Origin of the sequence: Curtobacterium sp. NPDC086286, assembly GCF_044746255.1 — a bacterium.
GTDB lineage: Bacteria > Actinomycetota > Actinomycetes > Actinomycetales > Microbacteriaceae > Curtobacterium.
In genome coordinates, this window is sequence record NZ_JBIVBW010000004.1 from 68,911 (window position 1) to 125,637 (window position 56,727).

A 56,727-nucleotide genomic window follows, 5' to 3' on the forward strand; every position below is an offset into this window, starting at 1 on the left:
GGGCGGGTGGGGGCCCACCCCGCGGTTTAACCCGGGGGCGGGGGGGGGGGGGGGCGGGGGGCCGGGCGGCCCCGGGGGGGGGGCGGGGCGGGGGGGGGCCCGGGGCCCCCCCGCCTCCCGTCCGTCCGTGCGGTCGCGTCTACTGCGACGGTGGCGGCGGGCGGAACCCCTCGCCCCCGGCGGTCCCGCCGTCCTTGCCGTCCTTGCGCTCGCGGCGGCGGAGGTACTGCTCGAACTCCTGCGCGATGGCGTCGCCCGAGGCCTCGGGGGAGTCGACCGTGTCCCGCGCCTGCTCGAGCTGGCCGATGTAGGACGCCATGTCCTCGTCGTCGGCGGCGAGGGCGTCGATGCCCTCCTCCCACTCGGTGGCGTCGTCGAGCAGCGATCCCCGCGGGACCGTGACGTCGGTGAGCTCCTCGATCTTGTCGAGCAGCGAGAGCGTCGCCTTGGGGGACGGCGAGTTGTGCACGTAGTGCGGCACCGAGGCCCAGAGCGACAGCGTGGTGAGGCCGGCGCTGTCCATCGCGTCGGCGAGCACCCCGAGGATCCCGGTCGGGCCCTCGTACGAGGAGCGGTCGACGTCGAACGCGGCACGCACGCCCGCGTTCTCGCTCGACACGAACACCGAGATGGGTCGCGTGTGCGGGACGTCGGCGAGCATCGCGCCGACGAAGACGACGGCGTCGATCGAGTAGACGTCCGCGAGGTCGATGATCTCCGCGCAGAAGCCGCGCCAGGTCCGCGAGGGCTCCGGGCCGACGAGCACGTAGACGTCGCGTTCGGACGGGGAGCCGGTGGCTCCGATCACGGGTCGACCCTCGGCACCGGGACCGTGCAGGACGATCCGCGGCCACTGGATGCCCCGGCCGCCGTTCTCGTCCGTGCCGACGTTCGGGCGGTTGAACTGGTAGTCGACGTACCGCTCACCGTCGAGTTCGCGCAGCTCGTCGAGCTCGAGCGACTCGACGATGCGCCTGGCGAGACCGCTCGCCGCTTCTCCGGCGTCGTTCCAGCCCTCGAAGGCGACGACGAGCAGTCGACCGTCGCTGAAGGGGGAGTGCTGTGGCACGGACGGGACCTCCTGGTGGTGGAGCGGGGCGCGGGCGGCTCGCAGGTCGCGCGCGACCGGACATTCGCAGCAACAAGGATAGGGCCGCTCGACCGGAGTGCGTCCACGCGTCCGCGGTGAGCGGAACGCGGGCGGACCGCCCCGGTAGACTCGTCGCCCGTGACCGCGCAACCCTCCGCCCTCGTCCCGCCCGCAGCCGTGCTGTGGGACATGGACGGCACGATCATCGACACCGAGCCGATCTGGCAGCAGTCCCAGGTCGAACTCACCGACCGCTACGGCGTCGTCTGGACCCACGAGGACGGTCTCGCCCTGGTGGGCAGCGGCCTCGAGCGCTCGGGGGAGATCCTCCGCGACAAGGGCGTCGACATGGAGGTCGAGGAGATCATCCAGTGGATGACCGAGTACGTGATGGTGCGCCTGCGCGACGGTGAACTGCCGTGGCGTCCCGGTGCCCGCGAGCTCATCGAGGGCCTGCACGACCGCGGCATCCCGACCGCCCTCGTCACGATGTCCCGTCGGAAGATGGCGCTCGTCGCCGCCGATGCGCTCGGTGCCCGCGGGTTCCGGGTCGTCGTCGCGGGTGACGACGTCGAGCGGCCGAAGCCCTTCCCCGACGCCTACTTGTCCGCCGCCGCACAGCTCGGCGTCGACCCGACCGCGTGCGTCGCGATCGAGGACTCGGCGACCGGCGTGGCCTCGGCCGTGGCCTCCGGCGCGGTCACGGTGGCCGTCGAGCACATCGTCCCGCTGTCGGACATCACGGGCGGCGACGTCCACCTCACCACCCTCGCGGACGTCGACGTCGACCGGCTCGTCGAGCTGACCGGCCCGGCCCTCGCCGCCCGCACCCAGGAGGTCGCACGATGACCGACGCGCTCCCGAACCCCACCGAGTCGCTGCCGCACACCGCGGGCGGCGCACCGCACACCCCGCCGCGCGGACCCTTCCGCGCCGGTGACCGCGTGCAGCTGACCGGTCCGAAGGGCAAGCTGACGACCCTGTCGCTCGAGGTCGCGGGGGAGTACCACACGCACCGCGGCGTCCTGCGGCACGACGACGTCATCGGGCAGCCGGACGGGTCGGTGATCCGGGCGAGCACCGGTGACGAGTACCTCGCGCTGCGTCCGCTCCTCAACGACTACGTGATGTCGATGCCGCGCGGTGCCGCCATCGTGTACCCGAAGGACGCCGCTCAGATCGTGGCCTTCGCCGACGTCTTCCCGGGCGCCCGCGTGGTCGAGGCCGGTGTCGGTTCCGGCGCGCTCTCGCTGTTCCTCCTGCGGGCGATCGGACCGACCGGACAGCTGCAGTCGTTCGAGCGCCGCGAGGAGTTCGCCGCGATCGCCCGTGGCAACGTCGGCACCTTCCTCGGCGCCGTCCCGGACAACTGGTCGGTCACGGTCGGTGACCTCGTCGAGGAGCTGCCCGGCGCCGCCGAACCGCAGAGCGTCGACCGGGTCGTCCTCGACATGCTCGCGCCGTGGGAGTGCGTCGACGCCGCAGCGGACGCCCTCGTCCCCGGTGGTCTCATCGTCTGCTACGTCGCGACCGTCACGCAGCTGTCCCGCACGGCCGAGGCGCTCCGCGACACCGGGCGCTTCACGGACCCGCAGTCCAGCGAGACCCTGGTCCGCACCTGGCACGTCGAGGGCCTCGCCGTCCGCCCGGACCACCGAATGGTCGGGCACACCGGGTTCCTCGTCACGGCACGCCGGCTGGCCGACGGTGTCGTGCTGCCGAACCTGAAGCGTCGCGCAGGCAAGGCGGAGTTCTCCGACGAGGACGTCGAGGCCTGGACGCCCGGCGCCGTCGGCGAGCGGTCGGCCAGCGACAAGAAGCTCCGCAAGGTCGCGCGACAGGCGGCAGCGCAGGCCCGCAAGGTCGCCGCAGCCGAGGCCGGACCCGCCGCGTCCGACGCGGACGGCGCTGCTGAGGACGACCGGTAGGCTACGCGACGTGCCCGTCCTGCATCGAACGGAAAGAGGGTCCGTGCGCACCATCCCCGCACTCCTGGTCACCATCGGCCTCGCCGCAGCACTCACCGGGTGCGCGGCGAGCGGGGCCGGTTCCACGCCGTCGAGCTGCGCCGCTCCCGGTGCCGCGTCCGAGGCGGTCACCGCCACGGGTGCGTTCGGCAAGGAGCCGAAGGTCAACATCCCGAGCGGCCTCACCACGAAGGGCACCCAGGTCTCGGTCCTCCGCCAGGGCGAGGGCCGCGAGATCGAGGACGGCACGCCCGTCGTGATCGAGTACACCCTCGTCGACGGTGCGACCGGCGAGGTCGCACAGACGAGCGGGTACTCCGGCCAGACCGCCCCGATCACCGCGGGCGCCGACAACTACGGGGCGCTCGGTGCCTCCCTCGAGTGCGCGCACGTCGGTGACCGCCTCGCCGTCGCACTGCCGAAGAGCGCCCTGAGCTCCTCGACCACCGGCGACACAGGGACCTCGTCGACCAAGACCGAGGACGCCGTCATCGCCGTCATCGACGTCAAGAAGGCCTTCGACGCCCGCGCGACCGGCACGCCGCAGCTCGCCGGGGACGGGATGCCCGCCGTCGTACTCGCGCCGTCGGGCGCGCCCGGCATCACGATCCCCTCGTGGTCCGCGCCGAAGTCGGACGAGACGCACCTGCTCCGCAAGGGGCACGGCGCCGAGCTCACCGACAAGGACACCGCCGTCATCAAGTACACCGCCGTGTCGTGGCCCGCTGACGGCACCGACGCCTCGGTGGCCGGCTCCAGCTGGACCGACGGCTCGGGCGCGCAGACCGTGCCGCTCACCAAGGGCCAGGTGCAGGAAGGCGTCCGGAACGCCATCGTCGGGCACCGTGTCGGCGACCAGGTGCTCACGATCGTGCACCAGCAGGGCGCGGCGTACGCGTACGTGATCGACGTCCTCGGGAAGATCTCCGCCTGACCCTCCCGGACCGTCCACGGACCGCGGCGCGGGTGCACTCCGGTGCACCCGCGCTGCCGTAGGATCGGCTCGTGCCAGCGACCCGTGTGCCCCGTGTGCCTGCCGAGGAACGGCTGTTCAGCCTGGTGCTCGCGCTGCTCTCGACGGAGTCCGGGCTGACGAAGTCCGAGATCCTGGCCAACGTGCAGGGCTACCGGCAGCGGTTCACGAGGGGCGGCGACAACGCCTCGCTGGAGCGCCAGTTCGAGCGCGACAAGGACGACGTCCGCGAGCTGGGCATCCCGCTCGAGACCATCGAGACCCCGGGTGCCGCCGGCAACAACCAGACGCTCCGCTACCGGATCCCGAAGGGCGAGTACGACCTGCCCGTCGACGTCCGCTTCACGCCGGACGAGTCCGCGCTCCTGTCCCTCGCCGCGATGGCCTGGCGCGAGGGGGCGCTCTCCGCCGACTCCCGTCGCGGCCTGCTCAAGGTGCGGTCCGCCGGATCCGAGGACGACGGCGCCGGGGCCCTCGGCGTCGATGCGTACGCCCCGCGGCTCCGCGCCCGTGACGTCGCCTTCGAGCCGCTGCGCTCGGCGCTCGACCGGTCCGCCGCGGTCCGCTTCGACTACATCACGCCGGGGCAGCACGAGCCGCGTCGGCGTGCGGTGGCCCCGGTCGCCCTCGTCCAGCACGGCGGCCGCTGGATGCTCGCCGCGCACGAGTTCGCGACGGACAGCGAGAAGAACTACCTGCTCTCCCGGATCGTCGGGCCCGTCGCCCAGTACGAGGTCGGGCAGCACCCGGCCCCGGCCGGTGCGGGCGAACGCGCGCTGGCGGAGCTCGAGCGCATCTGGGCGGCGCGCACCGCCCGGATCCGGGTCGCACCGGGGTCGGACGCCGAACGTCGGCTCGCCCGCCGGCGGGACACCGAGACCGACGACGACGGCGTCCTCGTCCTGCACCACGTCGACCCCCAGATCCTCGCCGAGGAGCTCGCCGCCTTCGGGCCCGAGGTGCGCGTGCTCGAGCCGGACGACCTGCGCGACCGGGTGACCGAGCGCCTGCGGGCCCTCGTCGCCGACCACGCCGAGCCCGCCGCCGACCACGCCGAACCCGCCGCCGACCAGGACGGGAGCCCCCGTGGCTGAGCAGCAACCACTCCAGGCGCAGGACAAGCTCGCGTTCCTGCTCGCCCTCGTGCCGTACCTGATCGACCGCGAACGCGTCTCGGTCGCCGAGGCCGCTCGGCACTTCGGCGTCCCCGAGACCCGGATCCGCCGTGCCGTCGAGCTCATCGCGGTGTCCGGCGTCCCCGGCGAGACGATGCAGTACCAGCACGGCGACCTGTTCGACATCGCCTGGGACGACTTCGACCAGAACGACATGATCGTGCTGACGAACCTCGTCGCGATCGACGACTCCCCGCGGCTCTCGGCGCGCGAGGCGTCGGCGCTCATCGCCGGACTGCAGTACCTGTCCGCCCTGCCCGAGGCCGCCGACCGCGACGCCATCCGCGCGCTCATGGCGAAGCTGTCCCGCGGTGCCGGTGGCGCGGCCGCGAACGTCGCCGTCGGGCAGGACCTGCACGACGTCGCCCTCGCGGTCATCCGCAAGGCGATGGCCGACGGCCGCGGGCTCGCGTTCGAGTACGCGGGTCCGCGCACGCAGGGGAGCACCCGCCGCGTCGACGCGCTGCGTGTGGAGTCGATCGACACCGACTGGTACCTGCGGGCGTGGGACCTCGACCGACAGGCCCTCCGGACGTTCCGGCTCGACCGGATGTCCGGCGTGCGGGTCGACGACCGCCCGGCGGAGAAGTCGATCGACGACGTGGTGATCCCGGACACGCTGTTCCAGCAGGCAGCCGAGGACGTGATCGTCACCGTCGAGCTCGACTCCTCGTCGCTGCCGCTCGTGGCCGACTTCCTCGCCGACACGGCCGACGCGCCCGACACCGACGGCCGGGTGCGCATCCGGCTGGCGGCGTCGAACGGCTTCGACGGTGTGGTGCGGCTCGTCGCTGGGCTGCCCGGTCGCGCGGTCGTGCTCGACCCGCCGGCTGCACGGGCCGCGGTGCGCGACTTCGCCGCGGCGGCCCTCGCCGCCGACTGAGCTGCGCGCGACCGCCGGACCGGCGCTGCGTGTCGCGCACGTCGAACCACGAAACCGACGTCGAACCGGCACCGCGACGTGGTTCGACGTCGGTTCCGTGGTTCGAACCGAGCGCGGCCGCCGGACCGCGCGCGACCGCCGGACCGGACACGCGTCGGCCCCGCCGCCAACGTGCTGACCGACGGACGGGAGGCGCGGTGCGGGCCCGCCCCGCGCCTCCAGGCCCGTGACCCTCCTGTGCGAACGCACGTCGCGGCCGACTGTCGGTCCCGACCCCGTAGGATCGACCCATGGCTTCGACGACCGCGCGCGGGCGAGCGAGGCGGACCGGGCGTCCGACGAAGGACGCCGAAGGCCGCATGTCGCTCGGGCAGCACCTCATCGAGCTGCGCAACCGCCTGTTCCGCGCAGTGATCGCGATCGTCGTCGCCGCGGTCGGTGGGTGGTTCCTCACCCCGTTCGTGCTCGACGCGCTCCGGTCCCCGGTCTCCCAGCTCGCCAAGGTCGGCGGGCACACGGCCGAACTCAACTTCCCGATGATCACGGGCGCGTTCGACCTGAAGCTGCAGATCGCCATCACGATCGGCATCGTCATCGCGAGTCCTGTGTGGCTCTACCAGATCTGGGCGTTCATCGTCCCGGCGCTGGTGCGACGTGAGAAGCAGTACGTGTGGGGCTTCCTCGGGACCGCGATCCCGCTGTTCTTCGCCGGCTGCTGGTTCGGTTGGTACATCCTGCCGCACGTGGTCGGCATCCTCGGCAGCTTCGTGTCGAGCCAGGACACCTCCATCGTCGACGCCAAGGCCTACTACGACTTCGTCATCAAGCTCATCGTCGCCGTCGGCATCGCGTTCGTCCTGCCGGTGTTCCTCGTGCTGCTGAACTTCGTCGGCGTGCTGTCCGCGTCCTCGATCATCAAGTCCTGGCGCGTGGCGATCCTCTGCATCCTGGTCTTCTGCGCCATCGTGACGCCCAGCGCCGACGTCATCTCGATGTTCCTGCTCGCCGTGCCGATGATCGTGCTGTACGTCGCCGCGTGCGCGGTGGCCTGGCTCCACGACCGCCGGGTGGCGAAGCGCCAGGCGAAGCTCGACGAAGAGTACGGCCTGTGAGCACGACGGAGCCGAGCGCTGCCGAACGGTTCCGGGCGGCGAAGGTCCGGAACCGGTCCCGCAACCTCGAACTCTTCCGCGCCGACCTGCGGTTCGACCTCGACCCGTTCCAGTTCGCCGCGTGCGACGCGCTCGACCAGGGGCGCAGCGTCCTCGTGGCCGCGCCGACCGGGGCCGGCAAGACGATCGTGGCCGAGTTCGCGATCTGGTTGGCGATGCGGCAGCCGACGGCGAAGGTGTTCTACACGACGCCGATGAAGGCCCTGAGCAACCAGAAGTACGCCGAGCTCGTCGACGTCTACGGCGAGTCCGAGGTCGGGCTGCTCACCGGCGACACGAACGTGAACCCGCGGGCACGCGTCGTCGTGATGACGACCGAGGTCCTGCGGAACATGATCTACGCGGACTCCGACCTGCTCGACGACCTCGCGTGGGTCGTCCTCGACGAGGTCCACTACCTCGCCGACCGGTTCCGCGGTGCCGTCTGGGAAGAGGTGATCCTGCACCTCCCGACCGAGGTCCGGCTCGTCTCCCTCAGCGCCACGGTCTCCAACGCGGAAGAGTTCGGCGACTGGCTGCAGACCGTCCGCGGCGACACCGACGTCATCGTCTCCGAGGACCGCCCCGTGCCGCTCGAGCAGCACGTGCTCGTCGGCTCGAAGATGGTCGACCTGTTCGACTCCAGCGGTGCCGCGGCGACGAACCGCGTCAACCCGGAGCTGCTCCGGCTCGTCGGCGGTGCCTCGCGCAGCGAACGGCACGGCGGCGGACACCGCGGCGGCCGGGGGCGCGGGGGCTACCACGACCGTCGTGGTCCGCGCACCGAGAAGCTGCACCGCGAGCGCATCGCCCACATGCTCGACGAGCGGATGCTCCTGCCCGCGATCTTCTTCGTGTTCAGCCGGAACGGGTGCGACCAGGGGGTCCGCAACGTCCTCCGGTCGGGGCTGTCGCTGACGACGGCGCAGGAACGCAACGAGATCCGCGAGACGGCGGAGTACCACTGTCGCACCCTCCTCGACGAGGACCTCGCCGTGCTCGGCTACTGGGAGTGGCTCGAGGGCCTCGAGCGCGGCGTCGCGGCGCACCACGCGGGGCTCCTGCCGGCCTTCAAGGAGGTGGTGGAGGACCTCTTCCAGCGCAAGCTCCTCAAGGTCGTGTTCGCGACGGAGACCCTGGCGCTCGGCGTGAACATGCCGGCCCGCACGGTCGTCCTCGAGAAGCTCGAGAAGTTCAACGGCGAGGCCCGCGTCCCGATCACGCCGGGGGAGTACACGCAGCTCACCGGTCGCGCGGGGCGTCGTGGCATCGACGTCGAGGGGCACTCGGTCATCCAGTGGTCGGACGGCCTCGACCCCCAGGGCGTCGCATCGCTCGCGAGCCGCCGCACCTACCCGCTGAACTCGTCGTTCAAGCCGACCTACAACATGGCCGTGAACCTCATCGACCAGTTCGGTCGGCAGCGCACGCGCGAGGTCCTCGAGACGTCGTTCGCGCAGTTCCAGGCGGACCGCTCGGTCGTCGACCTCGCGCGGAAGGTCCGGTCGCAGCAGGAGTCCCTCGACGGCTACCAGCAGGCGATGCAGTGCCACCTCGGCGACTTCACCGAGTACGCGGCCCTGCGCCGTGAACTCTCCGACCTCGAGCGGACGAACGTCCCCGGTGGGCGCGAGGCCTCGCACGGCGCCCGGGCCGAACGGCAGGCCGCCATCACGGACGTCCGACGGCGCATGCAGCGGCACCCCTGCCACGCCTGCCCCGACCGAGAGGCCCATGCGCGCTGGTCGGAGCGCTGGTACAAGCTCAAGCGCGCCAACGACAAGCTCCTGCAGCAGATCCGTTCCCGCACGGGTGCGGTCGCGACCACGTTCGACCGGGTCACGAACGTGCTCCTGCAGCTCGGCTACCTGGTCGACACCGGCAACGGCGAGGCCACGGTCGCCGCCGGCGGGCGTCGGCTGCAGCGGATCTACGGTGAGCGCGACCTGCTCGTCGCCGAGTGCCTCGAGGCGGGCGTCTGGAAGGACCTCACCCCGGCGCAGCTCGCCGCGATGGCCGCCACGATCGTCTACCAGCCCCGCCGAGAAGACGCGCCCGGCACCGAGCACGCCCTGCCCCGCGGGGCGTTCCGTCCGGCACTCGACGAGACCCTCACGATCTGGTCCCGACTCGACGACATCGAGCGCGACGCCCGCCTCGCCGGGTCGCAGCCGCCGACCCCGGCCGCCGCGGTCGGCATGTTCCGCTGGGCGTCCGGCTCCGCGCTCGACGACGTGCTGCGCACGCTCGACCTGCCGGCCGGTGACTTCGTGCGCTGGTCGAAGCAGGTCATCGACCTGCTCGACCAGATCCGGAACGCCGGCGACGACGACCTCGCCCAGACCGCACGGCGGGCGACGGACGCGGTGCGCCGCGGCATCGTCGCCTACGCGGCGGTCTGACAGGAGGCACGGTGCCGGTTCCCGAGTCCGACGTGCGCCCGCAGGGCGCCGCCTCCACTGCCTCCGTCGCCTCTGGTCAGGACGCGACCGCTGGGCGTGGGTCCGCGGCGGGCGGTCGTGGTTCTGCCGTGCGCCCGCCGGTGGGCCGCCGGTCCGACTTCGCCGCCCTGCCGCTCGCGCAGGCGTTCCCGCTCGCCGTCATCGGGGGCGTGCTGTTCGCACTCGCCTTCCCGTCGCCGGGCTGGTGGTTCCTCGCCTACCCGGCACTCGCGTGCATGCTGCTCGCCGCGATGGGCCAGCGTGCCCGGCGCGCCGCCTGGCTCGGGTACGTCTCCGGCGCGGCCTTCTGGATCCCCGCGATCTCGTGGGCCGGCCGCTACCTCGGCCCGGTCCCGTGGTTCGCGCTCGCGCTGTTCGAAGCCGCGTTCTTCGCCCTCGGCAGCGTCGCGATCGCCCTCGCGTACCGCTGGGTGGCGCGTGTCGTGCCGTCCACCGCCGGACGCGTGTGGGGCCTCCCGGCCGTCGTCGCCGCGCTCTGGACCGGACGCGAGTGGTTCTCGGGGAGCTGGCCCTACGGCGGCTTCGCCTGGGGGCGGGTCGGTCTCTCGCAGTCGCAGGGCCCGTTCACGCACCTGGCTGCCTACGTGGGCGTGCTCGGGGTGACGTTCGTCGTCGTGTACTGCGTCGCGGTCGTCGTGTCGCTCGCCCTGGTCGTGCCCCGCGGTCCCGGCCGGGCCGTCCGGGTGCCCGTCCGCGTGGCGACGGCAGGACTGCTCGTCGCCGCCGTGCTCGCCGTGCCCGCGTGGCCGACCGCCACCGACGGCACGATCCGGATCGAGTCGGTGCAGGGTGACGGCCCCGCCGGGTACTTCGACCGGGCGGCGCCGGGGGCGGTGCTGAGCGCGCAGGTCGCGGCGACCGACGTCGAGGCGAAGGGGGTCGACCTCGTGGTCTGGCCCGAGGGTTCCGCCGAGTTCGATCCGCGCCAGCAGCCGGTGATCGCGTCGGCTCTCGACCAGGTCGTCGACTCTGTCGGGGCGCCGATCGTCGCCGGCGCCATCACGCAGACGTCCTCGGGGGTCCTGCACAACACCTCGTTCGTGTGGACGAAGGACGGCTGGCAGTCGTCCTACGACAAGAAGCGCCCGGTGCCCTTCGGCGAGTACGTCCCGGACCGCTGGTTCTTCTCCAAGCTCGCGCCGTCGCTCATCGGGCTGCTGCAGCGCGACTACACCCCGGGGACGAAGCCGAACGTGCTGTCGGTCGCCGGCGTCCGGGCGGGTATCGCGATCTGCTTCGACATCGTCGACGACGGCCTCGCCACCGACATGGCGCGCGGGGGAGCGCAGGTCATCCTGGCGCAGACGAACAACGCGGACTTCGACGGCACCGACGAGAACCTGCAGCAGCTGGAGATCGCTCGGATGCGGGCGATCGAGACCGGTCGGTCGCTCGTGAACATCTCCACCGTCGGGGCGTCGCAGGTCATCGACCCGACCGGACGGACGATCGACCGGGTGCCGGCGTACACCGCGACCTCGATGATCACGGACGTGCCGCTCGGGACGACCACCACCCCGGCGACCCTGGCGTCCGGATCGATCGCGCTCCTGCTCTCGCTCGGCGGGCTCCTCACGCTGCTCGCCTGCGCGCCCTGGAGCCGCCGCGGCACTGCTCGCCGCGCCTGAGCGCCCCGGCCGCGGCCCCGCACTGGGAGAGGACTGTGAATGCGCCGGTCCGGGAGTGCGGGCGCGTGGGACAGTGTTGTGGAGGGCAGACGAGCGAGAGGAGCACACACATGGCTGATCGGAGTCTCCGCGGCATGCGGCTCGGGAGTCAGAGTCTCCAGAGCGAAGAGGGCGTCGAGCTCTCGGACCGCAAGCGTGCGGTCTACCAGACGGAATCGGGGGAGACGTTCGACATCGTCTTCTCGGCGGATGCAGACGTCCCCCAGACGTGGTCGGAGCCCCGCTCCGGTCGCGAAGGACGACTCCTCGGTGACGACGGCATCCCCGTCGAGGTCGCCGAAGAGGACGTCAAGGCCCCCAGGACCCACTGGGACATGCTGCTCGAGCGACGCTCGCGTGAAGAGCTCGAGGAGCTCCTGCAGGAGCGACTGCAGTTCCTGCGCGCACGACGCGGCGCCTGACCCGCACACGACGACGACGCCCGCCCCGGTCTCCCGGGGCGGGCGTCGTCGTGGTGGCGGTCAGCGGCGGCCGGAACCGTCGCTCGTGCGGTGCCCGGAGGCGTCGGGGCCGGCGTCGGTCGCGCTCCCGTGGTGCTCGTCCTTCGCTGCGTCGCGGAGCTCGTCGGCCGCGGCCTCGTCCGACGCCGCGAGGTGCGCGTCGACGCTCTTGTTCGACTCGGCGAGACGCTGGTCGAGCTCGGACTCGGGGACGATGTCCGCCGCCGTGGCGTCCGGGCGGGGGACCGAACCGGCCGCGGCATCGGCGGCCGCGCTGTTCGCCAGGCTCTCGTTCGCGAGCTTGGAGATCCGCGACAGGAAGTCGCCGCCGGCGCCGCCGCCGGCGATCGGTCCGCTGCCGGTGCGCCCGGCGGTGAAGCCCTTCGCGATGCCGGACAGTGCCTCGGTGAACTCGCTCGGGATCATCCAGAGCTTGTTCGCGGTGCCTTCGGCGATCTTCGGCAGGGTCTGCAGGTACTGGTACGACAGGAGCTTGTCGTCCGGGTCGCCGGTGTGGATGGCGTCGAACACCGTGGCGATCGCCTGCGCTTCACCCTCGGCACGGAGGACCTGGGCCTTCGCGTCACCCTCGGCCGCGAGGATGGCGGCCTGCCGCTGCCCCTCGGCCTCGAGGATCTGGGACTGCTTCGTCCCCTCGGCCTGCAGGATGGCGGCACGACGGCTGCGCTCGGCACGCAGCTGCTGCTCCATGGCGTCCTGGATCGACACGGGCGGCTCGATCGCCTTGAGCTCGACGCGGCCGACGCGGATGCCCCACTTGCCGGTCGCCTCGTCGAGCACGACGCGGAGCTGGCCGTTGATGTTGTCGCGGCTGGTCAGGGCCTCTTCGAGGTTGAGGCCACCGACGACGTTGCGGAGCGTGGTGGTCGTGAGCTGCTCGACCGCGCCGAGGTAGTTGGCGATCTCGTAGGTGGCGGCGCGGGCATCCGTGACCTGGAAGTAGACGACCGTGTCGATCGAGACCACCAGGTTGTCCTCGGTGATGACGGGCTGCGGCGGGAAGGACACGACCTGCTCGCGCATGTCGAGCAGCGGCCGGAGTCGGTCGATGAACGGCACCAGAAGGTTCAACCCGGGGTTGAGGGTCTTGTGGTACTTCCCGAGGCGTTCGACGATCCCCGCGGTCGCCTGCGGCACGATGCGGATCGCGCGGGACAGGACGACGATCACGAAGATGACGACGACGAGGATGAGGACGAGCAGTGCGATCGTCCCGGCTGAGATGGTCACGAGGTGGCCCTTTCTCCGAGGCGGACGACGGCCGTCGACCCCTCGATGGACTCGACGACCACGGGGGTCCCGAGCGGCGGTGTTCGGTCTGTGGCGTCGGCGGAGATGCGGGCGCTCCAGGTCTCGCCGTTGGCCAGGCGGACCTGGCCGGGGGCGGACGCGGTGAAGGCGACGGCGACCGTGCCCGGCAGCCCGATGAGTCCCTCGACGTTGGTGCGGTGCGGGTCGGCGTTCCGGCCGAGTGCCGTCAGGAGCCGCGGCCGGACGACCGACAGCAACAGCAGGGCGACGCCCGCGGCGATGATGGCCGACAGCCACCACGGTGCGCCGAGGAGTGCGGCGACCAGCCCGCCGGCAGCACCGGCCGCGAGCATGATGAAGATGAAGTCGAGCGTGAATATCTCGACCACACCCAGCAGGAGCACCAGTCCGATCCAGATGACGGTCTGGATCCAATCGATCCCGTTCACGCGATCTCCCTCCCTCGGTCGCGCGCGGCTGCTCGCTGCGTCGCGACGGCCGGTCCAACTCCGTTCAACATATCAAGTCCGCGCTGTGCCCGCGCGGTGGTTGGTAGGCTCGTCGGCGGCCGACCCGCCGAACCAGACCTGGAGAACACGACTGTGAGCAACCCCCTCGCCCCCGGATCCCTCGCCGACAAGCGCGCCCTCGTCACGGGTTCGTCCCGCGGCATCGGCGCCGACACCGTCGGGTACCTGGCCGAGGCCGGCGCCAACGTCGTCGTGAATTACCGCAACAAGGCCAAGCGTGCCGAGCAGATCGCCGAGAAGATCGTCGCCGCGGGCGGGTCGGCACTCGCCGTCGGTGCGGACCTGACCGACCACGACTCCGTCCAGGCGATGGTCGACACCGTCGTGCAGGAGTGGGGCGGCATCGACCTGCTCGTGCTCAACGCCTCCGGTGGCATGGAGTCCGGCCTGGGCGAGGACTACGCGCTGCGCCTGAACCGCGACGCGCAGGTGGACATGCTGCAGACCGCCGTGCCGCACATGCCCGCCGGATCGCGCGTCGTGTTCGTCACGAGCCACCAGGCCCACTTCGTCGAGACCGCCGAGACGATGGACGAGTACGTCCCCGTCGCCAAGAGCAAGCGGGCCGGCGAGCTCGCCCTCCGCGAACTCGTGCCGCAGCTCGACGCCGCGGGCATCGAGTTCGTGGTCGTCTCCGGCGACATGATCGAGGGCACGATCACCGCCACGCTCCTCAACCGCCTCAACCCGGGCGCGATCGAGGGCCGCCGTGCCGAGGTCGGCAAGCTCTACAGCGTCTCCGAGTTCGCCGCCGAGATCGCCGCGGCCGCGATCGAGCCGATCCCCGCCGACCACACCAAGCTCGTCGGCGACGTCAGCGGCTTCGTCGGCTAACGTCGGACGGGTGACTGCGAAGCCCGGCCTGCGCCGCACCTCCCGGATCATCCTGCTCGACCCCGACGGTCGGGTGTTCCTGATGGACACCAACTCCCCGTCGTCGGACGGAGCGCACCGCTGGATCACGCCCGGCGGCGGTGTCGACCCCGGCGAGGACCACCGCGACGCCGCGATCCGCGAGCTGCGCGAGGAGACCGGCATCGTCATCGAAGACCCGGGGGAGCCGGTGTGGTCGTGGGACTTCACCGTCGAGTGGGACCTGGCCGACCACGACCGCGGCCACGCGGAGTTCTACGTCGTCCGGACGCCCGGCTTCACGCTGTCGGACGCCGAGTGGACCGACGACGAGCGCGTGGACATCCTGCAGTCGCGCTGGTGGACGGCCGACGAGCTCGACGCCACCGACGAGCCCTTCGAGCCCGCCGAGCTCCTGGGCCTCGTCCGCACCCACGCGCCGTCCTGACGCGCCGGCTCGTTCCGGTGCGGAACCGTCCTGTGGAACGTCACACGTCACCGCTACCCTGTGGGCATGGAACCGAGTGCCGAGCACGCCGCTGACACCCACGACCGCATCCGGGTGCGTGGTGCACGTGAGAACAACCTGCGCGACGTCGACGTCGAGCTCCCGAAGCGTCGCCTGACCGTCTTCACCGGCGTGTCCGGGTCGGGCAAGAGCTCACTGGTCTTCGCGACCATCGCGGCGGAGTCGCAGCGCATGATCAACGAGACGTACAGCGCGTTCCTGCAGGGCTTCATGCCGTCGCTCGCACGCCCCGACGTCGACGTGCTCGACGGCCTCACCACCGCGATCGTCGTCGACCAGGAACGCATCGGCGCCGATCCCCGCTCGACGGTGGGCACCGTGACGGACGCCAACGCCATGCTCCGCGTGCTGTTCAGCCGCCTCGGGACGCCCCACATCGGTGGCCCGAACGCGTTCTCCTTCAACCTCGCGACGGTCACGGCCGGTGGTGCCATCACCGTGCAGAAGGGCAAGGACGCCAAGGCGGAGAAGGTCTCGTTCTCACGGCTCGGCGGCATGTGCGCCGACTGCGAAGGCCGCGGCACGGTCACCGACATCGACCTCACGCAGCTGTTCGACGACACGAAGTCCCTGTCGGACGGGGCGATCACGATCCCCGGGTACGGCACGGACGGCTGGAACGTCCGGATGTTCGCCGAGTCCGGGTACTTCGACAAGGACACGCCGATCCGTGACTTCACGGACGCCGAACGCCAGGACTTCCTGTACCGCGAACCGACGAAGCAGAAGATCGCCGGCATCAACATGACGTACGAGGGGCTCGTCCCGCGCGTGCGGCGCTCGTTCCTGCAGAAGGACCGCGAAGCGATGCAGCCCCACATCCGGGCCTTCGTCGACCGCGCGGTCACCTTCACCACCTGTCCGGCCTGCGGTGGCACCCGGCTGAACGACGTCGCACGGTCGTCGACGATCGCCGGCAAGAGCATCGCGGACGTCTGCGCGATGCAGATCACCGACCTCGCCGCCTGGCTGCGGGGGATCGACGAACCGACCGTCGGGCCGTTGCTCGATGGTCTTCGGGACGCGGTCGACTCCTTCGTCGAGATCGGCCTCGGGTACCTCTCGCTCGACCGTCCCACGGGGACCCTGTCCGGGGGAGAGGGGCAGCGCGTCAAGATGGTGAAGCACCTCGGGTCGTCCTTGAGCGACGTCACCTACGTCTTCGACGAACCGAGCACCGGGTTGCACCCCCACGACATCGAGCGGATGAACGGGCTCCTGCTCCGCCTCCGCGACAAGGGCAACACGGTGCTCGTCGTCGAGCACAAGCCCGAGGTCATCGCGATCGCGGACCACGTCGTCGACCTCGGGCCGGGTGCGGGGACGAACGGCGGGGCGCTCTGCTACGAGGGGCCGGTCGACGGGCTCCGCACGAGCGACACGGTCACCGGTCGGCACCTCGACGACCGGGTGTCGGTGAAGGACGTCGTGCGCGAACGCACCGGCGTCCTCGAGATCCGGGGTGCTGACGCGCACAACCTGCAGGGTGTGGACGTCGACGTGCCGACCGGGGTGCTCACGGTCGTGACGGGTGTCGCGGGCTCCGGCAAGAGCACGCTCATCCACGGGTCGCTGTCACCGCGCGACGGTGTCGTCGCGATCGACCAGGGCGCGATCCGCGGCTCCCGGCGGAGCAACCCGGCGACGTACACGGGGCTGCTGGAGCCGATCCGCAAGGCCTTCGCGAAGGCCAACGGTGTGAAGCCCGCCCTGTTCAGCGCCAACTCCGAGGGTGCGTGTCCGGCGTGCAACGGCGCGGGGGTCATCTACACGGACCTCGGCATGATGGCCGGCATCGCGACCCCGTGCGCCGAGTGCGGCGGGAAGCGATTCGACCAGTCGGTGCTCGAGTACCGGCTCGGGGGGAAGGACATCAGCGAGGTCCTCGCGATGCCCGTGGCCGACGCTGCGGCGTTCTTCGCGACGGGGGAGTCGAGGATCCCTGCGGCGCACGCGATCCTCGCCCGGCTCGTCGACGTCGGACTCGGGTACCTGACGATCGGGCAGCCGCTGACGACCCTGTCCGGCGGCGAGCGGCAGCGGCTCAAGCTCGCGACGCACCTCGGCGACCCCGGCGGGGTGATCGTGCTCGACGAGCCGACGACCGGGCTGCACCTGGCTGACGTCCAACAGCTGCTCGGGCTGCTGGACGGCATGGTCGAGGCCGGGCGCACGGTCGTCGTGATCGAGCACCACCAGGCCGTGATGGCACATGCCGACTGGCTCATCGACCTCGGGCCCGGCGCCGGCCACGACGGCGGCCGCATCGTGTTCGAGGGCACGCCGGCCGAGCTCGTCGCGGCTCGGTCGACGATCACGGGGGAGCACCTGGCGGCCTACGTCGGAGCCTGAGGCGGGGGACAGGTGCGGGCGGAGTACCTGAACACCAGCTGGTCGAACGGTCTACCGTCCTGACTGACGCTCATGCTTGGGCCACCCCGCCCGCGGCTACCCGGTCGCATGACGAGCGTCCACGACGAAGGAGACCTCATGGCCGACCAGACCGGTGGACCGAACTACCCCGCAGCGAACACGCCCGGTGCAGCACCGGCCGGCACGGGTGGCGGACTCGCCATCGCGAGCCTCGTCCTCGGCATCATCGGTGTCGTCGGTGGCATCTTCCTCGCGATCATCGGTGTGATCGCCGGCATCATCGGGCTCGTCCTCGGCATCCTGGCTCGCCGACGCGCGTCCGGTCGGGGGATCGTCCTCGGTGGCATCATCCTGTCGGCCATCGCGATCGTCATCGGCATCGTCGGCTACATCCTCACCGCGGTCGTGCTGTCCCAGGCCTGAGTCCACATCGCCGCTGGCGTCTGACCGGGGATCACCGTCCCGAGTCGGCGCGCGGCGGTCCGCCAGCGAGGCGGGTCGGCAGCGATGCCGATCCGCTTCGCTGGCGTTCGGCGTCCGCGCGTCGCACCCCACGTCCCCACGTCCCGACGCCACGGCGGACGGGAGGCGCGGGTCGGGCCCGCACCGTTCCTCCTGGACCGCACAGCGCGTGTTCCGGACCGCCGGACGCGCGCCCAGGTCGGCCCGCGTAGCTTCCGCCACATGAGCTACAGCCAGCCTGACCCTGCCGAGGAGACCACCCACAGCGAGGAGCCGGAGCAGCCGGACACGGACAAGGAGAACCTCGAGGAGCAGGGCGGCGAACACGCCTCGCTCGAGATCGACACCGACGACGTCCCGACGAGCGTCGACCCGCAGTCCTGATCGCACGGCGGCACGGTCCGCCGGTCAGACGGCCCGTTCAGCCGCCTGCACCAGAGCACGCACGAGCTCGACGTAGTCCAAGCCGACCGCCGCGAACATCCGGGGAACCTGCGACTGCTCGGTGAACCCCGGTGCGGTGTTCACCTCGTTCAGCACGACCCCGTCATCGGTGAGGAAGAAGTCGAACCGCGCGACACCCGCGCACCCGAGCGTGTCGTAGAGGGTCCGCGTTGCGTGGTCGATCGCTGCCTCGTCGGTGGCAGACAGCGCCGCCGGCACCGTGAACCGTGCGGTCCCGTCGTACTTCTCGGTGCGCCCGAACACGTCTCCGTCGGCGACGCCGATCTCCAGCGTCGCGCCGGTGCGGAGCGCCCCGGTGTCGTCGCGGAACACGGCGATGTCGATCTCGCGCCCGGTGACGAACGCCTCGGCGAGCACGTCGGTGCCTGCAGCCCGAGCATGTGCCACGGCAGCCGCGTACGCGTCGGGCGTCCGGACCACCGTCACGCCGTTGCTCGACCCACCGGTCGTCGGCTTCACGACGATGGGCGGCCGCAGGGGCACCGGGCCGATCTCGTCTCCAGCGCGGATCAGCACACCCGGCGCCGTGCGGACGCCGACGGCCTCGGCCACGGTCTTCGTGACCCACTTGTCCATACCGAGTGCGCCGGCGCGGACGGGGGAGCCGACCACCGGCACGCCGATCATCGTGAGGAAGCCGGCGACCGCGCCGTCCTCACCGTGGACCCCGTGGAGCACCGGGAACGCCGCGCGGCACGACGTCAGCACGCCGACGGCGTCCGCGGGGGACAGCGCGGTACCGTTCGTGTGCCGCCAGCTGCCCGTCCGGTCGACCGTCAGGGGGACCGCGTCGAAGCCGAGGGCCCGGACGGCTCGCGTGACCGCGGCCGCGGATGCGAGCGAGACCTCGTGCTCGTCGTTCGCGCCGCCACCGATGACCGCGATCCGGGTCCGGGCCGCAGGGGTGTGGGAGTCGTGGCGATCAGGCAACGGTGGCCTCCGGGGTGGTGACGGTGCGGTGGACCCGGGCGGCGCGCGTGCCGATCCGGGTGACGATCTCGTGCTCGATGGTGTCCGCCCAGCCTGCCCAGTCGTGGACGGTCGGCTCGCCGTGGAGGCCGCGCCCGAAGAACGTGACGGTCTCGCCGAGCTCCAGCCGGTCGTCGCCGGTGTCCACGACGACCATGTCCATCGAGAACCGGCCGACGAGCGGTCGACGGCGTCCGCGCACCTGGACCTCGGCCCGCTCGGACGCCGCACGGGGGAGTCCGTCGCCGTAGCCCAGGGGGAGCAGCGCGAGGGTGGTCCGACGGTCGACGACGTGGTCGAGGCCGTAGCCGACGCCGGCCCCGGGGCCGATCACCCGGGAACCGACGACCGGAGCCGTCAGGGAGAGCGTCGGCAGCAGGTCCGTCGAGGTCCGGGAGGGGTCGATCCCGAAGAGCCCCGCGCCGATGCGGTGCAGACCGTGGCGGCCGCCGACCCCGGTGACGGTCGCTGCCGTGGCGGCGAGGTGCGTGACGAAGCCGGACAGTCCGCGGCGCCGCGCGGTGCGGACCGCGTTGTCGAAGAGTAGCCGTTCGCGTGTGTTCTGCGGGTCGTCGGGCTGGTCGGCGCAGGACATGTGGCCCATCACCCCGACGACCCGGACCGTGCCGAGGCGCTCGAGCTCGCGTGCGGCGGTGCACAGCGACGACCACGAGCCGGGATCGGCACCGTCGCGGGCCATCCCGACGTCGACGTGCAGGTGGACCCGGGCACGGCGTCCGGTCCGGACTGCTGCGCGGCTGACGGCACTGAGCAGCTCCGCGCTCGGGACGGCGATGTCGACGTCGGCGAGCAGTGCACCGTCGAAGTCCGCGTCGACCGGGTTGAGCCAGCTGAGCACCGGCGCGTCCGTCACGGTTGCTCGGACGGCGATCGCTTCGTCGATGGTGGTCACGCCGATCGACGTCGCTCCGGCGGCGAGGACCGACCGGGCGATCGCCCCGTGGCCGAACCCGTCGGCCTTGAGGACGGCCATGACGCCGCCGTCCGTCCGGTCGGCGAACACGGCGGTGTTCGCGCGGACGGCGTCGTCGTGGACGACGAGCTGTGGGCGCGACGGTGTCATGCCTGCCTCCTGGAGATCGCTACCGAACTGATATGCATGATATCGATGGTCACCGACACCACGGCGGAAGTCATCGGTCCTGGGGATGACGTCGCGCGCCGCGCGACCCAAGCGGTCGATGCCGCGCGGATGACGGTCATCGCTGCTGCAGGAGGGACGGGAGGCGCGGCTGGCGTGAGCCGACGAGCTGCGGTGATCCGCGCCTCCTGGCCCCACTCGCATCGCGCCGATAATGCATATTATGTCAACTCAGATCCGTCGGGCCGCGCTGCGGCCGCGCTCTGGTGGTCGACGCCACTCCCCTCTAACATCGCCGTCATGAGCGCCGAGCGGTGCTCGGAAGCGGCGGTGTCCGATGCGGAAGCTCGTCCTCAAGATGTCGATGTCCCTCGACGGTTTCGTCGCAGGTGCACGTGCCGAGTCCGACTGGATGTTCCGCGCCGCGAGTCCGGACTCGGCCGCGTGGGTGCTCGACACCGTGTCCGGCGCCGGTGTGCACGCGTTCGGTCGTCGGACGTTCGAGTCCATCGCTGGCTTCTGGGCGAACGCGACGACACCCGTCGCCGGTGCGATGAACACCGTCCCGAAGGTCATCTTCACCCGCCAGCGTGCGTTCGATCCTGCCACGGTCGACACGGGTGGGGCCGACTCCCCCGCGGCGGCGACCTGGACCGGTGCCCGGGTGGCGCACGGCGACCTCGTGGCGGAGGTCGACCGGCTGCGGGCCGAGGACGGCGCCGACGTCCTCGCACAGGGCGGGACGGACTTCTGCCGGAGCCTCGTGGCCGCGGGCCTCGTCGACGAGTACCGCCTGGTGGTCCTGCCGGTGGTCCTCGGGGCGGGTGACGGGATCTTCTCGGGGCTGCAGGACGAACTCGACCTGACGCTGATCAGCTCGACGGTGTTCGACGGCGGCGCGAAGGCGGACGTGTACCGACCGAAGCGCTGAGGGCGGTCTCCGGCGCTCAGAACACCGCGACCGTCATGCCCGCCGACGTCGCCGGCCGGTCCATCGCGAGGATCGCCTCGGGAAGCTCGTCGAACCCGATCGTCCGACCGATCGACTCCGACGGGCGGAGGCGACCGGCGACGACGTCGTCGAGCATCGCCGCGTACTCCCCCACCGAGATCCCGTGACTGCCGAGCAGCTCGAGCTCGTCGCCGATGACGCGGCCCATCGGGATCGCCGGCACGGCCTCGTCGTCGAGCAGCAGCCCGACCTGGACGTGCCGACCCCGAGGCCGGAGTGCGGCGACCGCGGCGACCGACGTGGCGCGGCTGCCGAAGGCGTCCACGGACACGTGGGCTCCGCCGCCCGTGACGGCTCGGACGGCCTCCCCGACCGCGTCGTCCATCGGCACCGCGACCGCACCGAGGGCTTCCGCACGTGCGAGCGCGGCGGGCGAGACGTCCACCGCGACGACCTTCGCTCCGGCGGCGACCGCGACGATGACGGTCGACAGTCCGACTCCCCCGCAGCCGAAGACGGCGACCCACTCGCCGGCGGCCACCCGTCCCCGGGCGTGCAGTGCGTGGTACGCGGTCCCGAAGCGGCATCCGAGTCCGGCGGCCTCGGCGAACCCGACGGCGTCCGGCAGCGCGACGAGGTTGACGTCCGCGTGCGGGACCACCACGGCCTCGGCGTACGAACCGGGCAGCGTGAAGCCGGGCTGCTGCTGCCGGGTGCACACCTGCGTCGCACCGTCCAGGCACTGCTCGCACTCGCCGCACGCGAAGACGAACGGCGCGGTGACCCGGTCCCCCACGGCGAACCCGCGGACGTCGGGGCCGGCGGACGACACCACGCCGGCGAACTCGTGCCCGGGCACGTGCGGCAGGTGCACCGAGTCGTCGTGCCCCTTCCACGCGTGCCAGTCGCTCCGGCAGACCCCGGTCGCGGCGACCCGGACGACCACCCCGTCGATCGGGGCGACCGGGTCCGGGACCTCGACGACCGCGGGGACGGAACCGAACTCGTCGTACTGGACTGCGCGCATCCGGCCATCCTGACAGACGGGAACGCGCTGGCGGGCGCTCTGCGACCCGGTCACAGGACCGAGCGAGCTCGCCCGTCGGACGCGAGCCGTGCCTCCAGGCCGTCCCGCGCGCGGTGCGGACGCACTTGGTGAGCAGAAGGTGTCGGGTCGATCCGTCCGACCCGACATCTTCTGCTCACGAAGCGGCCGCGGGCCGCCCCGCGGCGCCCGCCCCGCCCGCCCCGCCCCCCTCAGTACGCGACGCGCCCGTCGCGGTCGTGGAACTCCCCCGTGGGACCGTCCGCGCCGAGCGTCGCCAGCGCCACCGTGGCGTCCGTCCCCTCGGTCACGGTCTGGTGCCCGCCGAAGCCGTTGAACTCCGTCGCCGTGTACCCGGGGTCGCTCGCGTTCACCCGGAACCCGGGCAGGTTCTTCGCGTACTGCACGGTCAGGGCGATGAGTGCCGCCTTCGACGCCGCGTACGGCACCGCCGGCACCGGGTACTCGTCCCGCCCCGGAGTCGTCAGCCACCGCGGGAAGCCCACACCCGAGGCCACGTTCACGATGACCGGGTTCGCCGACTCCCGCAGCAGCGGCAGCGCCGCCTGCGTCACGCGCACGACGCCGGTCACGTTCGTGTCGAGCACGGCTCCGATCGCAGCGGCGTCGAGGTCGTCGACCCCGAACGACGTCCCGAGGATGCCCGCGTTGTTCACGAGCACGTCGAGTCCGGGCAGTCCGGCGACCGCGCGCTCGACCGAGGACTGGTCGGTGACGTCCAGCTGGACGACGTGCGCGCCGAGGGCACGCGCCGCGTCCCCCGTGGCCGGATCGCGCATGCCGGCGTACACGGTGTGCCCGGCGTCGACGAGGCGACGGACGGTCTCGAGCCCGAGACTGCGGTTGGCTCCGGTGATGAGTGTCGTTGTCATGCCCCCAGCCTCCGCCTCCGTGGCCGGGTCCCCCAGGCACCGCTCGACAGTGGGACCACCAGTACCAGGCAGGCCGGGAGGCGCGGGTCGAGGATGGTGGGCATGAGCGAGTTCGCGAGTGTGCTGCGTTCCTGGCGCGACCGGGTCCGTCCCGAAGCGGTCGGCCTGCCGGCCGGGCCCGGTCGACGGACGCCGGGTCTCCGTCGCGAGGAGCTCGCTGCGCTCGCCGGGGTGAGCGTCGACTACGTCGTCCGCCTCGAGCAGGGACGCGCGACGAACCCGTCGCCGCAGTTGCTCGGCGCACTCGCCACCGCGCTCCGTCTCACCGAGGAGGAACGCGACCACCTCTGCCGCGTCGCAGGGTCCGCGCCGCCGTCGCGCCGGGTCGTCCCCCGGCACGTCACCCCGGGCGTGCAGCGCATCGTCGACCGCCTCGGCGACGTCCCCCTCGCCGTGTTCACCGCCGCGCACGACATCGTCCTGTGGAACGACCTCTGGGCAGCGCTCACCGGTGACCCCTCCCGGTACACCGGCATCGACCGGAACCTCGTGTGGCGACACTTCATGCACGGCCACGACGAGGTCGAGTGGGACGACGAGCACCAGGAGGAGTTCTCCAGCGACCTCGCCGCCGACCTCCGCGCCGCCGTCGGACGGTACCCCGCCGACCGGGACCTCGCCGAGCTGGTGGCACGCCTCCGTCGCGAGTCCCCCGAGTTCGAGCGCCGCTGGGACACCGGACGCGTCGCCGAGCACCGGGCGAGCCGCAAGCGCGTGCACTCCCCCGTCGGCCCGATCGAGATCGACTGCGACGTCCTGAGCGTGCCGGGCGGGGACCTCCGCATCGTCGTCTACACGGCCGTCCCCAGCACCGAGGACGCCGCCAAGCTCGACCTCCTGCGCGTCACCGGCCTGCAGGAACTCACGCCGAGCTGAGCACGACCAGTCGTTGGGTCGCCCGGGTCATCGCCACGTAGCGGTCGACCGGGCGCCACCGCTCCGGGTCCACCAGGACGACGAGGTCGAACTCGAGACCCTTCGTCGCCTCCGGGGACAGGGAACGGATCCGGTCCGTCCCCGCGTACCCGGCGTCGCCGACCACGCACGCGATCCCGTCGGCGCTCGCCGCGGCCCACCTGTCCAGGACCACGTCCCGCTCGTCCGCGGACCCGTACTGCACCGGCACGCCGGAGTCGCGGATCGAGGTCGGCACGTTCGCGTCCGGCACGGCTGCGCGGATGACGGGTTCGGCGACCGCCATCACCTCGGACGGCGTGCGGTAGTTGATCCGGAGACGCGCGGTCCGGACGTCCCTGAGCCCGATCCGGGCGAGCCGGTCCTCCCACGACTCGGCGAACGGCTCCCTCGCCTGGGTCCGGTCCCCCACGACCGTGAGACTCCGGCTCGGGCAGCGCCGCAGCAGCATCAGCCACTCCGCGTCCGTCAGCTCCTGGGCCTCGTCGACGACGACGTGCGCGAACGGTCCCGCCAGGGCATCGGCGTCCGGTGCCGCCGTCACCGCGTCGTCGTCGAGGCTGTTCCGTGCGTCCGCACCGCGCAGCATGCTCATGAGCTGCAGCTCGGAATCGTCGGCCGCGACGAGGTCCTCGATCACCCGGTCCATCCGCTCGCGTTCGGCGGCCCTGGCGGCCGCAGCACGACGCTCCCGGGCCGGAGCGGCCGGGTCACCGATGCGCCGACGGGCGGCGTCGAGCACGGGCAGGTCGGACCGGGTCCACGCGCGGGCGTCCGGGCGGTGCAGGCGTGCGCGATCGGCTGCGGTGAGGTCGGGCGCGCACCGCGCCAGGTGCTCGGGCACCGCGAGCAGGTCCGCGACCACACCGTCCGGGTCGAGCACGGGCCACGCCCGGCGAAACGCGTCACGCAGGACGTCGCTGTCGTCCACGGAGGCGCGGATCGCCCTGGGTGGGGCCGCTCCCGCCAGGCGGGTGGTCACGATCTCGAGCAGCGCGTCCCAGACGTCGGAGCGTGCGGCGTTGTGCGGGTCGCCCGGGTCCGCCGCGTCGAACGCGTCGGCCCAGTCGTCGGGCGTGATCGGCACGTCCGCCCAGTCCGTCTCGACGACGACCGTGCGCTCCGGCGGCTGCTCGTACCCGCGGACCGCACGCTCGACCGCCCGGGTCAGCGCCGCACCCGCCTTGATCGCCGCGACGTCCGGATCGGCCTCGTCGGGGACGTCGGCGCCCTCGGGCACCAGGTCCGTCACGGTCGCGAGGTGCACCCCGTCCTCGCCGAGTGCCGGCAGCACGTCCCCGACGTAGTCGAGGTGCCCGTGCGTCGGCCCGACGAACAGCACACCCCCGTGCCGCGGGGACACGCGAGGGTCGGCGTAGAGCAGGTACGCCGCCCGGTGCAGCGCGACGACGGTCTTGCCGGTCCCCGGGCCGCCGTCCACCACGAGTGCTCCGGCGGAGTCCGCGCGGATCACGGCGTCCTGGTCGGACTGGATCGTCCCGAGCACGTCCCGCATCCGCGGGCTGCGGCTGGTGCCGAGACTCGCGACGAACGCCGACTGGTCGTCCAGGGCCGCGGTGTGCAGCAGGCCCTCGTCGGTGAAGGCCTCGTCCCAGTAGTCGACGATCCGACCGCGCTGCCAGCGGTAGCGTCGCCGGCTCACCAGGCCACGAGGATCACCGTGCGACGCCGCGAAGAACGGTTCCGCGGTCGCCGAGCGCCAGTCGACGAGCAGCCGCTCGAGGTCGTCGTCGGTGAGCCCCGAGCGGCCGACGTAGACCGGCTGTGGGCGGTCGGCGAACACCATCCTCCCGATGCACAGGTCGAGCCCGTACCGCCGGAGTGCCGTGAGCTCGCGGGTGACCCGGCGCACCTCGGCATCGCGCTCCACCGTGTACTCCCCGCCGCCCGCTCGGGTCCGGCGGAGCTCGTCGAGGCGTCGGGTGAGCGTCGTGGTCGAGGCGTCGAGGGTGGCGGCGATCGCGGCGAAGTGCCGCTCGTCGTCGGCGATCAGGGCCGGATCGGCCTTGTCGGCGAGGCGTTCGGGGAGGTCGAAGACGGGGTACGGCGTTGACACGAGGGTCGATTGTGGGGCACGACGGGGGTCTTGCGGCAAGCCCCGGGTCCGGCCGTATCCTGGTCAAGGCGGGAGGGGTCCGCCGTCTCGCGGCCGGGTCACGCCGCGGTGAACACCAGCGACGCGTTCTGCCCACCGAAGCCGAACGAGTTGTTCAGCGCCGTCCGGATCGGCACCTCCCGCGCGGCCCCGGCGACCACGTCCAGCCCGACCGCCGGGTCGAGGTGCTCCAGGTTCAGCGTCGCCGGCACGAGCCCCGTCTCGATCGCCCGCACGGCGAGGATCGACTCGACGGCCCCGGCTGCCCCGAACATGTGCCCGATGGCGCCCTTCGGCGCGGTCACCACAGCCCCGGTGCCGACCGCGCGAGCGATCGCAGCGGCCTCGCCGACGTCGCCGACCGGGGTGCCGGTCGCGTGTGCGTTGACGTGGTCGATGTCGGTACCCGTCAGCCCGGCCATCCGGATCGCCGCGGTCATCGCCCGCTCCTGCTCGGACCCGTCCGCCAGGGGTGCGGTGATGTGGAACGCGTCCGAGGTGATGCCCCATCCGGCGAGGGTCCCGTGCGAGCGCTGGGTGCGGGCAGCGGCGTGGTCGGCCCGCTCGAGCACGACGAACCCGGCACCCTCGCCGAGCACGAACCCGCGGCGCGATGCGTCGAAGGGGCGGGAGAGCGTCGTCGGGTCGTCGTCGCCGGGCCTCGCGAGGGCCTGCGACTGCGCGAAGGACGCCATGGTCACCGGCGTCACGGCCGCCTCGGTGCCACCGGCGATGACGACGTCGGCCTCCCCCGTGACGATCAACCGCGCGGCCGTCGCGATCGCCTCGGCCCCGGAGGCGCAGGCGGACACGGTCGTGTACGCCCCGGCCCGTGCACCGAACGCGATGCTGATCTGCGCCGCGGCGGCGTTCGCCATGAGCATCGGGACGGTGCGGGGCGACACGCGACGGGCGCCAGCGGTGCCGAGCACGTCGTGGGCGTCGAGGAGCGTCTCCACTCCCCCGATCCCGGTGCCGACGACGACGGCGAGCCGGTCCCCCTCGACCGTCGGGGCACCGGCGTCCGCCCAGGCCTCCTCTGCCGCGACGAGCGCGAGCTGCTGGCTGCGGTCGAGCCGGTTCGCCCGGACCCGCCCGAGTGCTCCGTCCGCGTCGAGTGCGGCGGCTGCGCCGACCCGGATCGGGACCTGGTCCCAGTGCGTGCCGGTCCGGTCGAGGTCGTGCACGCCGGAGCGGCCGGCGACCAGGGCGTCCCAGAGCGTGTCGACGCCGTGGCCGAACGGCGAGACCGCTCCGTAGCCGGTGATGGAGATGTGCACGGGAGGCTCCTTCTTGTACATTGAACAAGTTGAGTTGTACCACGTACAATTCCGGCATGGCAACCACGAGCGACGCTCCGGGCACCCCGCGCGGGGCAGCCACCCGGGCGCGGATCCTCGCCGCGACCGCCGGACTGCTCAGCGGCACCGGCGGCCCGACCGAGCACCGGACGGTGACCGTGAGCGAGATCGCCCGGGCCGCGGGCGTCTACCCGAACCAGATCACGCACCACTACGGATCGAAGGACCGACTGGTGCTCGACGCCGCGTTCGCGCTGTTCCTGCGCGACACGACCCGGTTGCAGGCAGCCGGGCGTCGCGCCACGAGCGCCGTGGCGTTCCGGCAGGTCCTCGCCCGCACCGCCCTCGCGATGCCGTCGACGCCGCTCGTCGTGCGGGCCCTCGCGAGCGCGGGCGACGACGCCGCGCAGCGCGACCGGGTGCGACTGCTCCTGCAGGTGCTGTTCCGGCAGTCGGAGCGCTACCTCGAGCGGGTCGTCACCGAACACGGCTGGACGAGCCGGAGCGGCGTCGGACGCGACGCGCGGACGTTCTGGAGCGCGGTGTTCGGCGCCACGCTGCTCGCCGACGCCGGGGTCACCGGCGGACCGTCCGACCTCGACCTCGCCGGCACCGTCTCGATCACCTGACCCGCAGGAGGCGCAGCGCCCTACTCGCCGAAGCCGGACCGCACGAGGGCCACGAGCGCGTCGACCGCGCCCTGCGCGTCGGCTCCGGTCCCCTCGATGGTCACCGACGCCCCCCTGGGCAGTGCGAGCGCCATGATCGCGAGCAGGCTCTTCGCGTCCACCCCGTTGACCCGGACCTCGGCGTCGAACTTGGCGGCCGTCTTCACGAACTCCGCGGCCGGCCGGGCGTGCAGGCCGCTCTCGTTCACGAGTTCCACCGTCTCGGACGCGGCCACGTCGTCGACGGAGCCGGTCCCGGAGACCGGCACCGCGCCTCCTGGGCCGTCGCCGGACGGACTGGAGGCACGACTCGCGTCCGCCTCGGAGCCTGCGGCAGACGCGGCAGCGGCCAGGACCGCGTCGACGTCGCCACCGGTCTGTGCGGCGACGGCCGCGGCGACCGCGCCCTCGACCAGCGGGGCCTGCGAGACGTGCACGCGCGCCCGGACGTCGTCGTCGAGGAAGTCGAGCGCCGTGTCGGTGGTCAGGTAGGCGGAGCCGAGGTCGCACAGGACGACCACTGCCTCGGCGTCGGCGAGTGCCTCGATGCCGGCCGTGATGGCCTCGAACGAGGTGCCGATGCCGCCGTCGTCGGTGCCACCGGCGGCCACGAGCGGGACGTCCGCCGCCATCTGCCGGGCGAGCTCGACGGTGCCGGTCGCGATCGCCGCGCTGTGCGAGACGATCAGGATCCCGACGGTCACGCGGCGTCCACGGCCGCGCGGAGGATGTACACGGTGGACTGCGCGCCCGGGTCGCGGTGCCCGACGGCACGTTCGCCGAGGTAGCTCGCGCGGCCCTTGTGGGCGACCAGCGGGTCGGTCGACTCCGCGCCGGTGACGGCCGCGTCGGCGGCGGCGGCGAGCACCTGCTCCGGGCTGTCCCCGGCGGCGGCCGCGGCAGCGGCGGCGTCGACCGCGGGCGACCAGGCGTCGACCATGGTCTTGTCGCCGACGGCAGCCTTGCCCCGGGACACGATGCCGTCACGGGCGGCGGTCAGCACCTGGACGAGCGTGTCGGCGTCGAGCTCCGCGGCGTCCCCGGCGGCCTGTGCGGCCTTGAGGTACGCGGTCCCGAACAGCGGACCCGCGGCACCGCCGACCGTCGAGATGAGCTTCGTCGCGACGACCTTGAGCACGGCTCCGGGGGTGTCGAACGAACCGGCGTCCACGGCCTCGAGCACGGCACGGAAGCCGCGGTCGAGGTTCTCACCGTGGTCGCCGTCGCCGATCTCCCGGTCGAGCGTGACGAGCTCGGCCCGGTGCTCGTCGATCGTCGCGGCGGTGCGTCGGACCCAGTCGATGGCCCATGCGGTGTCGAGCGCCAATTCGTGTTCCTTCCTGCGTCCGGCTCCGTTCACGGGCCGGGTCGTGGTGCGGTGGGTTCAGCGTCCCCAGCGCAGTGCCGGGGTCTCCACCGGTGCGTCCCAGAGGGCGGTGAGTTCGTCGTCGAGCACCGTGACGGTGAGCGAGAACCCCTGCATCTCGAGGGATGTCACGTAGTCGCCGACCAGGCTACGCGTGACGTCGAACCCGCGGTCGGTGAGGACCTCGGCGGCGCGTCGGTAGGCGATGTAGAGCTCGGAGAGGGGCGTGCCGCCCATGCCGTTCACGAGGAGCAGGAGCTTCGACCCGGCGGGAGCGGCGAGGTCGGTGAGGATCGGTTCGAGCACCCGGTCCACGAGCTCGTCGGCCGGGGCCATCGGGATGCGTTCGCGGCCGGGCTCGCCGTGGATGCCGATGCCGAGCTCGACCTCGTCGTCGGCGAGGGTGAACGACGGCTCGCCGGCGTGCGGGACGGTGCCGGAGGCGAGCGCGAGCCCCATCGAGCGCGTGACGTCGTTCACGTGCCGGGCGACGGCGGCGACGGCGTCGAGGTCGTCCCCCCGCTCGGCTGCGGCGCCCGCGCACTTCTCGACGACGACGGTGCCGGCGACCCCGCGTCGGCCGGCCGTGTAGAGCGAGTCCTGCACGGCGACGTCGTCGTCCACCACGACGGACTCGACCCGGACGTCGTCCATGCCGGCGAGTTCGGCGGCGGTCTCGAAGTTGAGGACGTCGCCGGTGTAGTTCTTCACGATGTGGAGCACGCCGGCGCCCCCGTCGACGGCCTTCGTCGCGGCGACGATCGGGTCCGGCGTGGGACTCGTGAACACCGGCCCCGGCACCGCGGCGTCGAGCATGCCGTACCCGACGAACCCGGCGTGCAGCGGCTCGTGTCCGCTGCCCCCGCCGCTGACGATCCCGACCTTGCCGGACACCGGGGCGTCCGCGCGATGGATGTGGATCGGGTCCTCGACCAGCACGACGTGGCCGGCGTGGGCACGGGCGAACCCGCGCACGGTCTCGTCGACCACGGCCTGCGGATCGTTGATGAGCTTCTTCATGCTGACCTCCACGGAGTGCGGGCGATCGCGAGGCAGCACCGCCGTCGTCGACCGGAGTGCCCTCAATCTACATCGCCGCCCCGGGCGAGCGTTCCCCCCGTGTGCACGTTCGTGCACCGACCCGGGGGCGGCCCACCGGCCTCGGATGCGCGGGCGCACACCGACCATGCACGTTCGTGCACAATCGCGCACTTCCCTCACGAATGCATCGCCATCCGTCGATGCCCGTCAGTATGCTCGGCCCCAATCACTCAACGGGGAGTGCCGGCGCTGTACCACCGGACCCCCACCCTCACGCACTGGAGGTCACCGATGGACGGCATCGGCGTCAATTTCCTCTCCGAGCTCGTCGGCACGGCGATGCTCATCATCCTGGGTGGCGGCGTCGTCGCCGCTGTCTCGCTGACGAAGTCCAAGGGCTTCGGAGCCGGCTTCCTCATGGTGACGATCGGTTGGGGCTTCGCGGTCTTCGCCGGTGTCACCGTGTCGTACAAGTCCGGCGGCCAGCTCAACCCCGCGGTGAGCCTCGCGCAGGCCATCCTGGGCAACATCACCATCGGTGAGATGTTCCTCTACTGGCTCGCCCAGCTGATCGGCGCGATCATCGGTGCGGTCATCGTCTGGCTGGCCTACAAGCAGCACTTCGACGAGGAACCCGACGCGGCCGCGAAGCTCGGCGTCTTCTCCACCGGCCCGGCGATCCGCACGTACGGCTGGAACCTCGTCACCGAGATCATCGGCACCTTCGTGCTCGTCTTCGTGGTCATCGCCTTCACCAACGGCAAGACCCCGGCCGAGCTCGGCGCCATCCCGGTCGCCTTCCTCGTGATCGCGATCGGTGTCAGCCTCGGTGGCCCGACCGGCTACGCGATCAACCCTGCCCGTGACCTCGGCCCCCGCATCGCGCACGCCTTCCTGCCGATCAAGGGCAAGGGCTCGAGCGACTGGGCCTACGCCTGGGTGCCGGTCGTCGGCCCCCTCGTCGGTGGTGCCCTCGCAGCCGGGCTGTCGTACGCACTCCTGCCCCTCGCCTGATCCACCCTCACCACACCCACCCGAGCAAGACCGTTAGGAGCACCAATGGCCGACTACATCGTCGCCATCGACCAGGGCACGACCTCCACCCGAGCGATCGTCTTCGACCACTCCGGATCGATCGTGTCCGTCGGACAGAAGGAGCACGAGCAGATCTTCCCGCGCGCCGGGTGGGTCGAGCACGACCCGTCGGAGATCTGGGACAACACCCGTGAGGTCATCGGCCAGGCCCTGTCCCGCGCCGACATCACCCGCCACGACGTCGCGGCGGTCGGCATCACGAACCAGCGCGAGACCGCGGTGGTCTGGGACAAGAACACCGGCAAGCCGGTCTACAACGCGATCGTCTGGCAGGACACCCGCACGCAGTCGATCGTCGACAAGCTCGCCGACGGCGACACCGACCGCTACAAGTCGGTCGTCGGTCTGCCGCTGGCGACGTACTTCGCCGGCACCAAGATCGTCTGGATCCTCGAGAACGTCGAGGGTGCGCGCGAGAAGGCCGAGGCGGGCGACCTGCTCTTCGGCACCACCGACACCTGGGTCCTCTGGAACCTGACCGGTGGCGTCGACGGCGGCGTCCACAAGACGGACGTCACGAACGCGTCCCGCACGCTGTTCATGGACCTCGAGACGCTCGAGTGGCGCGACGACATCCTCGCCGACTTCGGTGTGCCGAAGTCGATGCTCCCCGAGATCGTCAGCTCCTCCGAGGTCTACGGCCACGTCGAGTCCTCGAACCTCCTCCGCGAGGTCCCGATCGCCGGCATCCTCGGCGACCAGCAGGCCGCGACGTTCGGCCAGGCGGCGTTCGACCAGGGCGAGTCGAAGAACACCTACGGCACGGGCAACTTCCTCATCTTCAACACGGGCACGGAGATCGTCCGCTCGGAGAACGGGCTGCTCACCACCGTCGGGTACAAGCTCGGCGACCAGGAGACGCACTACGCGCTCGAGGGGTCGATCGCCGTCACGGGCTCGCTCATCCAGTGGCTCCGCGACAACCTCGGCCTGATCGGCAGCGCCCCGGAGGTCGAGGCCCTCGCCAAGACCGTCGAGGACAACGGCGGCGTGTACTTCGTCCCGGCGTTCTCGGGGCTCTTCGCGCCGTACTGGCGTCCGGATGCCCGCGGAGCGATCGTCGGCCTCACCCGCTACGTCAACAAGGGTCACATCGCCCGCGCCGCCCTCGAGGCGACGGCGCTGCAGACCCGCGAGGTCCTCGACGCCGTCAACGCGGACTCCGGTGTGGACCTCACCGAGCTCAAGGTCGACGGCGGCATGACCGCCAACGACGCGCTCATGCAGTTCCAGGCGGACATCCTGAACGTGCCGGTGGTCCGTCCGGTCGTCGCGGAGACGACGGCGCTCGGCGCGGCCTACGCGGCCGGGCTCGCGGTCGGGTTCTGGGCGAACCTCGACGAGCTCCGTGCCAACTGGCAGGAGGACAAGCGCTGGGAGCCGCAGCTCGACGAAGCCGAGCGCGAGCGCACCCTGCGCCTCTGGAAGAAGGCCGTCACGAAGACGTTCGACTGGGTCGACGAGGACGTCCAGTAGTCCTGTCCTGAGGTGACCGCCTGGAGGCGCGGTGCCGGTCCCACGGGCCGGCACCGCGCCTCCGCTGTGTTGCGTCTGCGCTCACGCGACCGGCGTCGCGCCCACCCAGTCGGCCAGCTTGCGCGCGGCGGCGCCCGAGTCGATCGCGTCGGCCGCGACGACCAGCTGCTCGCGGAAGCGCTGCAGGATCGGGCGGTCGACCTCGGCCGGGTCCTCCGCCAGGCGGAAGGACACCAGGCCGGCGGCGGCGTTGAGCAGGACGATGTCGCGGACGGGGCCGGTCTCCCCCGCGAGGACGCGGTGCACCACGGCGGCGTTGTGCTCCGGGTCGCCGCCGAGCAGGTCCTCGATGCGGGCCCGGGCGATCCCGAGGTCGCGCGGGTCGAGGTCGTGCTCGGTGACGCGGCCGCCGGTGACCTCCCAGATGTGGCTGTGCCCGGTCGTCGTCAGCTCGTCGAGGCCGTCGTCGCCGCGGAACACGAGTGCGGTCGCCCCGCGGGTCTGGAACACACCCGTGATGATCGGGACGAGCTCGAGCTGCGCCACGCCCACGGCGTTCGCCTCGCACCGTGCGGGGTTGACGAGCGGACCGAGGAAGTTGAACACCGTCGGGACGCCGATCTCGCGGCGGACGGGTCCGGCGTGCGCGAACCCGGGGTGGAAGGCGCTCGCGAACGCGAAGGTCAGTCCGACACGCCGGAACGTGTCCGCGACACGCGCGGCGTCCATCGTCAGGTCGAGCCCGAGTGCGGCGAGGACGTCGCTCGACCCGGACTTCGAGGAGCTCGCCTTGTTGCCGTGCTTCACGACGGGGACACCCGCGGCGGCGATCACGATCGCGCTCATCGTCGAGACGTTCACCGTGCCGACGACGTCGCCGCCGGTGCCCACGATGTCGAGCGCCATCGGGTCCACGTCGAGCGGGACGGCCGCGTCGAGGATCGCGTCGCGGAAACCGACGACCTCGTCGACGGTCTCGCCCTTGGCACGGAGGGCCACGACGAAGGCGGCGATCTGCGCCGGGGTGGCCCGACCTGCCACGATCTCCTGCATGGCCCATGTGGACTGGCTGATCGTCAGGTCTTCGCGCGCCATGAGCGCGCTGATCACGGAAGGCCAGGTGAGAGCGTCGAGCATGCTCTGATCGTAGTGAATTCGAGAGACCCGCCAGTTGGCTGCGAAAACACTGTCCGTGGTTTCGGCCATAATGGAGTCTGTGACTAGCACCCCTCTCTCCAGATCCGCCAGCGGTCCGGTCCTGAACAGGCCGAACGCCGTTGCCGTGGGGACGATCGTGTGGCTGGGCAGCGAGGTCATGTTCTTCGCCGGCCTGTTCGCGATCTACTTCACGTTGCGCAGCACCTCGCCCGAACTCTGGGCGACCGAGACCGCCAAGCTCGAGGTGCCCTTCGCCTCGGTGAACACGATCATCCTGGTGCTGTCCAGCTTCGCCTGCCAGTTCGCGGTCTTCGCGGCCGAGCGCTTCCAGGTGCACCGGACGAGCTGGAACCCCAAGGACTGGGGCATGACGGAGTGGTTCTTCGTCACGTACTGCATGGGCGCGATCTTCGTCTGCGGCCAGATCTTCGAGTACGCGAACCTCTGGCACGAGGGCGTGACGCTCTCCTCCAGCGCCTACGGTTCGGCCTTCTACATGACCACCGGGTTCCACGGTCTGCACGTCACGGGTGGCCTCATCGCCTTCCTGCTGACGCTCGGCCGCGGGTTCGCCGCCAAGAACTTCGGTCACAAGGAAGCGACCACCGCGATCGTCGTGTCGTACTACTGGCACTTCGTCGACGTCGTCTGGATCGGCCTCTTCGCCGTCATCTACCTTCTCAAGTAGGAACTGGATAGCCCCCACCGCATGTTCAACAGAACCAAGTCCAAGAAGGGCCGCCGTTCACCGATGGCGACCGTGTCGCTCATCGTCGTCGGTCTCATGACCACCGGCGGTGCGTACGCGCTGTTCAGCTCCACGGCGAACGCCGACGACAGCACGAGCACCGTGGCGGCCTCGAGCCAGTCGAAGGTGAACGAGGGCCAGAAGCTCTTCGCCTCGAACTGCGCCACCTGCCACGGCCTCTCCGCGCAGGGCACCAGCGAGGGTCCGTCCCTCATCGGTGTCGGTGCCGCGTCGGTCGACTTCCAGGTCGGCACCGGCCGTATGCCGATGGCCGCCCAGGGTCCCCAGGCCGAAGAGAAGCCCGCGCAGTTCACGGACGAGCAGATCGACGCACTCGCCGAGTACGTCGCGTCGCTCGGCCCCGGCCCGGCGGTCCCCTCCGAGAGCCTGACCAACGGCGAGGACGGCGACGCCGCCGAAGGTGCGGAGCTCTTCCGCATCAACTGCGCCATGTGCCACAACGTGGCCGGCGCCGGCGGTGCCCTGACCGAGGGCAAGTACGCGCCGAACCTGCAGTCGGTGTCCGGCAAGCACATCTACGAGGCCATGGTCACTGGCCCGCAGAACATGCCGGTGTTCAACGACCTGAACCTCACCCCCGAGCAGAAGGCCGACATCATCACGTACCTCAAGTACGTGCAGGACAACAAGTCGCCCGGCGGGTTCGCACTCGGCTCCCTCGGCCCGGTGGCAGAGGGTCTGTTCATCTGGATCTTCGGACTCGGCGCGGTCGTCGCGATGACCGTCTGGCTGACCGCGAAGTCCAACTGATCGTCCGTGTCGAACGACACTGAAGGGAACACCATGGCAGAGCACGACGACGAGGCACTGAACTCGTCCTCGGCTGTCGAGAAGCACGGCACGACCACCACCTCGGCCGGGATCGCGGTCCTGCCGACGGACCCGTTCGAGAACCCGGGCGAGCCGCCGCACCGCGCACGCCGCACCGACGTCGACCCGAAGAAGCAGCGCCTGGCCGAGCGTCAGGTCGCCACGTTCTTCTACCTGTCGATCGTGGGCAGTGTCCTCGCGATCGCGGCCTACGTCGCCTTCCCGATCGACTCCGACGACTTCGGGACCGTCCGGACCGCCAACCTCTGGCTCGGCCTCTCGATCGCCCTCGCCCTGCTCGCGCTGGGCCTCGGCGCCGTGTACTGGTCGAAGTCGCTCGTGGTGGACCGCGAGATCACCGAGCTCCGCCACGGCACCCGCGGCACCGACGCGACCCGCGCCAAGGCGGTCGAGGCGTTCCAGCTCGCCGACAAGGAGTCCGGCTTCAGCCGTCGCAAGCTGATCCGCAACTCGATGATCGGCGCCCTGGCGGCCTTCCCCCTCCCGGGCATCGTCCTCGTGCGCGACCTCGCGCCCGCGGCCGACCCGAACGAACTCCTCCGCCACACCATGTGGGCGAAGGGCACGCGCCTGACGAAGGACCCGACGGGTCTGCCTATCAAGGCGTCCGACGTGACCATCGGTTCGGTGTTCCACGTCATCCCGGACGGCATGCTCGACAAGGAGGACATGCTCGAGGAGAAGGCCAAGGCCTCCGTCCTCCTCATGCGCCTCGACCCCAAGGACCTCAACCCCTCCAAGGGCCACGAGAACTGGGGCTACGACGGCATCGTCGCGTACTCGAAGATCTGCACCCACGTCGGATGCCCGGTCGCCCTGTACGAACAGCAGACGCACCACCTGCTCTGCCCGTGCCACCAGTCGACCTTCGATGTCTCGAACAACTGCGAGGTCATCTTCGGGCCGGCGGCACGCCCCCTCCCCCAACTTCCGATCGCGATCGACGACGACGGCTACCTGGTTGCGCAGAGCGACTTCCACGAGCCCGTCGGCCCGTCCTTCTGGGAGCGTGAACGCTGATGAGCAGCACGACCACCAACGCACCCGCGTCGTCGACCACCAAGCCGGCACCGGAGCGCGGATCCCGCATCATCGGCGGGGTCGCCAACTACATCGACGAGCGCACGAGCATCTCGGGCCTCGTGAAGGAGGTCGGGCGCAAGATCTTCCCCGACCACTGGAGCTTCATGCTCGGCGAGGTGGCGCTGTACAGCTTCGTCGTCGTCCTGCTGTCCGGTACCTTCCTCACGTTCTTCTTCCAGGCGTCCATGGCCGAGGTGGTCTACCACGGCTCGTACGTCCCGCTGAAGGGCATCGAGATGTCGACCGCACTGCAGTCGACGCTCAACATCTCGTTCGACATCCGCGGCGGGCTCTTCGTCCGGCAGATCCACCACTGGGCGGCCCTGCTGTTCGTGGCCTCGATCATGCTGCACATGGCCCGCGTGTTCTTCACCGGTGCCTTCCGCAAGCCGCGTGAGCTCAACTGGGTGTTCGGCTTCATCCTGTGGGTCCTGGCCATGGCCGAGGGCTTCACGGGCTACTCGCTCCCCGACGACCTGCTCTCCGGCAACGGTCTGCGCATCATCGTCGGCATGATCGAGGGTGTGCCGGTCATCGGCGTCTGGATCGCCTACCTGCTCTTCGGTGGCGAGTTCCCGGGGACCGACATCGTCGGCCGCCTCTACACGCTGCACATCCTGCTGCTCCCGGCGATCCTCGTCGCGGTGCTCGGCGTCCACCTCGTGCTGGTCGTCATCAACAAGCACACGCAGTTCGCCGGCCCCGGCAAGACGAACGAGAACGTCGTGGGCGTGCCGATCCTCCCGGCGTTCGCGGCGAAGGCCGGTGGGTTCTTCTTCATCGTCGCGGGCATCCTCGCCCTCATCGCGTCGCTGTTCACGATCAACCCGATCTGGAACTACGGCCCGTACGACCCGTCCCCGGTGTCCGCCGGTACCCAGCCCGACTGGTACATCGGCTTCGCTGACGGTGCGCTCCGTCTGGTTCCGCCGCACTGGGAGGTCGTGTGGTTCGGCTACACGGTGTCGTTCAACATCCTCGTGCCGATCGCGGTGCTGGTGTTCCTCATCCTCGCCATCTTCATCTACCCCTTCATCGAGGGTTGGGTCACCGGCGACAAGCGTGAGCACCACATCCTCGACCGTCCGCGCAACGCCCCGACCCGCACGGCGTTCGGTGCCGCCGGCATCACGCTCTACGCGAGCCTCTGGGCCGCCGCGTCGTCGGACATCATCGCGACCCACTTCTACGTGTCGATCGACCACGTCATCCACGTGATCCAGGCCACGACGGTCCTCGGCCCGTTCGTCGCCTTCTGGATCACGAAGCGCGTGTGCCTCGCCCTGCAGAAGAAGGACCGCGAGATCGTCCTGCACGGGTACGAGTCCGGACGCATCGTGCGACTCCCCCACGGCGAGTACATCGAGGTGCACGAGCAGCTCGACGAGTACGAGCGTTGGAAGCTCCTGCAGTTCAACGAGTACAAGCCGCTCATGATCCGTCCGAACGCCCGAGGCAAGATCTCGAGCCTGCAGAAGGCCCGCGCCAGCATGTCGCGCTTCTTCTTCGAGGACCGGATCACCCCGGTGTCCAAGGCCGAGCTCGAGGCTGCGCATGCCGCGCACCACGGCCCGGACCTCGAAGCCGGACACGAAGCGCCCGCGGTCGAGTCGAAGCACTAGGCACCCCGCGCATCGGAACCCCCGTCACCTCGGTGGCGGGGGTTTCGTCGTGCGTGCGGGAACACGCCGTGCCGCGTTCACGTTCGATTCACCGACACGTGCTGGACTCGTCCAGGACGGTGTGGCACTGTGTTGCACCACGCACCCGACCAACGGAATGAGACCCCGATGGACAGCCGGACGGCCGAACACCCCAGGCCGAACCACTTCCTGCTCCACCTCAGCGACACCCATCTCGTGGCGGGTGACGGCGACCTCTACGGTGACGTCGACTCAGCTGCGCGGCTCGGCCAGATCATCGCCGACATCGAGTCGTCGGGGACGCGTCCCGAGGCCATCGTCGTCACGGGCGACGTCGCCGACAAGGGCGAACCCGGCGCGTACGCCCGCATCCGCGACATCGTCGAGCCGGCCGCGCGGCGGATCGGCGCACAGGTCATCTGGGCGATGGGCAACCACGACGAACGCGGTGCCTTCCGGCAGGAGCTGTTCGGGCTCCAGCCGACCGACCGTCCGGTCGACTTCGTCTACGACGTGAACGGCCTCCGGGTGATCACCCTCGACACGAGCGTGCCCGGCGCTCACCACGGCGAGGTCTCCCCCGAGCAGCTCGACTGGCTGGCCGAGGTCCTGTCGGAGCAGGCGCCGCACGGCACCATCCTGGCGATGCACCACCCGCCGGTGCCGAGCGTGCAGGACCTCGCCGTCCTCGTCGAGCTTCGCGACCAGGACGCCCTGGCCGAGGTCGTCGAAGGCAGTGACGTCATCGCCATCATCGCCGGCCACCTGCACTACTCGACGAGCGCCGTCTTCGCGGGCATCCCGGTGTCGGTCGCGAGCGCCACGTGCTACACGCAGGACCTCACCGAGTACCAGGGCGGTACCCGAGGGCAGGACGGCGCGCAGTCGTTCAACCTCGTGCACGTCTACGGCCACAACGTGGTGCACTCGGTCGTGCCGATCGGGCACTACGCCACGGTCGGTGAGCCGGTGTCGTCCGCCCAGACCGAGGCTCGGCTCGCTGCGGCCGGCGTGACGATCCCGGCGGCTGCGGAGCCCGCGCCGGTGACGTCGAGCATCCCGGTGTTCACGCTCGACTCCGTGCCGGTCTCCCCCGTCCACCGGTAGGCCGCCGCACTTCGTGAGCAGGAATGGTCGGGTCCGAACTGTGGACCCGACCATTTCTGCTCACCATGTGCCGGCGTGGCGCTCGCGCGCGTCCGGCCTCAGCCCGCGGGGCGCTCCCACGGCGCCGGGAACGGGAAGTACTTCTCGAGGAAGTCCGTCACCCGCTGCGTCCGCTCCTCGTCGCTGACCTCGGGGAAGCTCCCGTCGTTCAGGCAGAAGAAGTCCGCGTTCCGCTTCTTGAGCAGGTCGCCGAGCGCCCGCAGACCGGACTGCATCGTCGTGTCGATGTACCGCACCTCGGCGTTCTCCTGCACGATCGCCCGGCCGGTGAGCAGCGAGTAGTAGTGGTACAGCGAGTTCGTCACCGAGATGTTCTCGGCAGCACGGAACCGTGAGGCCGCGGTGGCCGCGAACTCGTCGGCGAACTCGTGCTCCATCTCGGTCATGATCGAGGCGCGCAGCGGGGTCGGCGCGTGCTCGAGGTGCCGGGTCGTCACCGCACCGAACCGCTGCTGCAGGAGTCGGCGGTTGACCCGGGCGGAGTTCTCGAACCCGCTGCGTGCCGGGTTGTTCGACCCGAGGCCGATCCGCGTCGTCGCGAGGATGAACTTCGTCACCGAGCCCGGGCTGAAGAACACCGAGGGGTCGACCAGGCGGCCGAAGAACATGTCGTCGTTCGAGTAGATGAAGTGCTCGCTGATGCCCGGGATGTGGTGCAGCTGCGACTCGACGGCCTGCGAGTTGTGCGTCGGCAGGACGGAGGGGTCGGCGAAGAACTCCTCGGAGCGGACGATGCGCACCTTGGGGTGGTCGGCGAGCCAGGCGGGCGCCGGGGAGTCCGTGGCGATGTAGATCTGCCGGATCCACGGCGCGAACGTGTGCACCGACCGGAGCGCGTACTTCAGCTCGTCGATCTGGCGGAAGCGGGCGGGGGCGTCGTCGCCCTCGCCCAGGACCGCACCAGACTGCGCTGCCTGTCGTGCCCGCTGGTACTCGATGGCGTTGCCGTCGACCCACGAGAACACGATGTCGATCGGGAACCGGATGTCGGACACGTGGTCGTCGAACATGTGCTCGACCGTGCGCCAGGTGCGACCGTACCGCTCGATGTCGACGAGCACGAACTCGTCGACGGGCAGGCTGCGGCGCATCAGGGCGTTCTCGACGGGCGCGAGGACCTCGGTGTCGGTGACTCGCCAGAACTCGAGCTGCACGCTCGTCTCGGCGCCGTAGCGCAGGCGTCCGAGCGGCTCGAGACGCGGCCGGAACACGCGCAGGACGGGCTCGTCGACGGACCCGAGGCCGTCGTCGATGACGAGCACCGCGGGCTTCCCCGGGGGCTTCGCGTAGAAGGGCTCGTTCGCGGCGGCGGCCATCACGGCGCTCTCCGCCCGCTGCCGGTCGCGCTCGTCGAGGGCGATCACCGGCCGTTGGTCATTGCCGCGGATGAGCAGGTGGTCGACGTCACCGGCGGTGAGGGCGTCGTCGAGGAACAGGAGGTCCTCGATCATCGACTGCTGCGGCGTCAGGTGCCCGTTGACGAGCGTCAGGCGTCCCTTCCGCACGACGACGTCGGGACGTTCGAGACCGCCGGAGGACGGTCGAGGGTTCAGCAGAGGACTCTCGGTCACCGGCTCGGTCTCGTTGCTCATCCACACCCTTCGGATCAGTGCGCCGGACCCGTTTGCCCGGCGACTCATCCTACCGTCCGCGCGGACGCTCGGTCCGCTCGTCGGTCGCCCGGGCTAGGGCCTGGAGGCGCTGCTCGCCTCCGCCTCGCGCGGCACCTTCACGACGATGCCGACGACGATGAACAGTGCGGCCGCGACGAGCTGCAGTGCCGCCCACACCTCGCCGGGGATCGGCACGACCGCGAGCGGGTTCCAGCAGACGGCGATCGCGGCCATCAGGAGCGCCGCCCACCACGTCCGCCCCCGCACGGCGAAGACGAGGACGATGAGGCTGAGCACGGTGACACCCCAGCGGGCGAACACGAAGCCGGACGAGTCGACGATCGCGACGCAGGCGAGGAGCACGATCGCCGCGATCAGCGACGGGGCGAGGGCGGGCCGGGTGAACGGCGGCAGCTCGCGCCCTGCTCCCCGGCCAGACGCCGAGCCCGACCGCGCCGGTTCCGCCCCGCCCACCGGTACGCCGTGCAGCGACGATCCGGCCGGTGGTCGGCCCTTCCGTCCTGCCATCAGGCGGTGGCCCCGTCGAGGTCGATCGCCTGGATGGACCGGGACATCGGCGGGAGCTCGCGCACCCGTTCGAGCGCGGGCACGAGCTCGGCGACGTAGGCCCGGTAGCCGTCCTCGGTGAGGTGCAGTCCGTCGTCGGTGAACCGGTCGTCGAGGTGGTCGCCGTCGGCGAGGGCCGGCCACGCGTCGAGGTACTGGGCGTGGCAGGTGGCGACGAACTGGCGGAGGTGCCGGTTCGCCTCCTCGATCTTGGCCGTGTACTCCGCCTGCCGCGGCAGGATGGAGACGAGGAGCAGCCGGACGCCCGGGAGCTCGCGGCGGAGGGTCACGAGCACGGACTCGACCCCGCGGACGACGTGCTCGACGCTCTTGCGGTGGTTGCCGAAGTCGTTCGTGCCGATGAGCAGGACGATGACCTCGGGCTGCTCGGCCACGACGGCGTCCAGGCGTGCGAGGACCCCGTCGGTCGTGTCACCGCCGATGCCCTGGTTGACGGTCCGCTCGTCGGGCAGCCAGGCGTCCCACGACCCCTGCTCGGTGATGCTGTCGCCCAGGAACAGGACGCTCGTGCGTTCCTCGGTCATGCTGCCTCCTCGTGTGCGGGTTCCGGGTTCCCATTCTGCTGGGTCCAGTTCCGCCCCGTCGACTCGGTGTGCTCGGACTCCCGCTCGGCGGCCGCCGTGATGCGCTCGACCATCCCGGGGAAGATCACGCCGTGGAACGGCAGGATCGAGTACCAGTACAGGCGGCCGGCGAGCCCCTGGGGGAAGTAGATCGCCCGCTGCCGGTAGTCGCTGCCGCCGTCGTCCGCGGGGGTCACGGTCATCTCGAGCCAGGCGCGGCCCGGGGACTTGAACTCGGCGCGCAGTCGCAGGTAGCGCCCGCGCTCGAGCCGCTCCACGCGCCACCAGTCGAGGGCGTCGCCCTGTTCGAGGCGCTTCTGGTCGCGGCGACCGCGGTTCAGGCCGACTCCCCCGGCGAGCTTGTCCATCCACCCGCGGGCCACCCAGGCGAGCGGGAACGAGTACCAGCCGTTCTCGCCGCCGATCGACTCGACGACCCGCCAGACGTCGTCCGCCGAGGCCGCCGAGTGGCGCTTGCGGTCGTCGACGTAGACGGTGTGGCCGGCCCAGTCCGGGTCGCTCGGCAGCGGGTCCGCGGGGGTGGCCGCGAGCGTCGCGTTCCGCCAGCTGGTCTCGACCTCGCCGGTGCGCATGCGGCTCAGGGCGAGACGGACCGCGCGGCGGTACCCGGTCAGCCCGCCCTCCGGCCGCGGCACCACGTCGTCGATGTCGTGCTCGCGCTGGACGCACTCGAACTGGAGCGACTCGATGATCGGCTTCGCGAGCTTCCGCGGGATCGGCGTCACGATGTTGAACCAGTGCGCCGCGAGCCCCGGGGTGAGGACGGGCAGGGGCGAGATCGGGCGCTGCGGGAGCTTCGCCTCCACGGCGTACCCGTTGAGCATCTGCCCGTAGCGGAGGACGTCCGGGCCGCCGATGTCGAACGTGCGGTTGACGTCGGCGGGGATGTCGAGCGCCTTGACGAGGTAGTAGAGGACGTCACGGACGGCGATCGGCTGGATGCGGTTCCGGACCCACCGCGGCGCCGGCATCCACGGCAGGACGTCGGTGACGTGGCGGATCATCTCGAACGAGGTGCTCCCGGACCCGATCACCACGCCGGCCTGGTACGCGATCGTCGGGACGCCGGAGTGGAGCAGGACGTCCCCGACCTCCTTGCGGCTGCGGAGGTGCTTCGAGAGCTCGCCGTCGGGGTGCAGGCCGCCGAGGTACACGAACCGGCGCACGCCGGCGGCCGAGGCCTCGCGCGCCATGGTCTCGGCAGCGTCCCGCTCGGCCCGCTCGAAGTCGCCGTCCGCCCCCATCGCGTGGGCGAGGTAGTAGACGGCCTCGATGTCGGCGACGGCCCGGCGCACGGCGTCGGCGTCCTGCAGGTCGCCGGCGGTGATCTCGACGTCGTCGTGCCAGGGGACGTCCTGCAGCTTCCGGGGCGTGCGGACGAAGACGCGGACGGTGTGACCGGCTTCGAGGAGACGTGGGACGAGACGACCGCCGATGTAGCCGGTGGCCCCGGTGACGAGGACGCGCATGCGGGGCACGGTACGCGGCTCGGCTCCGGGTAGGCTTGCCGGGTGGACAAAGCAGCGTTCTCCGTCACCGCCGATGCCGTCCGTGGTCTCATCGACCACGCGATCCTCAAGCCCGAACTCACGCGTTCGGACGTCGACGCCCAGCTCGACGAGGCCGCCGCGTACCGCGTGTTCAGCGTGTGCGTCCGCCCGAGCGACGTCGCGCACGCCGTCGAGCGCCTGACCGGCACCGGCGTCGGCGTCGGCACGGTCATCGGCTTCCCGCACGGCACCACCTCCACCGCGGCCAAGGTCGCCGAGTCGCTGCAGGCCCTCGCCGACGGTGCGTTCGAGCTCGACATGGTGCAGAACATCGGCGCCGCGAAGTCCGGCGACTGGGAGCGCGTCGAGGCCGACGTCCGCGCCGTGGTCGACGCCGCGGGCAGCACCGTCGTCAAGGTCATCCTCGAGACCGCCTTCCTCACCGACGACGAGATCGTCGCCGCATCGCGTGCCGCACGGTCCGCCGGTGCCGCCTTCGTGAAGACCTCCACCGGGTTCGCCGGCGGCGGCGCCACCGCGGAGCACATCGCCCTCATGCGCGCCACGGTCGGCCCCGACACCGGCGTGAAGGCCTCCGGCGGCGTCCGCGGGCTCGACACGCTGCTCGAGATGGTCGAAGCCGGTGCGGACCGCATCGGCACGAGCGCCTCGGCACGCATCCTCGACGAGGTCGCGCACCGCGCCGAGACCGGCACCGCGTCGGCCGTCGGCGACGACACCACGTCCTACTGACGGTCCGGGGCGCGAGCCCCCGCGACCTCCAGCACCACCCGACCCACCACCAGGGGCCGGCGCCCACCGGACGCGACGACGCGTGCGGGACCGGCACCGCGCCTCCAGACCGCCGCATCGGAGCGCGCATGTCCACGACCCAGTCCACCCCCCTCGCCCTCGCCGTCGACCTCGGCGGTACGAAGGTCGAGGCGGCCCTCGTCACCGACGCCGGCGTCGTCCTCCCCGCCACGCGGTTCCGCAGCCCGACCGGCCCCGGCCGGACGTCCGACGAGCTGCAGGCCGCGGTCGACGAGGTCGTGACGGCCGCCCTCGCCGCGCTGCCGACGGACGCCACGCTCGTCGGTGTCGGCATCGGCTCGGCCGGTCCGGTCGACGAGGAGCACGGACTCGTCTCCCCGCTCAACATGCCGGTCTGGCGCGGGTACCCGCTCCGGGACCGCGTCGCCGCGCACGTCCCCGCCGGCGTCCCGGTCACGCTCCGCATGGACGGCCTGGCGATCACGCTCGCCGAGCACTGGGTCGGCGCGGCGCAGGGCTCTGACCACGTGATGGGCATGATCGTGTCGACCGGCGTCGGCGGCGGCCTGATCCTGCACGGCCGGACCGTCAGCGGCCCGACGGGCAACGCCGGGCACATCGGCCACGTCGAGTGCGGCGGCTTCGACGACCACTGCGCGTGCGGCGGCACCGGCTGCCTCGAGGCGATCGCCAGCGGCCCGAAGACCGTCGCGTGGGCGCAGCGGCAGGGGTTCACGGGCAGCACCGGCGAGGAGCTCTCCGCGGCCTACGCGGCGGGCGACGAGATCGCCGTCGCAGCCGTCAAGCGCAGCGGCCGCGCCCTCGGGCAGGCCATCGCGGCGGCCACGAGTCTCGTCGACCTCGAGGTCGTGGCCATCGGCGGCGGGTTCTCGCACGTCACGCCCGACCTCTTCGAGTACGCGCGCGAGGCGGTGGCGGAGCGCGTCGAGTTCGGCTTCGTGACCAAGGTGCGGATCGTCCCGACGGGGCTGTCGCAGGACGGTCCGCTCATCGGCGCCGCGGCGCTCGTGCACCGGGCCGACGTGCTGCGCTGACGACGTCGGCCCTGGACGGCACGTGCTGACGGACAGGAGGCGCGGTGCGGGGCCGACCCGCGCCTCCTGGCCCACAGGTGGTCGCGTCGCGGCCGCACGTCCGTCGCTCTCCACAGGGCGCGTCGACGCGCCGTGCGCGTCGGGCAGGATGTCCGGGTGTCCCGAACCCGGCTGCTGACGAGTGACGACTGGCCCGAGGCCGAGGTGCGCGCAGCGGTCCTCGCCGGCGAGCTCGTGGCCGTCGGGGCGTGCTGGGCCTCCCCCGCCGAACCGCAGACCCCGGCGCTCCGGGCGGCAGCCGCGGCGTGGGCGCTCCGTGACGCGCGCCTCATCGCGAGCACCCGGACGGCCGCGTGGGTCTGGGGTGCCGTCTCGCGTGCACCGGCCCCGCTCGAGGCCTGTGTCCCGCTCCGGGTCCGCGTGCACGTCGACGGCGCGCTGCGCGTCCGCGAGGTCGTGATCACGGACGAGGACGTCGTCGTGCTCGGTGGCCTCCGCGTCACCACACCGCTGCGCACGGTCGTCGACCTGCTGCGCAGCCCCGGGGACCGGCCCGGTGGGTTCGACCCGTCGGACGCGGCAGCGGTGGTCGGGCTCCTGGCGATCGGTGCGGTGTCGGTCGACGCGGTCGCCGGGTCCCTCGCGAGGCTCGGGACGATCCCGATGGCCCGGCAGGCGGAGCGGCGGTTGCGGGCCGTGCTCGACGCGGCCGGGCACTCGGTCGGCCCGCGCTGACCCGGCCTGGTCGACCGGGGGTCCGGTCAGCCCGCGCTGACCCGGTAGACGTCGTAGACCGCGTCGATCCGTCGCACGGCGTTGAGCACACGGTCGAGGTGGGTCGTGTCGCCCATCTCGAACACGAAGCGGCTCAGCGCGAGCCGGTCGGACGACGTCGAGACCGTCGCGGACAGGATGTTCACGTGGTGGTCCGTCAGCACCCGGGTCACGTCGCTGAGGAGCCCCGACCGATCGAGCGCCTCGATCTGGATCTGCACGAGGAACACCGACTTCGAGGACGGTGCCCACTCCACCTCGATCATCCGGTCGGGCTCGTTCATGAGCGACTTCACGTTCGTGCACGAGGCCTGGTGCACCGAGACGCCCTGGCCGCGGGTGATGAACCCGACGATCTGGTCGCCCGGGACCGGCGTGCAGCACTTCGCGAGCTTGACGAGGATGTCCGGCGCGCCACGCACGAGGACGCCGCTGTCGCTGTTGCGCAGCTGCCGGCTCGTGACCTGGCGGGGGAAGCTGAGCTCCGGCTCTTCCGTCTCGGTCTCGGTCTGGACGTTCCCGAGGACCTTCTCGATCACCGACTGCGTGGAGACGTGCCCCTCGCCGACCGCCGCGTACAGCGCGGAGATGTCGTCGTAGCGCATCGACGACGCGACCTCGGAGATCGAGTCCTGGCTCATGATGCGCTGGAGCGGCAGGTTCTGCTTCCGCATCGCCCGCGCGATCGCGTCGCGGCCCTGCTCGATCGCCTCTTCGCGGCGTTCCTTGGTGAACCACTGCTTGATCTTGTTCCGGGCGCGGGGGCTCCGGACGAAGGTCAGCCAGTCCTGGCTGGGGCCGGAGTCGGGGTTCTTCGAGGTGAAGATCTCGACGACGTCGCCGCTCGACAGGGCGCTCTCGAGGGGCACGAGACGCCCGTTGACCTTGGCGCCCATCGTGCGGTGGCCGATCTCGGTGTGCACGGCGTACGCGAAGTCGACGGGGGTCGCACCGGACGGCAGCCCGATGACCTTGCCCTGGGGCGTGAAGACGTAGGTCTCCTTCGCACCGATCTCGTACCGGAGCGAGTCGAGGAACTCCCCCGGGTCGCTCGTCTCGGCCTGCCAGTCGGTGATGTGCGCCAGCCACGCCATGTCCTGGTCGGTCGCCGACGAGGTGTCGACGTCACGGCCGGCCGCGCGCTGCTTGTACTTCCAGTGGGCGGCGACACCGAACTCGGCCCGCTGGTGCATCTCGTGCGTGCGGATCTGGATCTCGACCGCACGGCCCTGCGGACCCAGGACGGTGGTGTGCAGCGACTGGTACAGGTTGAACTTCGGCGTCGCGATGTAGTCCTTGAACCGACCCGGCAGCGGCGTCCACCGCGCGTGCACGGAACCGAGCATCGCGTAGCAGTCGCGCACGGTCGGGACGAGGACGCGGATGCCGACCAGGTCGTAGATCTCGTCGAACTCGCGCCCGCGGACGATCATCTTCTGGTAGATCGAGTAGTACTGCTTCGGCCGGCCCATGACCTCGCCGCGGACCTTGGCGGCCTTGAGGTCCTTCTTGAGCGTGCCGATGACGTTCTGGACGAACTGCTCGCGCTTCGGCTGGCGTTCCTTCACCAGGCTGTCGATCTCGACGTACAGCTTGGGGTGGAGCACCGCGAACGAGAGGTCCTCGAGCTCCAGCTTGATCATCTGGATGCCGAGCCGGTGCGCGAGCGGCGCGTAGATCTCGAGGGTCTCCTTCGCCTTCCGCGTGGCGGAGGTCGACTCGACGAAGCCCCACGTGCGGGCGTTGTGCAGCCGGTCGGCGAGCTTGATGACCAGGACGCGGATGTCCTTCGACATCGCGATGACCATCTTGCGGACGGTCTCGGCCTGGGCGCTGTCGCCGTACTTGACCTTGTCGAGCTTCGTGACGCCGTCGACGAGCATGGCGATCTCGTCGCCGAAGTCCTCGCGCAGCTGGTCGAGCTGGTAGTCGGTGTCCTCGACGGTGTCGTGCAGGAGTGCCGCGGCGATGGTGATCGGCCCGATCCCGAGGTCGGCGAGGATCTGCGCCACCGCGACCGGGTGCGTGATGTACGGCTCGCCCGACTTGCGCTTCTGCCCGTCGTGCGCGCGTTCCGCGACCGAGTAGGCGCGCTCGATGAGCGTCACGTCGGCCTTGGGGTGGTGCGACCGGACGGTACGGATCAGGGTGTCGACGGCACCGGCGGGCTGGGCGCGCGAGAACAGCCGCGGCAGCAGCGACCGGAGCGAACCGAGGTTGCCGGTCGTGTTCGGCCCCAGCGGACTCGTCGGCCGGGGTGCGGAGCCGGGGCGGCTCGCGGAGCCGGTGTCCTGCCCTGCCCGCGGCGCAGAGGCGTCCTGCGGCGTGGACTCACGCGTGTCCGTCATGCTGCGCCTCCCGGGATGCCCGTCCGAGCTCGATCCGACAAGACTACGCGTGTCCGGTCAGTGCTCGTGACGCGGTTCGCCCTGGGCGTCGCGCACCACGGGGGCGCCCGACTGCTCCCACGCGACCATGCCGCCGACGAGGTTCACCGCGGAGACCCCGGACTGCTCGAGTGCCGCCACGACCCGCGCGGAGCGTCCGCCGGAGTGGCAGACGATGATCGCGGGCTCGTCGCCGCCGTCGATCTCCTTCCACCGAGCGACCAACTCGGACATCGGCACGAGGGTCGCCTCGGGAGCGTGGACCTCGTCCCACTCCCCCTGCTCGCGCACGTCGAACAGGCGCGCACCGGCGTCGATCCGCCGACGGGCCTCGGCGACGTCGATGTCGACGATCTCCGCCGGCATCAGACGCCCGCCGTCGCGTCGACCTCGCGCTGACGCTTGGCGGCAGCGGCCTGCTTCTTGGCGTCGGCCTGCTTGATCTTCGGCTCGTTCTCACGCAGGTGCGCGTACATCGGCGACGCGATGAAGATCGTCGAGTAGGTGCCGACGATGATGCCGATGAACAGCGCGAGCGAGATGTCGCGGAGCGTTCCGGCGCCCAGGATGTACGACCCGATGAAGAGGATCGCGCCGACCGGCAGCAGAGCGACGACCGAGGTGTTGATCGACCGCACGAGCGTCTGGTTGACCGCGAGGTTCACCGACTGCACGAAGGTGCGGTGGGACTCCTGGCTCGTGTTCTCGCGGACCTTGTCGAACACCACGACGGTGTCGTACAGCGAGTAGCCGAGGATGGTCAGGAAGCCGATCACCGCCGCGGGCGTGACCTCGAGCCCGACGATGCCGTACACGCCCGCCGTGATGAGGAGGTCGTGGAGGAGCGCCACCATCGCGGACACCGACATCTTCCACGTGCGGAAGTACAGCGCCATGAACACCGCCGCGAGGGCGAGGAAGATCACGAGGCCGCGGATCGCCTGGTTGAGCACGTCGGCACCCCAGGTCGCACCGATGAAGGTCGCGGCCACCTGGCTGTCCGGGACGTCGTAGGCCTTCGCCAGGGCGTCCTGGACCTCGGAGGTCTCGCGATCGGTGAGCTGGCCGGTCTGCACGCGGATGCCGTGCGTCCCGAGCTGCGAGACACGCGGGACGCCGTCGGGGACGATCGACTCGACGGTCTCGGTGGCGAGGTTCTGGTCGAGCGTCTTCACGTCGGAGAGCGTGAACTCGGACCCGCCGGTGAACTCGATGCCGAGCTGGTACCCGCCACGCAGCCACGGGACCGCGAGCGAGACCACGATCGCGATGATCGCGATGACGTACCAGGTCTTGCGTCGGCCGACGATGTCGTACGAGCGCTTCCCCGTGTAGAGGTCGCTGCCGAACTGGCTGAAGCTGGCCATCAGTCGTCCTTCCCGTCCGGCGTCGTGCCGTTCTCGCCGGAGGCCTGCGCGGCCTTCCGCTCTGCGATCGTCTGTCGACGCTGCGCCTCACCGGCGCTGCGCTGACGCCTGCCGTCGACGACCGGCGCGCGGAACTGCGCGCGACCGCGGTAGACGGCGCCGAGGGCCGCGGGATCGAGCCCGCTGAACCGGTGTCCCTCGCCGAAGAAGCGGCTGCGGGCGATGAGCTGCATCATCGGGTGCGTGAACATCACGACCACGACGACGTCGATCAGGGTGGTGAGGAGCAGCGTGAACGCGAAGCCCTTCACGTCACTCACCGCGAGGATGTAGAGCACCACGGCGGCGAGGAAGTTGATCGAGTCGGACGCCAGGATCGTGCGCAGTGCACGCTTCCACCCCGACTCGACGGCGCTCTCGAGGCCCCGGCCGTCACGGAGTTCGTCCCTGATGCGCTCGAAGTACACGATGAACGAGTCCGCCGTGATGCCGATCGCGACGATCAGACCCGCCACACCCGCCAACGACAGGCGGTAGTCGACGCGCCAGGACATGATCGCGATCACGAGGTACGTCAGCGCCGCGGCCACACCGAGCGAGAGGACCGTGACGAACGCGAGCGCCCGGTACTGGATGACCGAGTAGATGATGACCAGGATCAGACCGATCAGACCCGCCACGAGGCCACCGACGAGCTGCGCGGTACCGAGCGTCGCGGAGATGTTCTCGTTCGACTGGACCTGGAAGTTGATCGGCAGCGCGCCGTACTTCAACTGGTCGGCGAGGGTCTTCGCGGAGTCGGCCGTGAACGAGCCGGTGATCTGCGCCTTGCCGTTCGTGATGGCCGCGTTCGACGCCGGCGCCGTGATGACGGAACCGTCGAGGACGATCGCGAACTGGTTCTGCGGCGGCTGCAGCTTCACGAGCCGGCTGGTGACGTCACGGAAGTCGTCCGAGCTCTTGCCCTTGAACGTCAGGTTGACGGCCCACTGGCCGGTCGACGTGCCCTGCGAGTCGGTCGCGAGGCCGGAGGTGGCGTTGCTGATGCCCGAGCCGGACACCTCGACCGGGCCGAGGATGTACTTCGCGGCACCGTCCTGGTCACAGGTGACGAGGGGCTCGTCGTCCGGCGCCGTCGTGACGTCGTCCGGAGCGTTGCAGTTGTAGTTCGTGTACAGGTCCTGCAGCGCCGGCGTGACCCAGTTCAGGTCGCTGCCGTTGGTCGGCTTGGCGCTCGGCGTCGCGGCGAGCGATGCCGGCGGGGAGTACGGCGTCGCGGAGGCCGACGAGGATCCGCTGCCGCCCACCGCGGTGTTGGTCGCCGCCTCGGTGTAGAGGACCGGGCGGAACGTGAGCTTCGCCGCCGCCTCGATGCGGTCGATCGTCGCCTTGTCCGGCTTGCCCGGGATGGAGACGACGATGTTGTTCGTCCCCTGGGTGTTGATCTGCGATTCCGAGACACCGGTCGCGTTGATGCGCTGCCGGATGATGTTCACGGCCTGGTTGAGCTGCTGGCTCGTCACCGAGCCGCCCTCGGTGTTCTGCGCCGCGAGCGTCAGCTGCGTGCCGCCCTGGAGGTCGAGGGCGAGTTCCGGGACCCAGCTGGCCCCTTCGAACCACTTGCCGCTGTCGTCCTTGGTGTTCCCGGCGAGGACCGACGCGGCGGTGTTCAACCCCGCGAGGACCGCCATGAGGATCACCAACCAGGTCAGCGAGCGGATCGCCTTCTTGACGGGTGTCGATCGTGCCACCGGTCGTCTCGTCTTTCTGTCAGGACCGACGGCGGTTGACCGGCGGCAGGTGTCGCCGCCGGGTCGGTGGACCCGGCGGCCGAGGAGTCAGTCTTCGGTCTTGCGCTTCGCAGCGTCGGTGTCGGCGTCCGTGGACTCGACACGCTCGCCGTAGATCGGCTCCCCGTTGAGCTCGGCGACGGGCTTCGGCGCTGCCGGCTCGTCCTCGGGCGTGGCCGTGGTGGTGATGTCCGACGCGGTGTCGTCGACGACACGCGACAGGGTCTGGCGGTGGACGGTGACGACCGTTCCGGGTGCGATCTCGACGTCGGCCGTGACCTTCTCGTCGTCGACCGACAGGAGCGTGCCGTACAGACCGAAGGACAGCATGACCTTCGCGCCCGGCACCATCTTGGTGGCGAGCTCGCCCTGCTGCTTCTTGCGCTTCCGGCTGTTGTAGAACATGAAGGCCGCGAACGCCACGACGATGACGATGAGGATGACTTCTTGACCCATGATGCGTTGCCTTCTCTGGTTGCTCGGTTTCGGGCCGTAGCAGTCTAGGGCACACGTCTGTGCGTGGCATGTCACCGAGACCGCGGACGGGGACGTCAGTCGGCGTCGTCGTCGAACAGTCCGGGCTGTGCGAGGCCGGTCTGCCCGGGTGTCATGTCGAAGTGCCGCCAGGCCTGCGGGGTGGCGATCCGCCCGCGGGGGCTGCGGGTGACGAGGCCGACCCGGACGAGGAACGGTTCGACGACCGACTCGATGGTCTCGGACTCTTCCCCGACGGACACCGCGAGGGTGTTCAGGCCGACGGGACCGCCGTCGAAGCGCGTCAGCATCGTCTCGACCACGGCGCGGTCGAGGCGGTCGAGTCCGAGTTCGTCGACGTCGTAGAGGTCGAGGGCGCCCTGCACGGCGGCCATGCCGTCGGTGGTGCGGTGCACGAGGGCGTAGTCGCGGACACGTCGGAGCAGGCGGTTCGCGATGCGCGGTGTGCCCCGGGAGCGCCCGGCGATCTCGCGCAGGGCGGACCGGTCGATGTCGAGTTCGAGCAGGTGCGCCGCTCGGATGAGGACCTGCTCGAGCTCGTCCTTCTCGTAGAACTCGAGGTGGGCGGTGAACCCGAAGCGGTCGCGCAGCGGGTTCGGCAGGAGGCCGGCACGGGTGGTGGCGCCGACGAGGGTGAACGGCGCGAGGTCGAGCGGGATGCTCGTGGCGCCGGCGCCCTTGCCGACCATCACGTCGATGCGGAAGTCCTCCATCGCGAGGTAGAGCATCTCCTCTGCCGAGCGGGCCATGCGGTGGATCTCGTCGATGAACAGGACCTCGCCGGGGACGAGGGACGACAGCACCGCGGCGAGGTCACCGGCGTGCTGGATCGCCGGGCCGCTCGACATCCGCAGGGGCCGACCGGACTCGTGCGCGACGATCATCGCGAGGGTCGTCTTGCCGAGTCCGGGAGGGCCGGCCATCAGGATGTGGTCGGGCGTCCGGTCCTGCAGTGCCGCCGCCTTGAGGAGCAGGTCGAGCTGCCCCCGGACCTTCCGCTGCCCGACGAACTCGTCGAGGGACTTCGGGCGGAGGGCCCCCTCGAACGCGAGTTCCTCTTGTGACTCGGCGCCCGCGGCGGTGATCCCGCTCACCGGCCGGCACCGGCGGGGCGGAGCGCACCCAGGGCGGCGCGGAGCAGTGCCTGGGTGCCCATCGAGGCGACGCCCGGCTCGGACGCGATGGTCTCGTCGACCGCGCGCTGCGCGGCGTCCTCGCGCCAGCCGAGGCCGACGAGGGCGGCGACGACGTCGGTCGCGGCCGGGTGCGCGGTGCCGCCGCGGGCCGCCACGACGGGGGCCTGCTCGAACGCGGCGAGCTTGCCGGAGAGGGCGACGATGATGAGCTTGGCGGTCTTCGGGCCGATGCCGGAGACCTTGCGGAAGGCGCCGTCGTCGTCGTGTGCGACGGCGTTCGCGACCTGGGCCGGGTCCATGTGGGCGAGGACGCCCATCGCCGACTTCGGGCCGACGCCGGACACGCTGCGGAGGAGGTCGAACACCTGGAGCGCGTCGGTGGACTCGAAGCCGAAGAGGAGGTGCTCGTCCTCGCGCACGATCATCGCGGTCCGGACGAAGACCTCGGACCCGTGGCGCATCGTCAGCGCGTGCGCCGGGGTCACCGTGACGGCGTAGCCCACTCCCCCGACCTCGATCACCACGCCGGAGCCGGCGATGTCGATGCAGGTGCCCCGGAGACTCGCGATCATGCCCCGAGCCTACGGCCGGCCGCCGACGATGCCGACGAGCCACGCTGCGAGCGACCGGCGGCCGCGGCCGCGGCGCGTGCCAGCGGCGAGTCGACCGTGCCGCCCTGTGCGTCCCGCCACGCACGCTGTGCCGGGGTGAGGTTCGTGGCACGCGTGCCGACCGTGTCGGGTGACCCGAGCCTCCAGGCGTGGCACACCGCCAGGGCGAGCGCGTCCGCGGCGTCGGCGGGCTTGGGGGCCTCGTCGAGGCCGAGCACGCGCGCGATCATCGTCTGCACCTGGCGCTTGTCCGCGTTGCCGTACCCGGTCACGGCGGCCTTCACCTCGGACGGGGTGTGCAGCCCGACCGGGAGCCCCCGTGCCGCCGCGGCGTGCAGGGCGAGGCCGGCGGCCTGCGCCGTGCCCATGACCGTCCGGACGTTCGCCTGCGCGAACACCCGCTCGACCGCGACGGCGTCGGGACGGTGCTCGTCGATCTCGGCGGCGATGCCGTCGGCGATGCGGAGCAGCCGCTGCTCGAGTGCCATGTCCGCCGGGGTGCGCACGACCGTCACGTGGACGAGCCGGGCGCGGCGGTTCGATGCGACCTCGACGATGCCGACGCCGCACCGCGTGAGCCCGGGGTCGACCCCGAGCACGCGCAGCATCGGGCTAGTCCTCGTCCTCGTCGAGCTCGGCCTGGACGTCCGCGGGGATGTCGAAGTTCGAGTAGACGTTCTGCACGTCGTCGCTGTCCTCGAGCGCGTCGATCAGGCGGAACACCTTGCGCGCCGTGTCGGCGTCCACCGGCACCTTGAGGCCGGGGACGAACTCGGCGTCGGCGGAGTCGTAGTCGATCCCGGCGTCCTGCAGCGCGGTGCGGGCCGCGACGAGGTCGGTCGCCTCGGTGATGACCTCGAAGCCGCCGCCCTGGTCGATGACGTCCTCGACGCCGGCGTCCAGCACCGCCGTCATGACGGCGTCCTCGTCGAGGCCGTCGGTCTTGGTGACGGAGATGACGCCCTTGCGGGAGAAGTTGTAGGCGACGCTGCCCGGGTCGGCCATCGTCCCGCCGTTCCGCGACATCGCGGTGCGGACCTCGGCAGCGGCACGGTTCTTGTTGTCCGTGAGGCACTCGATGAGCATCGCGACGCCGTTCGGGCCGTAGCCCTCGTACATGATCGTCGTGTACTCGATCGTCTCACCGGTCAGGCCGGCACCGCGCTTGATGGCGCGGTCGATGTTGTCGTTGGGGACCGAGGTCTTCTTGGCCTTCTGCACGGCGTCGACGAGGGTCGGGTTGCCGGAGAGGTCGGCGCCGCCCATCTTGGCGGCGACCTCGATGTTCTTGATGAGCTTCGCGAACGACTTGGCACGTCGCTGGTCGATGACGGCCTTCTTGTGCTTGGTCGTTGCCCACTTGGAATGCCCGGACACGGTGCTCCTTGCGTCTTGCGGAAAGTCCCGTCCAGCTTAGCGGCCTGGAGGCACGGTGCGGCCCCGCCTCGCGGGCGGGCCCGTCGACGCACGTACGATGGGCGCAGCACCGGGACGACCAGGGGGAACGCATGACCGATCCGCTGTCCGCACTCGAGGCCGCCGTCCAGGCGCTCCCCGACGACCGGACCCTCCGGGTCCGCTACGCCGAGCTGCTCGCCGACGCCGGCCGGCACGGCGAGGCGATCGAGCAGGCGAGCGTCGTGCTGCGCGAGGCGCCGGAGGACGAGGCAGCGAAGGCGGTCGTCCGGCGCGCGGCCCTCGCTGCAGCGGAGCCGCCGGGATCGACGCCAGCGGCGGCGCCGCCGGCACCGAGCGACCGGCACGAGGACATCGACTGGTCCGAGCTCGAGGCGTCGATCGCGAACCCGACCGAGCCGCCGTTCGTCGAGCGGGTCGTGGCCGAGCACGACGAGGAGCTCCTGGCCGAGGCTGCCGAGACCGCCGAGGACGCCGACCCGGTGGCGGAGCTGCGCCGCGAGACCGTCCGACTCGCCGACGTCGGCGGGCTCGAGGTCGTGAAGCGGCGGATCGACGAGTCGTTCCTGCAGCCGATGGCGCACCCCGAGATCGCGGCCGCGTTCGGCAAGAAGCTCCGCGGCGGCCTGCTGCTGTACGGTCCGCCCGGCTGCGGCAAGACGTTCCTCGCCCGCGCGATCGCCGG

General features: G+C 71.2%; 54 protein-coding genes (1 of these 54 only partly in view). 28 read left to right on the forward strand and 26 right to left on the reverse strand.

Annotation, left to right across the window (positions count from 1 at the left end; all coding sequences use genetic code 11):
- Nucleotides 1-139: 139 nt before the first annotated feature.
- Nucleotides 140-1,069, reverse strand: a complete 930-nt coding sequence (locus tag ACIPKM_RS08495) for a proteasome assembly chaperone family protein (RefSeq protein WP_070419012.1) — start codon at nt 1,067-1,069, stop codon at nt 140-142.
- Between the two features lie 159 nt (nt 1,070-1,228).
- Here ACIPKM_RS08495 and ACIPKM_RS08500 point away from each other — a divergent pair, with 159 nt between their 5' ends.
- The 9 genes from ACIPKM_RS08500 (at nt 1,229) to ACIPKM_RS08540 (ending at nt 11,790) form a co-directional block, all read left to right on the forward strand.
- Nucleotides 1,229-1,939 (forward strand): HAD family phosphatase, encoded by a 711-nt coding sequence (locus ACIPKM_RS08500; protein WP_229085973.1) that lies wholly within the window; start codon nt 1,229-1,231, stop codon nt 1,937-1,939.
- Nucleotides 1,936-3,018, forward strand: a complete 1,083-nt coding sequence (locus ACIPKM_RS08505) for a tRNA (adenine-N1)-methyltransferase (protein WP_229085971.1) — start codon at nt 1,936-1,938, stop codon at nt 3,016-3,018. The genes ACIPKM_RS08500 and ACIPKM_RS08505 overlap by 4 nt, the downstream gene beginning before the upstream one ends.
- Nucleotides 3,019-3,061: 43 nt before the next feature.
- Nucleotides 3,062-3,991 carry a hypothetical protein gene (locus tag ACIPKM_RS08510; protein ID WP_070419011.1) on the forward strand — a complete coding sequence of 310 codons (930 nt, stop codon included), beginning with the start codon at nt 3,062-3,064 and terminating at the stop codon, nt 3,989-3,991.
- A gap of 71 nt (nt 3,992-4,062) precedes the next feature.
- Complete coding sequence (locus ACIPKM_RS08515) at nt 4,063-5,124, forward strand: helix-turn-helix transcriptional regulator (protein WP_402736553.1); 1,062 nt, start codon at nt 4,063-4,065, stop codon at nt 5,122-5,124.
- Nucleotides 5,117-6,088 carry a YafY family protein gene (locus ACIPKM_RS08520; protein ID WP_071301561.1) on the forward strand — a complete coding sequence of 324 codons (972 nt, stop codon included), beginning with the start codon at nt 5,117-5,119 and terminating at the stop codon, nt 6,086-6,088. Before ACIPKM_RS08515 ends, ACIPKM_RS08520 begins: the two co-directional genes overlap by 8 nt.
- 359 nt (nt 6,089-6,447) lie before the next feature.
- Complete coding sequence (gene tatC / locus ACIPKM_RS08525; protein ID WP_070419009.1) at nt 6,448-7,200, forward strand: twin-arginine translocase subunit TatC; 753 nt, start codon at nt 6,448-6,450, stop codon at nt 7,198-7,200.
- Nucleotides 7,197-9,641, forward strand: a complete 2,445-nt coding sequence (locus ACIPKM_RS08530; RefSeq protein WP_071294706.1) for an RNA helicase — start codon at nt 7,197-7,199, stop codon at nt 9,639-9,641. The genes tatC and ACIPKM_RS08530 overlap by 4 nt, the downstream gene beginning before the upstream one ends.
- Before the next feature lie 128 nt (nt 9,642-9,769).
- Nucleotides 9,770-11,329, forward strand: coding sequence for an apolipoprotein N-acyltransferase (lnt, locus tag ACIPKM_RS08535; RefSeq protein WP_402736554.1), 1,560 nt, complete (start codon nt 9,770-9,772; stop codon nt 11,327-11,329).
- 110 nt (nt 11,330-11,439) lie between these two features.
- Entirely contained in the window at nt 11,440-11,790 is a 351-nt protein-coding gene (locus tag ACIPKM_RS08540) for an RNA polymerase-binding protein RbpA (RefSeq protein WP_070419007.1), read from the forward strand.
- A gap of 60 nt (nt 11,791-11,850) precedes the next feature.
- Here the strand turns inward: ACIPKM_RS08540 and ACIPKM_RS08545 are convergent, their stop codons facing one another.
- Together ACIPKM_RS08545 and ACIPKM_RS08550 are read right to left on the reverse strand one after the other, a co-directional pair.
- The gene (locus ACIPKM_RS08545) at nt 11,851-13,080 is read right to left on the reverse strand and encodes an SPFH domain-containing protein (protein ID WP_070419006.1); all 1,230 of its coding nucleotides are present in this window, start codon (nt 13,078-13,080) and stop codon (nt 11,851-11,853) included.
- Nucleotides 13,077-13,550 carry an NfeD family protein gene (locus tag ACIPKM_RS08550; protein WP_254789583.1) on the reverse strand — a complete coding sequence of 158 codons (474 nt, stop codon included), beginning with the start codon at nt 13,548-13,550 and terminating at the stop codon, nt 13,077-13,079. The genes ACIPKM_RS08545 and ACIPKM_RS08550 overlap by 4 nt, the downstream gene beginning before the upstream one ends.
- A gap of 153 nt (nt 13,551-13,703) precedes the next feature.
- On the opposite strand from ACIPKM_RS08550, the gene ACIPKM_RS08555 reads away from it, so the two are divergent.
- The 5 genes from ACIPKM_RS08555 (at nt 13,704) to ACIPKM_RS08575 (ending at nt 18,231) form a co-directional block, all read left to right on the forward strand.
- Entirely contained in the window at nt 13,704-14,465 is a 762-nt protein-coding gene (locus ACIPKM_RS08555) for an SDR family oxidoreductase (RefSeq protein WP_402736555.1), read from the forward strand.
- Nucleotides 14,466-14,475: 10 nt separating this feature from the next.
- Complete coding sequence (locus ACIPKM_RS08560) at nt 14,476-14,931, forward strand: NUDIX hydrolase (RefSeq protein ID WP_402736556.1); 456 nt, start codon at nt 14,476-14,478, stop codon at nt 14,929-14,931.
- A 66-nt stretch (nt 14,932-14,997) separates the two neighbouring features.
- On the forward strand, nt 14,998-17,364 hold the full coding sequence (locus ACIPKM_RS08565) for an ATP-binding cassette domain-containing protein (RefSeq protein ID WP_402736557.1): 2,367 nt from the start codon (nt 14,998-15,000) through the stop codon (nt 17,362-17,364).
- 138 nt (nt 17,365-17,502) lie between these two features.
- Nucleotides 17,503-17,808 (forward strand): hypothetical protein, encoded by a 306-nt coding sequence (locus ACIPKM_RS08570; RefSeq protein ID WP_070419002.1) that lies wholly within the window; start codon nt 17,503-17,505, stop codon nt 17,806-17,808.
- Nucleotides 17,809-18,069: 261 nt separating this feature from the next.
- Entirely contained in the window at nt 18,070-18,231 is a 162-nt protein-coding gene (locus tag ACIPKM_RS08575) for a hypothetical protein (RefSeq protein WP_175475692.1), read from the forward strand.
- Nucleotides 18,232-18,255: 24 nt separating this feature from the next.
- Here the strand turns inward: ACIPKM_RS08575 and ACIPKM_RS08580 are convergent, their stop codons facing one another.
- Both ACIPKM_RS08580 and alr read right to left on the reverse strand, forming a co-directional pair.
- Nucleotides 18,256-19,242 (reverse strand): ATP-grasp domain-containing protein, encoded by a 987-nt coding sequence (locus tag ACIPKM_RS08580; RefSeq protein ID WP_071294700.1) that lies wholly within the window; start codon nt 19,240-19,242, stop codon nt 18,256-18,258.
- Complete coding sequence (alr, locus tag ACIPKM_RS08585; RefSeq protein ID WP_402736558.1) at nt 19,235-20,365, reverse strand: alanine racemase; 1,131 nt, start codon at nt 20,363-20,365, stop codon at nt 19,235-19,237. Before alr ends, ACIPKM_RS08580 begins: the two co-directional genes overlap by 8 nt.
- Nucleotides 20,366-20,720: 355 nt before the next feature.
- Between alr and ACIPKM_RS08590 the strand changes: the two genes are divergently transcribed.
- Entirely contained in the window at nt 20,721-21,314 is a 594-nt protein-coding gene (locus ACIPKM_RS08590; protein ID WP_261646927.1) for a dihydrofolate reductase family protein, read from the forward strand.
- A 16-nt stretch (nt 21,315-21,330) separates the two neighbouring features.
- Here the strand turns inward: ACIPKM_RS08590 and ACIPKM_RS08595 are convergent, their stop codons facing one another.
- Together ACIPKM_RS08595 and ACIPKM_RS08600 are read right to left on the reverse strand one after the other, a co-directional pair.
- Nucleotides 21,331-22,362 (reverse strand): alcohol dehydrogenase catalytic domain-containing protein, encoded by a 1,032-nt coding sequence (locus ACIPKM_RS08595; protein ID WP_071294697.1) that lies wholly within the window; start codon nt 22,360-22,362, stop codon nt 21,331-21,333.
- A 230-nt stretch (nt 22,363-22,592) separates the two neighbouring features.
- Nucleotides 22,593-23,273 (reverse strand): SDR family NAD(P)-dependent oxidoreductase, encoded by a 681-nt coding sequence (locus ACIPKM_RS08600; RefSeq protein WP_071301570.1) that lies wholly within the window; start codon nt 23,271-23,273, stop codon nt 22,593-22,595.
- 102 nt (nt 23,274-23,375) lie between these two features.
- Between ACIPKM_RS08600 and ACIPKM_RS08605 the strand changes: the two genes are divergently transcribed.
- The gene (locus tag ACIPKM_RS08605; RefSeq protein ID WP_402736559.1) at nt 23,376-24,209 is read left to right on the forward strand and encodes a helix-turn-helix transcriptional regulator; all 834 of its coding nucleotides are present in this window, start codon (nt 23,376-23,378) and stop codon (nt 24,207-24,209) included.
- Here the strand turns inward: ACIPKM_RS08605 and helR are convergent.
- Both helR and ACIPKM_RS08615 read right to left on the reverse strand, forming a co-directional pair.
- Nucleotides 24,196-26,325, reverse strand: a complete 2,130-nt coding sequence (gene helR, locus ACIPKM_RS08610) for an RNA polymerase recycling motor ATPase HelR (protein WP_261646923.1) — start codon at nt 26,323-26,325, stop codon at nt 24,196-24,198. The genes ACIPKM_RS08605 and helR overlap by 14 nt on opposite strands.
- A 98-nt stretch (nt 26,326-26,423) precedes the next feature.
- A complete protein-coding gene (locus tag ACIPKM_RS08615) occupies nt 26,424-27,644 on the reverse strand; it encodes a beta-ketoacyl-[acyl-carrier-protein] synthase family protein (protein WP_261646922.1) in 1,221 nt (406 codons plus the stop codon).
- 56 nt (nt 27,645-27,700) lie between these two features.
- Between ACIPKM_RS08615 and ACIPKM_RS08620 the strand changes: the two genes are divergently transcribed.
- Complete coding sequence (locus tag ACIPKM_RS08620; protein ID WP_261646921.1) at nt 27,701-28,294, forward strand: TetR/AcrR family transcriptional regulator C-terminal domain-containing protein; 594 nt, start codon at nt 27,701-27,703, stop codon at nt 28,292-28,294.
- A gap of 20 nt (nt 28,295-28,314) precedes the next feature.
- On the opposite strand, the gene dhaM is transcribed toward ACIPKM_RS08620, so the two are convergent.
- The 3 genes from dhaM to dhaK are packed head-to-tail and all read right to left on the reverse strand — an operon-like array spanning nt 28,315 to nt 30,719.
- Entirely contained in the window at nt 28,315-29,037 is a 723-nt protein-coding gene (gene dhaM, locus ACIPKM_RS08625) for a dihydroxyacetone kinase phosphoryl donor subunit DhaM (RefSeq protein ID WP_402736560.1), read from the reverse strand.
- Nucleotides 29,034-29,660, reverse strand: a complete 627-nt coding sequence (dhaL, locus tag ACIPKM_RS08630; protein ID WP_402736561.1) for a dihydroxyacetone kinase subunit DhaL — start codon at nt 29,658-29,660, stop codon at nt 29,034-29,036. The genes dhaM and dhaL overlap by 4 nt, the downstream gene beginning before the upstream one ends.
- 57 nt (nt 29,661-29,717) lie before the next feature.
- Nucleotides 29,718-30,719 (reverse strand): dihydroxyacetone kinase subunit DhaK, encoded by a 1,002-nt coding sequence (gene dhaK, locus ACIPKM_RS08635; RefSeq protein ID WP_070419595.1) that lies wholly within the window; start codon nt 30,717-30,719, stop codon nt 29,718-29,720.
- Between the two features lie 312 nt (nt 30,720-31,031).
- On the opposite strand from dhaK, the gene ACIPKM_RS08640 reads away from it, so the two are divergent.
- Both ACIPKM_RS08640 and glpK read left to right on the forward strand, forming a co-directional pair.
- Nucleotides 31,032-31,754 (forward strand): MIP/aquaporin family protein, encoded by a 723-nt coding sequence (locus ACIPKM_RS08640; RefSeq protein WP_070418991.1) that lies wholly within the window; start codon nt 31,032-31,034, stop codon nt 31,752-31,754.
- Between the two features lie 45 nt (nt 31,755-31,799).
- On the forward strand, nt 31,800-33,311 hold the full coding sequence (gene glpK, locus ACIPKM_RS08645) for a glycerol kinase GlpK (RefSeq protein WP_070418990.1): 1,512 nt from the start codon (nt 31,800-31,802) through the stop codon (nt 33,309-33,311).
- A gap of 81 nt (nt 33,312-33,392) precedes the next feature.
- On the opposite strand, the gene trpD is transcribed toward glpK, so the two are convergent.
- Nucleotides 33,393-34,448 carry an anthranilate phosphoribosyltransferase gene (trpD, locus tag ACIPKM_RS08650; protein ID WP_402736562.1) on the reverse strand — a complete coding sequence of 352 codons (1,056 nt, stop codon included), beginning with the start codon at nt 34,446-34,448 and terminating at the stop codon, nt 33,393-33,395.
- A 70-nt stretch (nt 34,449-34,518) separates the two neighbouring features.
- On the opposite strand from trpD, the gene ACIPKM_RS08655 reads away from it, so the two are divergent.
- The 5 genes from ACIPKM_RS08655 to ACIPKM_RS08675 all read left to right on the forward strand — a co-directional run bounded on the left by ACIPKM_RS08655 (nt 34,519) and on the right by ACIPKM_RS08675 (nt 39,902).
- Complete coding sequence (locus tag ACIPKM_RS08655) at nt 34,519-35,157, forward strand: heme-copper oxidase subunit III (protein ID WP_031260857.1); 639 nt, start codon at nt 34,519-34,521, stop codon at nt 35,155-35,157.
- 21 nt (nt 35,158-35,178) lie between these two features.
- Complete coding sequence (locus tag ACIPKM_RS08660) at nt 35,179-35,988, forward strand: cytochrome c (protein ID WP_071294687.1); 810 nt, start codon at nt 35,179-35,181, stop codon at nt 35,986-35,988.
- 33 nt (nt 35,989-36,021) lie between these two features.
- Nucleotides 36,022-37,089, forward strand: coding sequence for a ubiquinol-cytochrome c reductase iron-sulfur subunit (locus ACIPKM_RS08665; RefSeq protein WP_070418987.1), 1,068 nt, complete (start codon nt 36,022-36,024; stop codon nt 37,087-37,089).
- Nucleotides 37,089-38,774: a cytochrome bc complex cytochrome b subunit gene (locus ACIPKM_RS08670; RefSeq protein ID WP_070418986.1), complete on the forward strand. Its 1,686-nt coding sequence runs from the start codon at nt 37,089-37,091 to the stop codon at nt 38,772-38,774. Before ACIPKM_RS08665 ends, ACIPKM_RS08670 begins: the two co-directional genes overlap by 1 nt.
- A 168-nt stretch (nt 38,775-38,942) precedes the next feature.
- A complete protein-coding gene (locus ACIPKM_RS08675) occupies nt 38,943-39,902 on the forward strand; it encodes a phosphodiesterase (RefSeq protein WP_071294686.1) in 960 nt (319 codons plus the stop codon).
- A 98-nt stretch (nt 39,903-40,000) separates the two neighbouring features.
- Here the strand turns inward: ACIPKM_RS08675 and ACIPKM_RS08680 are convergent, their stop codons facing one another.
- The 4 genes from ACIPKM_RS08680 to ACIPKM_RS08695 form a co-directional block, all read right to left on the reverse strand.
- Complete coding sequence (locus ACIPKM_RS08680) at nt 40,001-41,554, reverse strand: stealth conserved region 3 domain-containing protein (protein WP_071294685.1); 1,554 nt, start codon at nt 41,552-41,554, stop codon at nt 40,001-40,003.
- Nucleotides 41,555-41,647: 93 nt separating this feature from the next.
- Nucleotides 41,648-42,103, reverse strand: coding sequence for a DUF6804 family protein (locus ACIPKM_RS08685; protein WP_402736563.1), 456 nt, complete (start codon nt 42,101-42,103; stop codon nt 41,648-41,650).
- On the reverse strand, nt 42,103-42,687 hold the full coding sequence (locus ACIPKM_RS08690; protein ID WP_071294684.1) for a GDSL-type esterase/lipase family protein: 585 nt from the start codon (nt 42,685-42,687) through the stop codon (nt 42,103-42,105). The genes ACIPKM_RS08685 and ACIPKM_RS08690 overlap by 1 nt, the downstream gene beginning before the upstream one ends.
- Complete coding sequence (locus ACIPKM_RS08695) at nt 42,684-44,216, reverse strand: SDR family oxidoreductase (RefSeq protein WP_070418981.1); 1,533 nt, start codon at nt 44,214-44,216, stop codon at nt 42,684-42,686. Before ACIPKM_RS08695 ends, ACIPKM_RS08690 begins: the two co-directional genes overlap by 4 nt.
- Nucleotides 44,217-44,258: 42 nt before the next feature.
- On the opposite strand from ACIPKM_RS08695, the gene deoC reads away from it, so the two are divergent.
- The 3 genes from deoC (at nt 44,259) to ACIPKM_RS08710 (ending at nt 46,801) form a co-directional block, all read left to right on the forward strand.
- Nucleotides 44,259-44,990: a deoxyribose-phosphate aldolase gene (deoC, locus tag ACIPKM_RS08700; protein WP_071294682.1), complete on the forward strand. Its 732-nt coding sequence runs from the start codon at nt 44,259-44,261 to the stop codon at nt 44,988-44,990.
- 128 nt (nt 44,991-45,118) lie between these two features.
- Entirely contained in the window at nt 45,119-46,066 is a 948-nt protein-coding gene (locus tag ACIPKM_RS08705) for an ROK family protein (RefSeq protein ID WP_070419594.1), read from the forward strand.
- 156 nt (nt 46,067-46,222) lie between these two features.
- The gene (locus ACIPKM_RS08710) at nt 46,223-46,801 is read left to right on the forward strand and encodes a type IV toxin-antitoxin system AbiEi family antitoxin (protein ID WP_402736564.1); all 579 of its coding nucleotides are present in this window, start codon (nt 46,223-46,225) and stop codon (nt 46,799-46,801) included.
- 26 nt (nt 46,802-46,827) lie between these two features.
- On the opposite strand, the gene ACIPKM_RS08715 is transcribed toward ACIPKM_RS08710, so the two are convergent.
- The 9 genes from ACIPKM_RS08715 to ACIPKM_RS08755 all read right to left on the reverse strand — a co-directional run bounded on the left by ACIPKM_RS08715 (nt 46,828) and on the right by ACIPKM_RS08755 (nt 56,003).
- Nucleotides 46,828-49,188 carry a bifunctional (p)ppGpp synthetase/guanosine-3',5'-bis(diphosphate) 3'-pyrophosphohydrolase gene (locus ACIPKM_RS08715; protein ID WP_261646915.1) on the reverse strand — a complete coding sequence of 787 codons (2,361 nt, stop codon included), beginning with the start codon at nt 49,186-49,188 and terminating at the stop codon, nt 46,828-46,830.
- A 57-nt stretch (nt 49,189-49,245) separates the two neighbouring features.
- On the reverse strand, nt 49,246-49,593 hold the full coding sequence (locus tag ACIPKM_RS08720; RefSeq protein WP_402736565.1) for a rhodanese-like domain-containing protein: 348 nt from the start codon (nt 49,591-49,593) through the stop codon (nt 49,246-49,248).
- Nucleotides 49,593-50,594, reverse strand: coding sequence for a protein translocase subunit SecF (gene secF, locus ACIPKM_RS08725; RefSeq protein WP_070418977.1), 1,002 nt, complete (start codon nt 50,592-50,594; stop codon nt 49,593-49,595). Before secF ends, ACIPKM_RS08720 begins: the two co-directional genes overlap by 1 nt.
- Nucleotides 50,594-52,345, reverse strand: a complete 1,752-nt coding sequence (gene secD / locus ACIPKM_RS08730) for a protein translocase subunit SecD (RefSeq protein WP_071294679.1) — start codon at nt 52,343-52,345, stop codon at nt 50,594-50,596. Before secD ends, secF begins: the two co-directional genes overlap by 1 nt.
- A gap of 87 nt (nt 52,346-52,432) precedes the next feature.
- On the reverse strand, nt 52,433-52,840 hold the full coding sequence (gene yajC, locus ACIPKM_RS08735) for a preprotein translocase subunit YajC (protein WP_070418975.1): 408 nt from the start codon (nt 52,838-52,840) through the stop codon (nt 52,433-52,435).
- 95 nt (nt 52,841-52,935) lie between these two features.
- Entirely contained in the window at nt 52,936-53,973 is a 1,038-nt protein-coding gene (gene ruvB / locus ACIPKM_RS08740; protein ID WP_071294678.1) for a Holliday junction branch migration DNA helicase RuvB, read from the reverse strand.
- A complete protein-coding gene (ruvA, locus tag ACIPKM_RS08745; RefSeq protein WP_071301584.1) occupies nt 53,970-54,587 on the reverse strand; it encodes a Holliday junction branch migration protein RuvA in 618 nt (205 codons plus the stop codon). Before ruvA ends, ruvB begins: the two co-directional genes overlap by 4 nt.
- A complete protein-coding gene (gene ruvC, locus ACIPKM_RS08750) occupies nt 54,584-55,231 on the reverse strand; it encodes a crossover junction endodeoxyribonuclease RuvC (RefSeq protein WP_402736680.1) in 648 nt (215 codons plus the stop codon). Before ruvC ends, ruvA begins: the two co-directional genes overlap by 4 nt.
- 7 nt (nt 55,232-55,238) lie before the next feature.
- A complete protein-coding gene (locus tag ACIPKM_RS08755) occupies nt 55,239-56,003 on the reverse strand; it encodes a YebC/PmpR family DNA-binding transcriptional regulator (RefSeq protein ID WP_402736566.1) in 765 nt (254 codons plus the stop codon).
- Nucleotides 56,004-56,134: 131 nt separating this feature from the next.
- Between ACIPKM_RS08755 and ACIPKM_RS08760 the strand changes: the two genes are divergently transcribed.
- Nucleotides 56,135-56,727 carry the 5' end (the start) of an AAA family ATPase gene (locus ACIPKM_RS08760; RefSeq protein WP_402736567.1) on the forward strand. The gene runs 676 nt beyond the window's last position, so 593 of the gene's 1,269 nt are visible here — the first part of the coding sequence; its start codon is at nt 56,135-56,137; its stop codon lies beyond the right edge, outside the window.

Bases quoted from the DNA above. Each gene is read 5' to 3' on its own strand.
- ACIPKM_RS08505 (WP_229085971.1), top strand. From the start codon at position 1,936: ATGACCGACGCGCTCCCGAACCCCACCGAGTCGCTGCCGCACACCGCG.
- tatC (WP_070419009.1), top strand. From the start codon at position 6,448: ATGTCGCTCGGGCAGCACCTCATCGAGCTGCGCAACCGCCTGTTCCGC.
- ACIPKM_RS08540 (WP_070419007.1), top strand. From the start codon at position 11,440: ATGGCTGATCGGAGTCTCCGCGGCATGCGGCTCGGGAGTCAGAGTCTC.
- ACIPKM_RS08565 (WP_402736557.1), top strand. From the start codon at position 14,998: ATGGAACCGAGTGCCGAGCACGCCGCTGACACCCACGACCGCATCCGG.
- ACIPKM_RS08570 (WP_070419002.1), top strand. From the start codon at position 17,503: ATGGCCGACCAGACCGGTGGACCGAACTACCCCGCAGCGAACACGCCC.
- ACIPKM_RS08575 (WP_175475692.1), top strand. From the start codon at position 18,070: ATGAGCTACAGCCAGCCTGACCCTGCCGAGGAGACCACCCACAGCGAG.
- alr (WP_402736558.1), bottom strand. From the start codon at position 20,365: ATGACACCGTCGCGCCCACAGCTCGTCGTCCACGACGACGCCGTCCGC.
- ACIPKM_RS08590 (WP_261646927.1), top strand. From the start codon at position 20,721: ATGCGGAAGCTCGTCCTCAAGATGTCGATGTCCCTCGACGGTTTCGTC.
- ACIPKM_RS08595 (WP_071294697.1), bottom strand. From the start codon at position 22,362: ATGCGCGCAGTCCAGTACGACGAGTTCGGTTCCGTCCCCGCGGTCGTC.
- ACIPKM_RS08600 (WP_071301570.1), bottom strand. From the start codon at position 23,273: ATGACAACGACACTCATCACCGGAGCCAACCGCAGTCTCGGGCTCGAG.
- ACIPKM_RS08605 (WP_402736559.1), top strand. From the start codon at position 23,376: ATGAGCGAGTTCGCGAGTGTGCTGCGTTCCTGGCGCGACCGGGTCCGT.
- ACIPKM_RS08620 (WP_261646921.1), top strand. From the start codon at position 27,701: ATGGCAACCACGAGCGACGCTCCGGGCACCCCGCGCGGGGCAGCCACC.
- dhaK (WP_070419595.1), bottom strand. From the start codon at position 30,719: ATGAAGAAGCTCATCAACGATCCGCAGGCCGTGGTCGACGAGACCGTG.
- ACIPKM_RS08640 (WP_070418991.1), top strand. From the start codon at position 31,032: ATGGACGGCATCGGCGTCAATTTCCTCTCCGAGCTCGTCGGCACGGCG.
- glpK (WP_070418990.1), top strand. From the start codon at position 31,800: ATGGCCGACTACATCGTCGCCATCGACCAGGGCACGACCTCCACCCGA.
- trpD (WP_402736562.1), bottom strand. From the start codon at position 34,448: ATGCTCGACGCTCTCACCTGGCCTTCCGTGATCAGCGCGCTCATGGCG.
- ACIPKM_RS08655 (WP_031260857.1), top strand. From the start codon at position 34,519: ATGGAGTCTGTGACTAGCACCCCTCTCTCCAGATCCGCCAGCGGTCCG.
- ACIPKM_RS08660 (WP_071294687.1), top strand. From the start codon at position 35,179: ATGTTCAACAGAACCAAGTCCAAGAAGGGCCGCCGTTCACCGATGGCG.
- ACIPKM_RS08665 (WP_070418987.1), top strand. From the start codon at position 36,022: ATGGCAGAGCACGACGACGAGGCACTGAACTCGTCCTCGGCTGTCGAG.
- ACIPKM_RS08670 (WP_070418986.1), top strand. From the start codon at position 37,089: ATGAGCAGCACGACCACCAACGCACCCGCGTCGTCGACCACCAAGCCG.
- ACIPKM_RS08675 (WP_071294686.1), top strand. From the start codon at position 38,943: ATGGACAGCCGGACGGCCGAACACCCCAGGCCGAACCACTTCCTGCTC.
- ACIPKM_RS08680 (WP_071294685.1), bottom strand. From the start codon at position 41,554: ATGAGCAACGAGACCGAGCCGGTGACCGAGAGTCCTCTGCTGAACCCT.
- ACIPKM_RS08685 (WP_402736563.1), bottom strand. From the start codon at position 42,103: ATGGCAGGACGGAAGGGCCGACCACCGGCCGGATCGTCGCTGCACGGC.
- ACIPKM_RS08690 (WP_071294684.1), bottom strand. From the start codon at position 42,687: ATGACCGAGGAACGCACGAGCGTCCTGTTCCTGGGCGACAGCATCACC.
- ACIPKM_RS08695 (WP_070418981.1), bottom strand. From the start codon at position 44,216: ATGCGCGTCCTCGTCACCGGGGCCACCGGCTACATCGGCGGTCGTCTC.
- ACIPKM_RS08705 (WP_070419594.1), top strand. From the start codon at position 45,119: ATGTCCACGACCCAGTCCACCCCCCTCGCCCTCGCCGTCGACCTCGGC.
- ACIPKM_RS08715 (WP_261646915.1), bottom strand. From the start codon at position 49,188: ATGACGGACACGCGTGAGTCCACGCCGCAGGACGCCTCTGCGCCGCGG.
- ACIPKM_RS08720 (WP_402736565.1), bottom strand. From the start codon at position 49,593: ATGCCGGCGGAGATCGTCGACATCGACGTCGCCGAGGCCCGTCGGCGG.
- secF (WP_070418977.1), bottom strand. From the start codon at position 50,594: ATGGCCAGCTTCAGCCAGTTCGGCAGCGACCTCTACACGGGGAAGCGC.
- yajC (WP_070418975.1), bottom strand. From the start codon at position 52,840: ATGGGTCAAGAAGTCATCCTCATCGTCATCGTCGTGGCGTTCGCGGCC.
- ruvA (WP_071301584.1), bottom strand. From the start codon at position 54,587: ATGATCGCGAGTCTCCGGGGCACCTGCATCGACATCGCCGGCTCCGGC.